Genomic DNA, 56,536 nt, shown 5'->3' with positions numbered 1-56,536 from the left:
GTCGCGTGTCAGATCAAAGGGTATCCGGTCGCGGGGGGTGTTGCCGTCCACCTCGCGCGAGCCGCGGGTACGCTCGCCTGCGGTGATCTTGGGCTTTGGGTGGAGGGAGTGACGCGTGGGGCGTACGGGGACGACACGGAGACGTGCGCTCATCGCGACGGGCACGGTGGCCGCGGCGGGTGTGCTCGGGGCGTGCACGTCGGACGGCGGCCTTGGCGGTACGTCGTCGTCCGCGGCGGAGGCCGAACGCGCGGCCCGCGCGGAGACGGCGCTGCGGCGCCGTTCGGCCGCGACGAGCGCGGCGCTGCTGGCCCGGTTCGACGCCGTGCTCGCCGCGCACCCCGCGCTGACCGCCCGGCTGACCCCGCTGCGCGCGGCGGTCGCGGCCCACGTGACGGCCCTGGCCCCGGCGGGCGCCACGCCCGCCCCGACGCCCCCGGCACCCCCGGACGGCCCAGCCCGCGCGGGCGCCCCGGGCACGCCGACGACCCCGGAGGGCCCGGCCCGCGCGGGGGCCCCGGCGGGCCCGGCGGCGCCGGGGGTGGCCGCCGGGCCGGGCGGTCCTGCCCGTACGGGCGCCCCGGGTACCGGGGGGCCCGGGGCCGTCATGGCCGCCGGGCCCGTGCCCGCCGACCCCACCGTCGCGGTCGCCGAGCTGGCCGCGGCGGCGCGGCGGGCGGCCGACGCGCACGCCGCCGCCCTCCTCACCGCTCCGCCCGAGTACGCCCGGCTGCTGGCGTCCGTCGCGGCCTCGGGGGCCGCGCACGCGTACCTGCTGACCAGTGAAGGGATCCCGTCATGAGCGAGGCCGCCCTGGAGGCCGCGCAGGCGGCGCTCGCCGCCGAGCACGCGGCGGTGTACGGGTACGGGGTCGTCGGCGGCCGCGTCGGGGACGGACGGCGGGCGGAGGCGACCGCCGCGTACGACGCCCACCGGGCCCGGCGGGACGCGCTGGCGCGGACGGTGCGCGACCTGGGCGGGAAGCCGGCCGCGTCCGCCGCCGCGTACGCGCTGCCGTTCCCGGTGCCGGACGCGGCCGCGGCCGTACGGCTGGCCGCCGAGCTGGAGGACCGGGTCGCGGGCGTGTACTCCGACCTCGTACGCGCCGCGGAGGGGCCGCTGCGGCGAGAGGCGGCGAGCGCGCTGCGGGAGGCCGCGGTGCGGGCCGTGCGGTGGCGGGGCAGCGGCGTAGCCTTTCCTGGGCTCGCCGAGCGACTGTGAGCCCCGGCTTTCGAGAGGGAACAACGCACGCATGGGTTTTGAACCGCCGCAGCGACTGGTGCGGGCTCTCGGCGAGACGTACGGCGACGCGGCCGCGGGCGACTGGCTCGCCCGGCTTCCGGAGCTCGCCCGGCAGGCGGTGGACCTGCGGCACCTGGACGTCGAACGGGTGATCGCGCCGGGCGGCCGCAGCAGCCTCGTCGTCCTCGTACGGCTGCCGGACGGCACCCCGGCCGCGCTGAAGGTGGTGCCGCCGTTCGCCGCGCCGGACCTGGAGCGGGCGGCGCTCGCCCACTGGGACGGCTGGGGCGCGGTGCGGGCGCTGGACACCGCCGGGCCGGACCTGCTGCTGGAGCGGCTGCACCCGGAGGTGAGCCTGCGCTCCCTGCCGGAGGCCAAGGCGCTGCTGGAGGCCGCCGGCACGGTGCGGCGCCTGTGGGTGGCCCCGCCGGAGGGCCACGGCTTCGAATCGGTCGCCGAGCGGACCGCGCGGCAGGCGGAGGCGATGCGGGCGGTGAAGGACACGGAGAGCGCCGAGCTGGTGTCGGCGGCGCTCGGCGCGCGGGACGAGCTGGTCGCGGACGCTCCCGAGGAGCTGCTGCTGCACGGCAACTTCCGCCAGGGCAAGGTGCTGGCCGGTGACCGGGCGCCCTGGCTGGCGGTCGGTCCGGACCCGCTGGTGGGCGAACGCGCGTACGACCTGGCCCGGCTGGTCCGCGACCGGGTCGAGGACCTGGTCGCGGCCGCCTCCGGCCCGACGTCCGGGCGCCGCCGGGTGAACAAGCTGGCCGACTCCCTCGACGTGGACCGTGAGCGGCTGCGCGGCTGGACCCTGTTCCGGGCCGTGGAGTCGGGGGCGCGGGCCCTGGCGGCAGGACGGCGGCAGGACGGCGAGCTGCTGCTGGAATTCGCGAGCTGGCTCTAGAACTCCCCAGACGGCCCCACAGGTGCGATATTGGGCATAACGCACCCGTAACCCACCCGGCTCCTATGGCAGGGGGTTGTCATGGTCGAGGAACTGCTCACGGCGGCCGCGGCGACGGGCTCCGCAGGCGCGCTGTACCTGTCAGCCGCCGCCAGGGTCATCAAGCAGTACGAGAGGGGCGTCGTCCTCCGGTTCGGCCGGCTCCGGCAGGGCATCCGGGCGCCGGGCTTCACGCTCGTGGTCCCGTTCATCGACCGGCTGCACAAGGTCAACATGCAGATCGTGACCATGCCGGTGCCCGCCCAGGAGGGCATCACCCGCGACAACGTCACGGTCCGGGTGGACGCGGTCGTGTACTTCAAGGTCGTGGACGCGGCCGCCGCGATCATCCGGGTCGAGGACTACCGGTTCGCGGTCTCGCAGATCGCGCAGACCTCGCTGCGGTCGATCATCGGCAAGAGCGACCTGGACGACCTGCTCTCCAACCGGGAGAAGCTCAACCAGGGGCTGGAGCTGATGATCGACAACCCGGCCGTCGAGTGGGGTGTGACCATCGACCGGGTCGAGATCAAGGACGTCTCGCTGCCGGAGACGATGAAGCGCTCCATGGCCCGCCAGGCCGAGGCCGACCGCGAGCGGCGGGCCCGGGTCATCAACGCGGACGCGGAGCTGCAGGCGTCGAAGAAGCTGGCGGAGGCGGCGGGAGTGATGTCGGAGACGCCCTCCGCCCTGCAGCTGCGGCTGCTGCAGACCATCGTGGCCGTCGCCGCCGAGAAGAACTCGACGCTGGTGCTGCCGTTCCCGGTGGAGCTGCTGCGCTTCCTGGAGCGGGCCGGGCAGAACCCGCCCTCGATGGGACAGCAGTGGGCCCCGCAGCAGCAGTTGCACGTCCACGACCCGCACCTGCACGACCCGCTCGACACGTTCCGCGCGTCGCAGCCGGTCCCCGAGCCACCAGTCCACGAACCGGCGCCGGCACCCCACGTACGGGACGACGACGCCGGCACGGCGGGCTGCATCTGACGTCGCGCGCGCCCCGCCCCACCCACCGTCCCGCAGTCGGCGTCCGGCCGGGGCGGGGCCGTGCAGGGTCGCCCCCGCAGAGGTTGGCGGCGACAGTCGGGCTCCCAACCTGGAGAACCCAAGGCCGCCGGCCTCGAGGAGGTGAGCCCGGAGGGGCCCCGCCCCACGCGCCCCGGCGGTGGCCGCCCCGCAAGCGGCACCGCGCCGGGGGTGAACGAGAGACCCCCGTCCCGTTGTGCCCACCCGTCCCTCCACCTAGGACTTCGTCCTGGGGGACCCCCAGCGGGACGACTGCCCACAACGGGGGGAGCTCGCCCGGCGGGACTACTGTCCACAGCGGGGTCGGCGGCAGGCCCGACCGTGGGGCAAAGTCCACGGAGGCCAGGGCCGCCCAGGGCCGAGCCGGGGGGCGAGTCCAACGAGCGGCCACGCCCGGGGAGGGGGCCCGACCAGGGGGCCTGGCCTGAGGTGGAGGCCGGAGCCTCCGTCACCCGGCACCGGGTGCAGATCAGGGCCGGATGTCACCCGGCACCGGGTGCAGATCAGGGCCGGATGTCACCCGGCACCGGGTGCAGATCCAGGCCGGGTGCCACCCGGCGCCCCGGGGGGCAGGCCCGACCCGGGGGCCGGGCCCCGGGGGCGTCAGGCGCTGAGGCGGGCGATCGCCTCGTCGACCGTGAGCTCCTCGCGCTCGCCGGTGCGGCGGTCCTTCAGCTCCACGACGCCCTCGGCGGAGCGGCGGCCGGCGACGAGGATCTTGGGGACGCCAATGAGTTCGGCGTCGGTGAACTTGACGCCCGGCGAGACGCCGGCGCGGTCGTCGACCAGGACGCGGAGGCCCGCCTCGCCGAGCTTGCCGGCGACGTCGAGCGCGAGCTCCGTCTGGAGCGCCTTGCCGGCCGCGACGACGTGGACGTCCGCCGGGGCGATCTCGCGGGGCCAGCACAGGCCCTGCTCGTCCGCGTGCTGCTCGGCCAGGGCCGCGACCGCGCGGGAGACGCCGATGCCGTACGAGCCCATGGTGACGCGTACGGGCTTGCCGTTCTGGCCGAGGACGTCGAGCTGGAAGGCGTCGGCGTACTTGCGGCCGAGCTGGAAGATGTGGCCGATCTCGATGGCGCGGCCGATCTCGAGGTCGCTGCCGCAGTTCGGGCAGGGGTCGCCCTCCTCCACCACGACGACGTCCAGGTACTGGTCGACCTCGAAGTCACGGCCGGCGACGACGTTCTTCGCGTGCGTGTCGGGCTTGTTGGCGCCGGTGATCCAGGCCGTGCCGGGCGAGACGCGCGGGTCGGCGATGTAACGGACCTTGTCCAGCCCCTGCGGGCCGACGTAGCCGCGTACGAGGTCGTCGCGGCCCTCGAAGTCCTCGGCGGTGACCAGCTCGACGGTGGCCGGAGCCAGGTGGTCCTCCAGCTTGCCCATGTCGACCTCGCGGTCGCCCGGCACGCCGACGGCGACGATCTCGCCGTCGACCTTGACCAGGAGGTTCTTCAGCGTGCGGGACGCCGGGACGTCCAGGTGCGCGGCGAGCGTCTCGATGGTCGGCGTGTCGGGGGTGTCCAGCTCCTCGACCGGGCCGTGCGCGGTGGGGTCCTCCGGCTGCTGCCTGAACGTGACGGCCTCGGTGTTGGCGGCGTAGTCGCAGTTGGAGCAGGAGACGAAGGTGTCCTCGCCCGCGGCGGCCGGGGCCAGGAACTCCTCCGACGCCGAGCCGCCCATGGCGCCCGAGACAGCGGAGACGATCTTGTGGCGGAGGCCGAGCCGGTCGAAGATGTTGATGTACGCCTGGCGGTGCAGCGCGTACGACTCGGCCAGGCCCTCGTCCGTGGTGTCGAAGGAGTACGAGTCCTTCATCTGGAACTCGCGGCCGCGCAGGATGCCGGAACGGGGACGCGCCTCGTCGCGGTACTTCGTCTGGATCTGGTAGAGGATCACCGGCAGGTCCTTGTAGGACGTGCACTGGTCCTTGACCAGCTGGGTGAAGATCTCCTCGTGGGTGGGGCCGAGCAGGTAGTCGCCGCCCTTGCGGTCCTTGAGGCGGAACAGCTCGGCGCCGTACTCCTCCCAGCGGCCCGTCGCCTCGTACGGCTCCTTGGGCAGCAGCGCGGGCAGCAGGACCTCCTGCGCGCCGATCGCGTCCATCTCCTCGCGCACCACGCGCGAGACGTTCTCCAGGACCTTCATGCCCAGCGGCAGCCAGGACCAGATGCCCGCGGCGTTGCGGCGTACGTAACCGGCGCGGACGAGCAGCTTGTGGCTGAGCGTCTCGGCGTCCGCCGGGTCGTCGCGCAGTGTCTTGACCATCAACCGGGACATGCGCTGGACCTGGGCCATGGGGAACTCTCCTGCGGTGAAAAGTGTGATGGCTAGGAGGTTAGCTCCGGGGCGGCTGCCGAAGGAAATCAGTTCGGCCGCGGCAGCGGCAGCGGCGCGCCCATCACCGCGTACGGCTTCGTGGCACTGGGGAAGTGGACCCGGCGCGCCAGGTCCCGGTAGCCGAGGGCGCGGTAGAGGAACCGGGCCGGGTTCTCGACGTCGATGGCCGAGAGGATCGAGCGTGGCTGCTCGGCGGCGTCCGTGATGGTGGTGATCAGCTCACGCCCGATGCCCCGGCCCTGGAAGGCGGGGTGGACGTGGAGCTCGGTGATGACGAAGGAGTCGTCGAGCCAGGCGTCGTTGCCCTCGCGGACGAGGTAGGGCTGGACGACCGTGGACCACCAGTGCGTACGGTCGTTGGGCATCCCGTACACGAAGCCGACGAGCCGCCCGGTCGGTGTGGTCGCGCCGTAGGCGCACGCGCCCGGGCTGAGCAGGTGGCGCAGGACGATGTGGCGACGTACGGCGACCTCGTCCTCGGTCAGCCCGAAGGCGAGGGCCTGCACGGCGAGGGCGTCGTCCACGCGCGCGGCGAGGTCGACGGGGCGGACCACGACGTCATCCATGCGACCGAACCTTACAAGTGCCTCACGCGCCTCAGAAGAGCACGCTCATAAAGGCGCCGACCTCCTGGAATCCGACACGGCGGTACGCGGCCCTGGCGGGGAGGTTGTAGTCGTTGACGTACAGCGAGACGACCGGCGCGACGTCGGCGAGGGCGTAGCGCAGGACGGCGGCCATGCCGGTCTCGGACAGGCCCCGGCCCCGGTACTCGGGGGCGACCCAGACGCCCTGGATCTGGCACGCCTGGGGGGTGGCGGCGCCGATCTCGGCCTTGAAGACGACCTTGCCGTCCTCGATGCGGGCGAAGGAGCGGCCCGCGCCGACGAGCTCGGCGACGCGGGCCTGGTAGAGCAGGCCGCCGTCGCCCGCCATGGGCGAGATGCCGACCTCCTCGGTGAACATGGCCACGCACGCCGGCATGATCACGTCCATCTCGTCCTTGCGGATGCGGCGGACGTACGGGTCGGGCGCCACGTCCGGGGACGGCCGGTCGGTGACCATCAGCGGCTGGTGCGCGCGGACGTCCCGGGCGGGGCCCCAGCCCGGTTCGAGGAGCCGCCACAGCTGGGCGGTGGGCTCGGCGGGGCCGACGATCGACGAGCAGCGGCGGCCGGCCCGGCGGGCGCGGTCGGCGAAGGCGCGGACGGCTTCGGGCGTGGCGCAGATGGGGACGAGGTTGGCGCCGGAGTAGCAGAGCGAGCGCAGCCGCCCGTCCGCGTACCAGCCCCACATCTCGCCGCCGAGGCGCCAGGGGTCCAGCCCGGCGACCTGCACGCGGGAGGTGACGAACGCGTTGGCGACAGGCTCGCTCTCGAGGACGGCGAGCGCGGCGCCGAGGTCGCTGGGCTCGAGGACCCGGGTGGTGGTCTGCGTCAACACGAGGGGGCCTCACCATGCGTTCCATACGGGTCCTGGCACTGTACCTGCCGGTGCGGGTGAAGCGGCAGGACGCGGGTGCGCGGCCCCTGCGCGGGGGCGTGCCCCCCGGGGCGGGGGCGTCCCTCCGGGGCGGGGGCGTGCCCCCGGGCTCGTTGCGGCCCCGCACCCCCGGACGGCCGCCCCGGTTGCGGCCCCTTGCCCGGGGGCGCCCGCCCCCGTTGTCGGCAATCGCTCGGGGCGCCCACCCTCGTCGTGGGCAGTCATTCAGGGGCGTACACCCGTTGCGGGCCCTCGCCTCCGGAGCGCCAGCCCCCGTTGTGGTCCTTCAGTCCGGGTCGGCACCCCGCTGTGGGCAGTCGCTCGGGGGCTCGCCCACCCCGCCCGTTGTGGGCAGTCGTTCCGCTGGGGGTCCCCCCAGGACGAAGTCCTAGGGGGGAGGAACGGGTGGGCACAACGGAACCGGGGCGGCGCCCTTTTTCGGTTCCCCCCGGCGCGGTGCCCGAGCGGCGGCTACCCCCGGTGCGTGGGGGCGGGGCCCCTCCGGGCTCACCTCCTCGAGGCCGGCGGCCTCGGGTCGCTCGCAAGGGAGCCCTTTCGGAGCCGCCAACCTCTGCGGGGGCGACCCTGCACGGCCCCACCCCGGCCGGACGCCGACTGCGGATGGGGGGTGGTGTGCACGGGCCCGGCGGGGTCGGACGCTGGCTGCGGATGGGGGGTGGTGAGCACGGCCCCCCCGGCCGGAGGCCGACTGCGGATCGGGGATGGTGGGCACGGGCCCGGCGGGGTCGGGGGCGGAACGGCGCGCGCCCCGGGGCCGAGGCGGCAGCCGGGGCGCGGGGAGCGCGGGGTCAGCTCACGGAGACTTCCGGTTCGCCGGACATGACGCCGTCCTTCTCCATCTGCTCGGCGATCTTCATCGCCTCTTCGATGAGGGTCTCCACGATCTTGGATTCGGGCACGGTCTTGATGATCTCGCCCTTGACGAAGATCTGCCCCTTGCCGTTGCCGGAGGCGACGCCCAGGTCCGCCTCGCGGGCCTCGCCGGGCCCGTTGACGACGCAGCCCATGACCGCGACGCGCAGCGGGACCTCCAGGCCGTCGAGGCCCGCGCTGACCTGATCGGCCAGCTTGTAGACGTCGACCTGGGCGCGGCCGCAGGAGGGGCAGGAGACGATCTCCAGGCGGCGCCGGCGGAGGTTGAGGGACTCCAGGATCTGGATGCCGACCTTGACCTCCTCGGCCGGGGGCGCCGAGAGGGAGACGCGGATCGTGTCGCCGATGCCCTCGCTGAGCAGGGCGCCGAAGGCGACGGCCNCGGAGGCGACGCCCAGGTCCGCCTCGCGGGCCTCGCCGGGCCCGTTGACGACGCAGCCCATGACCGCGACGCGCAGCGGGACCTCCAGGCCGTCGAGGCCCGCGCTGACCTGATCGGCCAGCTTGTAGACGTCGACCTGGGCGCGGCCGCAGGAGGGGCAGGAGACGATCTCCAGGCGGCGCCGGCGGAGGTTGAGGGACTCCAGGATCTGGATGCCGACCTTGACCTCCTCGGCCGGGGGCGCCGAGAGGGAGACGCGGATCGTGTCGCCGATGCCCTCGCTGAGCAGGGCGCCGAAGGCGACGGCCGATTTGATGGTGCCCTGGAAGGCGGGACCTGCTTCGGTGACGCCGAGGTGCAGCGGGTAGTCGCACTGGGCGGCGAGCTGCCGGTACGCCGCGATCATCACGACCGGGTCGTTGTGCTTGACCGAGATCTTGATGTCGCGGAAGCCGTGCTCCTCGAAGAGGGAGGCCTCCCACAGCGCGGACTCGACCAGCGCCTCCGGGGTGGCCTTGCCGTACTTCTCCAGCAGCCGCTTGTCGAGGGAGCCCGCGTTGACGCCGATGCGGATCGGGGTGCCCGCGTCGCCGGCGGCCTTGGCGATCTCCTTGACCTTGTCGTCGAACTGCTTGATGTTGCCCGGGTTCACCCGGACCGCCGCGCAGCCCGCGTCGATGGCGGCGAAGACGTACTTCGGCTGGAAGTGGATGTCGGCGATGACCGGGATCTGCGACTTGCGGGCGATCGTCGCGAGCGCGTCCGCGTCGTCCTGGGTGGGGCAGGCCACCCGTACGATCTGGCAGCCGGACGCGGTCAGCTCGGCGATCTGCTGGAGCGTGGCGCCGATGTCGGAGGTCCGGGTCGTCGTCATGGACTGCACCGACACGGGCGCGTCGCCGCCGACGGCCACCGAGCCGACCTGGATCTTGCGGCTGACACGGCGGTCGGCCAGCTTGGTCGGAACGGACGGGATACCGAGAGAAATCGCGGTCATCTGCTGTGCAACCCCAAGGTCTGAATCGCGGTCCCGAGATCGGCGGGCTCCAGCTTCGAGATTACAGGCCCCCAATGACAGGGCCGGACACCACGGGGTGTCCGGCCGCTGTCGTTCACGCGTACGTACGCCGTGTGTCTACGAGATTTTTACCGGGTTGACGATGTCCGCGACCAGCACGAGCAGCGTGAAACAGATGAAGATCCCCGCCACCACGTAGGCGACCGGCATCAGCTTGGCGACGTCGAAGGGACCGGGGTCGGGGCGCCGGAAGACCTTGGCCACGTTCCGGCGTACGGACTCCCACAGCGCGCCCGCGATGTGCCCGCCGTCCAGCGGGAGCAGCGGCAGCATGTTGAACAGGAAGAGGGAGAGGTTGAAGCCGGCCAGGAGGGTCAGGAAGGTCGCGATGATGTTCTGCGTGGGGATGTCCAGGTTCATCACCTCGCCGCTGATCCGGGCGGCTCCGACGACACCGACCGGGGAGTCCGCCTTGCGCTCGCCGTCGCTGAAGGCCGCGTTCCACAGGTCGGGGATCTTGGAGGGGAGGGCGACGATGGCCTCGACGCCGTTCTCGATCATGTCGCCCATGCGGTCCACGGACTGGCCGAAGCCGAGCGGGAGGATCTCCGTCTTGGCGGCGAAGCCCAGGTAGCCGGCCGGTACGTACTTGCCCTCGACGACCTCGCCGTCCTCGTCCTTCTGGACGACTTCGTTCTTGATCAGGGTGGGGTGGAGGGTCAGTTCCCTGCCGTCACGGACGACAGTGAGATCGGCGGGTCCGATGGTGGCGCGGATGCGCTCGGAGAGCGTGGCCCAGTCGTCGACCGGCCTGCCGTCGAAGGCGACGATCTTGTCGCCCGGCTTGAGCCCGGCGGCGTGGGCAGGGGACACCGGGTCGCCCTTGGCGCAGGTGTCGCGCTTCTCGCTCTGCTCGATGACGCACTTCTGTACGCCGGCGACCTCCGTCGTCTGGGTCGCGAACCCGAACGTCATCGAGACGCCGAGGAAGATCGCGACGGCCAGGATGAGGTTCATGAACGGGCCGGCGAACATCACGATGACGCGCTTCCAGGGCTTGCGCGTGTAGAACAGTCGCGTCTCGTCGCCGGGCTGGAGCTCCTCGTACGCCGCCGACCGGGCGTCCTCGATCATGCCCCGGAACGGGGACGTGGAGCGGGCCTCTATGCGGCCGTCGTCGCCGGGCGGGAACATCCCGATCATGCGGATGTAGCCGCCGGCCGGGATGGCCTTGATGCCGTACTCCGTCTCGCCCTTCTTGCGCGACCAGAGGGTGGGGCCGAAGCCCACCATGTACTGCGGCACGCGGATGCCGAAGAGCTTGGCCGTGGACAGGTGGCCGAGCTCGTGCCAGGCGATGGAGAACAGCAGCCCGACCGCGAAGAGCGCGATGCCGAGGATCGTCAGCCAGATCGTCATGCGCGAGCCTCCGCGGTCGCCTTCGCCGTCAGTTCACGGGCCCGGGCGCGCGCCCAGGTCTCCGCCTCCAGGACGTCCGGCATGGTCAGGGAAGTTCCCTCGGCCGGGGTTCCGTGTTCGGCGACGACCGCCGTGACGGTGTCCATGATGCCGTTGAAGGGCAGCCGGCCGGCGAGGAAGGCCTCCACGCACTCCTCGTTCGCGGCGTTGAACACCGCCGGGGCCGTGCCGCCCAGCTCTCCGACGTGGCGGGCGAGGCCGACGGAGGGGAAGGCCTCGGTGTCGAGGGGGAAGAACTCCCAGGTGGACGCCGTGGACCAGTCGAAGGCCGGGGCCGCGTCGGGGACGCGCTCGGGCCAGCCGATGCCGAGGGCGATCGGGCCGCGCATGTCGGGCGGGGTCGCCTGGGCGAGGGTGGAACCGTCGGTGAACTCCACCATGGAGTGCACATACGACTGGGGGTGTACGACGACTTCGATGCGGTCGAAGGGGATGTCGTAGAGCAGGTGGGCCTCGATGACCTCCAGGCCCTTGTTGACGAGGGTCGCGCTGTTGACCGTAATCACCGGGCCCATGGCCCAGGTGGGGTGCGCCAGGGCGTCCTCGCGGGTGACGTGGGCCAGTTCCGCCCGCGTACGGCCGCGGAAGGGGCCGCCGGAGGCCGTGACGACCAGCTTGCGGACATCGGCGCGGGTGCCGGCGGCGAGCGCCTGGAAGAGCGCGGCGTGCTCGGAGTCGACCGGGATGATCTGGCCCGGCTTGGCGACGGCCTTCACCAGCGGGCCGCCGACGATCAGCGACTCCTTGTTGGCGAGGGCGAGGGTGCGGCCCGCTTCGAGGGCGGCGAGGGTCGGCGCGAGGCCGATGGAGCCGGTGATGCCGTTGAGCACGGTGTGGCAGTCGGAGGCAGCGACCTGGGTGGCGGCGTCCGGTCCGGCGAGGATCTCGGGCAGCGGGTCGGAGCCGTAGATCTCCTTCAGCGCCTCCCGCAGCGCGGGCACCGCCTCCTCGCGCGCCACGGCCACCGTACGCACCCGGAGCCGGCGCGCCTGCTCGGCGAGGAGCCCGGCCCGGCCGCCGGCGGCGGACAGGGCGGTCACGCGGAAGCGGTCGGGGTTGCGCAGCACCAGGTCGATGGCCTGGGTGCCGATGGACCCGGTGGAGCCGAGGACGACGATGTCCCGGCGGCCTTCGGACGGATCGAAGGCGATGTGCGGGTCTGCGAGGGGGGCTGGGCTGTCGCTCATGCCCCCATTCTTGCCGCATCCGCGGCGTGCCCGGACCCGGCATCCCCTAAGCCGGGGAAGTGAACTTCCCCCAATGGGCGTGGAAGTCCGGGAACGTCTTGCGTACGCAGCCCGGGTCGTCGAAGGAGATGCCGGGGGTGCGGAGGCCGGTGACGGCGAACGACATGACGATGCGGTGGTCGCCGTGGGTGGTGATTTCGGCGGGGCGGGGGGTGCCTGGGTTGATTTCGATCCAGTCGGGGCCGGTGGTGACCGTGATGCCGAGGCACCGCAGGTTCTCGGCGCAGGCCTCCAGCCGGTCGCACTCCTTGACGCGGGTGTTGGCGACGTCCTCGATGCGGACCGGGCCTTCGGCGTACGGGGCGAGGGCGGCGAGGGTCGGCATGGTGTCGGAGATGTCCCGCATGTTGACGGTGAGGCCGCTGAGGCGGCCGGTGCCGCGCACGGTGGTGGCGTCGGCGGTGATCGTCACGTCGGCGCCCATCCGGCCAAGGACGTCGACGAAGGCGAGGTCGCCCTGGAGGGCGCCGGTGCCGAGGCCCTCGACGGTGACCTCGCGGCCGGTGAGCGCCGCGGCGGCGAAGAAGTAGCTCGCGGTGGAGGCGTCGGGCTCGATGGCGTACGTGGTGGCGCGGTAGCCGGTCGGGGGGACGGTGAAGACGTTCTGCTGGCGGGTGGGCTCGGCGCCGAAGGCGCGCATCATCGCGAGGGTGATCTCCACGTACGGCTCCGAGACCAGGTCCGTGACGGTGATCGACAGGCCCTCGGTGGTGAGCGGGCCGAGCATCAGCAGGGCGGTGAGGTACTGGGACGACTGCCCGGCGTCCAGGGTGAGCGCCCCGCCCTTGATGCCGGAGGCGGCGATCCGCAGCGGGTGGTGGCCCTCGGCGCCCTCGTGGCGCAGGTCGACGCCCAGGGTGCGCAGCGCCTCGGTGAGGGGGCCGAGCGGACGGCGCCGCATCTGCGCGGAGGCGTCGAACCGGAAGTCGCCGTGCCCGGCGGCGGCGAGCGTGGGCAGGAACCGGGCCGTGGTGGCGCCGTCACGGCAGTAGACGTCGGCGGTGGAGGCGGCCGGCCCGGCGGGGCGGCCCTGGACGCGCCAGGCGCCGGGGCCGCGCTCGACCTCGTACCCGAGGGCGGTGAGCCCCTCGGCGAACCCCTCGGTGTCGTCGGACACGAGCGGGCGGACGAGGGTGGTGGTGCCGTCGGCCGCGGCGGCGAGGAAGAGGGCGCGGGCGGTGACGGACTTGGAGCCGGGGATGTCGATGACGGTCACGGCGCCCATCCTGCCGTCCGGGGGCGGGTGGGCGCCGCGCGTCTCACGAACTGGTCAGCGGATCGGGCGGTGGACGTTCTCCCTCGCCGAGGGGCCCGGGGTGGCGTCGGCGATCCAGGGGCCGTCGCCGCTGGGGTCGATGATGCCCTCCTCCAGCCAGGTGTACGTGCCGGACAGGACGCCCTTGACGACCTTGCGGTCGAGGTCGTCGGTGTTGTTCCAGAGCCGGCCGAACAGTTCCTCCACCCGGATGCGGGACTGGCGGCAGAACACGTCCGCCAGTTGGTACGCCTCGCGGCCGTGCGCCTCCGTCGTACGCAGCAGCTCCGCCCGTACGCAGGCGGCGCTCATGGCGAACAGCTCGGCGCCGATGTCGACGATCCGGCCGAGGAAGCCCTGCTTGGTCTCCATGCGGCCCTGCCAGCGGGACATGGCGTAGAAGGTGGAGCGGGCCAGCTTGCGGGAGGTGCGCTCGACGTAGCGGAGGTGGGTGGACAGGTCGGCGTGGCCGGCGGGGTGGAAGTCGGTGTACGCGCGCGGCAACTGGCCCGGTCCGGCGACGAGTTTCGGCAGCCAGCGGGCGTAGAACACGCCGGCCTGGGCTCCGGCCTTCGCCTTGTCCCCCAGCGACTTGTCGGGGTCGATGATGTCGCCGGCGACCGCGAGGTGGGCGTCGACGGCCTCGCGGGCGATCAGCAGGTGCATGATCTCCGTCGAGCCCTCGAAGATGCGGTTGATGCGCAGGTCGCGCAGGAGCTGTTCGGCGGGGACGGCCCGTTCGCCGCGCGCCGCGAGGGAGTCGGCGGTCTCGTAGCCGCGGCCGCCGCGGATCTGGACCAGTTCGTCGGCCATCAGCCAGGCCATTTCGGAGCCGTACAGCTTGGCGAGGGCGGCTTCGATGCGGATGTCGTTGCGGTCCTCGTCGGCCATCTGGCTGGAGAGGTCCAGGACCGCTTCCAGGGCGAAGGTGGTGGCGGCGATGAAGGAGATCTTCGCGCCGACGGCCTCGTGGTGGGCGACGGGCTTGCCCCACTGCTCGCGTACGGCGGACCACTCGCGGGCGATCTTCAGGCACCACTTGCCGGCGCCCGCACACATGGCGGGCAGGGACAGCCGCCCGGTGTTGAGGGTGGTGAGCGCGATCTTCAGTCCGGCGCCCTCGGGGCCGATGCGGTTGGCGGCCGGGACGCGGACCTGGTGGAAGCGGGTGACACCGTTCTCCAGGCCGCGCAGGCCCATGAAGGCGTTGCGGTTCTCGACGGTGACGCCGTCCGAGCCGGCCTCGACGATGAAGGCGGTGATGCCGCCTTTGTGCCCTTCCGACTTCGGTACGCGGGCCATCACGACCATCAGGTCGGCGACGACCCCGTTGGTGGTCCACAGCTTCACGCCGTCGATCACGTAGTCGTCGCCGTCCGGGACGGCGGTGGTGGCCAGCCGCGCGGGGTCGGAGCCGACGTCGGGCTCGGTGAGGAGGAAGGCGGAGATGTCGGTACGGGCGAGGCGCGGGAGGTAGGTCTCCTTCTGCTCGGGCGTGCCGAAGAGTTTGAGCGGCTGCGGTAGGCCGATCGACTGATGGGCGGAGAGCAGGGCGCCGACGGCGGGGCTGACCGAACCGGCCAGGGCCAGGGCCTTGTTGTAGTACACCTGGGTGAGGCCGAGGCCGCCGTACTTGGTGTCGATCTTCATCCCGAGGGCGCCGATCTCCTTGAGGCCGTCGATGACGGCGTCGGGGATGCGGGCCTCGCGCTCGATCAGGGCGCCGTCGATCTTCGTCTCGCAGAAGTCGCGCAGCTTGGCGAGGAACTCCTCGCCCCGCTGGACGTGCTCGGTGGCGGGCAGCGGATGCGGGTGGATCAGGTCGAGCCGGAAGCGGCCGAGGAACAGCTCCTTGGCGAAGCTGGGCTTGCGCCAGTCCTGTTCGCGGGCGGCCTCGGCGACCTGGCGGGCCTCGCGCTCGGAGACTTTGGGCTTGTGGTGGGGGCCGGACATGGTGGGCTCACCTCGCCGCGTTCGGGGGCGGCCGGCCGGTGGTCCTACCGACCGGTGCTACCCGACCGTATTACCCGATTACGCGGGGTACGAAAAGACGGCCGGAGCCCCCGCACAGTGGGCTCCGGCCGCCGGTCTGAGCCGTACGGGCTACAGCGCGAGGCCCGTGAGGACCAGCACTCGCTCGTACGTGTAGTCGTCCATCGCGTAGCGCACGCCCTCGCGGCCGACGCCGGACTGCTTGGCGCCGCCGTACGGCATCTGGTCGGCGCGGTAGGACGGGACGTCACCGATGATCACGCCGCCGACCTCCAGGGCGCGGTGGGCGCGGAAGGCGGTCTGGAGGTCGTGGGTGAACACGCCCGCCTGGAGGCCGAACTTGGAGTCGTTGACCTTGGCGAAGGCTTCCTTCTCGCCGTCGACCTTGTGGAGGGTGAGGACCGGGCCGAAGACCTCCTCGCAGGCGAGGGTGGTGTCGGCGGGCAGATTCTCCAGCACGGTGGGGGCGTAGGTCGCGCCGTCGCGCTTGCCGCCGGTGAGCAGCTTCGCGCCGGCGTTCACGGCCTCGTCCACCCAGGCCTCGACGCGCTTGGCGGCGTCCTCGCTGACCAGCGGGCCGACGTCGGTGGTGTCGTCGGACGGGTCACCGGTGCCCTGTGCCTCGACGGCGGTGACGACCTTGGCGACCAGGCGGTCGTAGACGGACGCGTCGGCGATGACCCGCTGCACGGAGATGCAGGACTGGCCGCCCTGGTAGTTGGAGAAGGTGGCGATACGGGTCGCCGCCCAGTCCAGGTCCTCCTCGGAGGACCAGTCGCCGAGGACGACGGCGGCGGCGTTGCCGCCCAGCTCCAGGGTGCAGTGCTTGTGCGGCACGGACTCCTGGATGGCGTAGCCGACCGTGTCGGAGCCGGTGAAGGAGATGACCGGCAGGCGCTCGTCCTTCACCAGGGCGGGCATGCGGTCGTTGGTGACCGGGAGGATCGACCAGGAGCCGGCCGGCAGGTCGGTCTCGGCGAGCAGCTCACCCAGGATCAGGCCGGACAGGGGCGTGGCCGGGGCGGGCTTGAGGATGATGGGCGCGCCGACGGCGATGGCCGGGGCGACCTTGTGGGCGCACAGGTTCAGCGGGAAGTTGAACGGCGCGATGCCGAGGACGACGCCCTTGGGGAAGCGGCGGGTCAGGCCGAGGCGGCCGGTGCCGCCGGCGTCGGTGTCGAGGCGCTGGGCCTCGCCACCGTTGAAGCGGCGGGCCTCCTCGGCGGCGAAACGGAACACGGAGACGGCGCGGCCGACCTCGCCGCGGGCCCACTTGATGGGCTTGCCGTTCTCGGCGGAGATCAGCTGGGCGATCTCCTCGGTGCGCTCGGCGAGCCGCTTCGACACGTGGTCGAGGGCGGCGGCGCGGACGTGGGCGGGGGTCGCGGCGAACTCGTCGGTCACCGCGTGCGCGGCGGCCACGGCCTCTTCGACCTGGGCCTCGGTGGGCACGGACACCTGGCCGACGGTGCGGCCGTCCCAGGGGGAGGTGACGTCGAAGGTGGTCTCGCCGGTGGCCTGGCGGCCGGCGAGCCAGAAGGCGGTGGCAGTCATGTGCGGATCCCGGCCCTTTCGAAGCTGTGCGGAGTGGGGGTGGGGCTGTCTCTGCTCACACGGTAGGGCCGGGAAGCCGCGCGGTCGCTTGTCCGGGATGGAGTGGTACTCGGCGTCAGTTTCGCCGTTCCGTACTGACGATCAGGCACACCCCGGCCACGACCACCGCACCACCGAGGGCGATCGGCCAGGTCAGCGCCTCACCGAGGATCAGCGCGCCCAGGGCGACGGCGACGACGGGGTTGACGTAGGCGTACGTGGCGACGAGCGAGAGCGGGGCGGTCTGCAGGAGCCAGGCGTACGCGGTGAAGGCGAGCAGCGAGCCGAACACGACCAGGTAGGCGAAGGCGACCCAGGAGCGGGTGGAGAAGGCCGCCACGTCCAGGCCGCGCTGTTCGCCTCGGACGAGCCCGAGGAGGAGGCAGCCGAGGCCGCCGGCGACCATCTCGTACACGCTCGCGGTGAAGGGGTTCGCGGGCATCGGTATACGGGACGAGGAGAACGAGCCGACGGACCACAGCACGGTCGCCGCGATCACGGTGAGGACGCCGCCGATCCGTACGTCGCCACTGAGGCCGGGGAGCGCGAGGACGGCGAGCCCGGCGAGGCCGAGCAGGACGCCGGTGTACGCGCCGGGGCCGGGCCGCTCACCGAAGGCGGTGCGCAGCAGGACGACCCAGGCCGGGACGACCGCGATGAGCAGGGCGGTGAGCCCGGAGGGGACGGAGGTCTCGGCGAGGACGACGAGCCCGTTGCCGCCGAGCAGCAGGAACAGCCCGACGACGGCGGCGGAGGCGAGCTGCGGGCGGGTGACCTTCAGGACGCCGGGGCCGCGCCGCCAGGCCAGCAGGACGGCGAGGAGGGCGCCCGCGACGACGAACCGGACGCCGGCGGAGAGGAACGGCGGCATGGTCTCCACGACGACGCTGATGCCGAGGTAGGTGGACCCCCACACCACGTACACGATCGCCAGGGCGGCCCATACGGCCCCGGTGATCCGGCGGGCGGGGGGCGCGGGCCGGGCGCGAGTCCGGGACCGGTTCGGGGTTCGGGCGGGCGTGGCGGAGGGCGGGTCGACGGCGGGGCTTGTCATGCACCGGAGACTATGAATCTTGCGACCGGAACGGCAAGGAATTTGCCCGTATCCGGGCAGGGGGAGGGGTGTTCGCGACGACTTCTCGCACCCGGCGTACCACCGGGGTGGGGCCGTGCAGGGTCGCCCCCGCAGAGGTTGGCGGCGAAAGGCGGGCTCCCTATTACTGGCACCCAAGGCCGCCGGCCTCGAGGAGGTGAGCCCGGAGGGGCCCCGCCCCCACCCACCGGCGGTGCCGCCCCGGGGGCACCGGGAAAGCGCACCGTTACGTCGCCGGCGCCCCGCCCGTGGCCTTCAGGGCCAGCCAGAGCTCCATCCGTACGTCCGGGTCGTCCAGTGAGCGGCCCAGGATCTCCTCGACCCGGCGCATCCGGTACCGCAGCGTGTGCCGGTGGACGCCCAGGTCCGCCGCCGCCGCGTCCCACTGGCCGTGCCGGGAGAGCCAGGCGCGCAGGGAGGCGACCAGGTCGCCGCGGCCGGTCGCGTCGTGTTCGTACAGGGCACGGAGCATGCCGTCGGCGAAGGCGCGTACGGCGTCGTCGGCGAGGAGCGGCAGGACCGAGCCGGCCGCCAGCTCTTCGTGCTCGACCAGGGCCCGGCCGCGCCTGCGGGCGACCGACAGGGCCTGCTCGGCCTGCTTGTACGCGGCGTTGGCGGCGATCGGGCCGGTCGGGGCCGACAGGCCGATCACCAGCCCGGCCTCCTCGGCCTCCTTCTCGGCGTACGCCTCGCACGCGGCGGCCACCGCGCCGCCGTCCCCGGCCAGCACCACCAGGCGCTCGTCGTTCTCCGGCACCGTCAGCACGGCCTCCCCGGTACGCGCGGCCGCCGCCTCCAGCGTCTCGGCGAGCGCGGGCAGGGGCGGTTCGGCGTTCGGGTCCCGGTCCGCCGAGGCGGGTTCGGCGATCAGCAGCCGGAAGGGCGCGTCGAGCAGCCCGCCGTACAGGTCGCCCGCCACCGCCCGGGCGTGGTCCGGCTGCCCGGCCAGCAGCATCCGCAGCACCGCCGCGCCGAGCCGCTGCTCGGCCGCCTGGAGGGAGCGCGACCGCTCGGTGGTGAGCGTCAGCAGGGCGATGGCCGAATGGACCGCATACCGTTCCGCCGTGCCCAGCGGCGCCCCGGTGCCGACCGCCAGCGCGCCCCGCACCCGCCGCCCGCTGCCCAGCGACTGGAGCTCCACCCGGTCCTCGGTGCCGCCGACCACCGCGCTCGCCGGCGCCGACCGCTCCCGCAGCCGCTCCACGTCGGAGGTGAGCCGTGCCGCCCTCCGCGCCGCCCACTCGGGCGCCGCCGCGACCACGGCGCCGGACGCGTCGTACAGCGCCGCCCAGCCGTCCACATGGGCGGCCAGCCGCGCCACCACCGCGGCCGGGCCCTCGGCGAGGGCCGCCCGGGTCATCTCCCGCTGCGCCTCGAACCCGGCGGTCACCGCCCGGTACTGGTCCGCCGCGATCGCCGCCGACACCGCCTTGGAGATGGCGAGGAACGGGGTGCGGCGCGGCACCTCCAGCAGCGGCAGGCCCTCCTCGCGGGCGGCGTCCACGAGCGCCTGCGGCGTCTCGTCGTAGTTGACGCCGACGGCGAAGCCGAGCCCGACGACCCCGGCGGCGACCAGCCGCCGCACATAGCGGCGCATGGCGTCCGGATCCTCGGCGTCCAGCGTCATGCCGGTGATCATCAGCAGCTCGCCGCCCTCCATGTACGGGACGGGGTCGGCGAGCTCACTGACGTGCGCCCAGCGGACGGGCGTGTCGAGGCGGTCCTCCCCGGCGCGGACGGTGAGTTTCAGCGCCGAGTGCTGGACGAGCGAGGCAAGCGTGGGCGGCATGGCTGGGGACCGTCGGACTTTCGGAGGGGGAATTTCGCCGTCCCGTATGAACGACGTCCTTCAATTCTGCCAGGTTGTCACGTACGCAGGTCGACCAGAAGCGGAGGGGTGTGTTCCCCTCGCACGCCTGTCAGGGACAGTACGGCATGCCCGGGAGGCACGGCGTGGGCGAGGTCGGAGGCGGACCAGCGCTGCCGCTCGACCTCCCGTACCGTCACCGCCTCCGCCGTCGCCGCCTTGCCGGTGACCAGGCGGCGCAGGAAGTGCAGGGCCTTGGTGAGCGGCTCGTCGGAGATGATCTGCCGGTTGGTCACGTCCCGGGTCTGCACCCACTCGGTGCCCCAGGTCTCCGCGAACCGCCCGCCGTCCCAGGGCGCGATCCCCGCGAACGCCATCCGGCACCCCACCGCGCCCAGCAGCGGCCCGCGCAGCGCCTCCGGCACGTCCTCCAGGGTGCGCAGCGCCAGGACGACACCCGCATGGGCGGAGCGCAGCCGCTGGATGGCGCGTACGGAGTCGGCGGTGATCGTGTACGTGGCGTCGTCCAGGACCAGGCAGGCGAACAGCGACCGGTCCGCCCGGCCCAGGGCCGCCTCGGTGAACTGCGCCAGCAGCAGCCGCGCCACGATCCGGGACGCCTCGGCGTGCCCGCGCTCGGGCAGGTCGACGCGCACGCGCAGCGGGTGCTCGATGGCCCGCAGCGAGAACCGCCGCGCCTCCCCGTCCGTACGGAAGAACCGCGCGAACGCCGGCCGGTCCAGGAAAGCGATCCGCTCCGCCAGCAGCACGCCGACATCGTCACCGCGCTCGGCCTGCCGCTCCCGCGCGTCCAGCTCCCGCAGCTGTGCCGGGTCGTCCGCCACGGCCGCGCGCAGCTCGGCCAGCGCCTTGGGCGCCCCGCCGAGCAGCTCGCGCAGCTCCGGTACGGCGGGGAAGTGGCCGTGCGCGGCCCGGTACGGCCCGATCAGCTGGGCCAGGGCCGTCGCCGCCCGGCGGCTGTCCGGGACGAGGTCTCCGACGAGGGCCTCGGCGAGCATCCGGGCGGCCTCGTCGGGGTCGTCGGCGCCGCCGTACAGATCGAGGTCGTGCGTGGAGTCCGGGCGGCCCACGGAGACCACCACGTCGAACGCGCCGTCCGGGGCGAGCGCGGTGCCATGGGCGGTGACGGCGACGACGGAGGCGCGGTTGGCGAGGGCCTGGAGGCACAGGGACTCGGTGACCGGCCGTACCAGCCGGACCGTCTTCCCCGATCCGGCGGGCCCGACCGCCAGCAGCGAGGTCCCGAGCACGGCCGGCTCCAGGGCGACCCCGGTGGTGCGCCGGGCGTAGGGGTTACGGGGGTGGTCGGCGGCGGTGCCGATCCGCACCTGGGCGGTTGCCAGGTCGTGGGCGGCGGTACGCACGGGCAGGTCGCGCACGCCGGACGGGTGTGCGCACGCGGCGGGCCCGTGGGCGCGCACGGCGTCGGTGAACGCGGCCAGCCGGTCCGGGTGGGTCCGTACGCCCTGCCAGGCCCGCCGGATACGGGCGTAGTCCACATCGCGCAGCGCCCCGGCCCTGGTCGCCTCGGCGAGCCTCTGGGCGGCCTCGGTCAGCCCGGCGTCCCGCAGCTCGGGCCAGTCGACGGGGTCGGCGTCCGGGGGCGGCGGCGGGAGCGGGGCGTCCTTCTTCTTGGCGTACCTGCGCCAGATCTCGGGTACGTGGCCGATCCGCGCGAAGAAGACCAGCAGGCCACCGCCGACGACCGCGTAATAGACATAGCTGGCAGTGGCCCACGTCCCCGGCTGCGTACGCCACTCGTCCGGGGTGAGCACCAGGAGCGGCCAGAGCCAGTAGTGGCCCAGGTAGCCGTTCCAGAGCAGGGACCACAGGAGCCAGCCGCTGAGCAGGGCGATCACCGCTCCGGCGAACAGCCGCCGCGCGGGCACCGTCTCCGGCTCCTCCTCCGGGCGCGGCCGGTGTCCGAACCGCCACACCCCGGGCTCGGCCGCCGGCCGGGGCGTACGCAGCCACTGCGCGGTGCCGCCGCCGGCGGGCGCGGGGGCGTGCCGGGGCGGGGGCGGCACGGGCGGCTTGCCGACGTGGGTGCGCCGTGCCTCGTACGTACCGTCGGTGTCCATGAACCCCTGCCCCCTGACCAGCCAGGTCCCGCGCGTCTGTGCCCCCGTCAATGTAGTGCCCGAGCCCGCGTGTTGCGGGAATGTCCTGCCCGCAGAGGACATACGGCCGCGGGGCCGTGCAGGGTCGCCCCCGCAGAGGCTGGCGGCGAAGGCTGGGTTCCCTTGAAAAGAGACCCAAGGCCGCCGGCCTCGTGGGGGTGCCCCCCTCTGGGGGAGAGGCGAGCCCGGAGGGGCCACGCCCCCCACCCACCGGCAGCAGACAGCCCGCACTTGAGCAGACGCGCCACCACCCCTATGTCCGCCCCGGACAAGGACACACCCTCCACCACTCCCTAAAGGAGCATGCCGCGCCCCCTCCCCCAGCCCTAGCCTGCGGAAGAAAGAGCAGTAGCGTCCGAAAGACCCCACCCCAGGAGCCCCGCATGACCGATATCCCGCAGGAGCGCCGCGTCGTCACCGCCATCCCCGGCCCGAAGTCGCAGGAGCTTCAGGCCCGCCGTCTGTCCGCGGTCGCGGGCGGCGTGGGCTCCGTGCTGCCGGTCTTCACGACCCGCGCCGGTGGCGGCATCATCGAGGACGTCGACGGCAACCGCCTGATCGACTTCGGTTCCGGTATCGCCGTGACGTCGGTCGGCGCGTCCGCCGAGGCGGTCGTGCGCCGGGCCAGCGCCCAGCTCCAGGACTTCACGCACACGTGTTTCATGGTCACGCCGTACGAGGGCTACGTCGAGGTCTGTGAGCAGCTCGCCGAGCTGACGCCGGGCGACCACGCCAAGAAGTCCGCGCTGTTCAACAGCGGTGCCGAGGCCGTCGAGAACGCGGTCAAGATCGCCCGTTCGTACACCAAGCGCCAGGCCGTCGTGGTCTTCGACCACGGCTACCACGGCCGTACGAACCTGACCATGGCGCTGACCGCCAAGAACATGCCGTACAAGCACGGCTTCGGTCCGTTCGCCCCCGAGGTGTACCGCGTCCCCGTCGCGTACGGCTACCGCTGGCCGACCGGCGCCGAGAACTGCGGCCCCGAGGCCGCCGCGCAGGCGATCGACCAGATCAGCAAGCAGATCGGCGCCGAGAACGTCGCCGCGATCATCATCGAGCCGGTGCTGGGTGAGGGCGGCTTCATCGAGCCGGCCAAGGGCTTCCTGCCGGCGATCGTGAAGTTCGCCAACGACAACGGCATCGTCTTCGTCGCGGACGAGATCCAGTCCGGCTTCTGCCGTACCGGCCAGTGGTTCGCGTGCGAGGACGAGGGCGTCGTCCCGGACCTGATCACCACCGCCAAGGGCATCGCGGGCGGTCTGCCGCTCGCCGCCGTCACCGGCCGCGCGGAGATCATGGACGCCGTGCACGGCGGTGGCCTGGGCGGCACGTACGGCGGCAACCCGGTGGCCTGCGCCGGTGCGCTCGGTGCCATCGAGACGATGAGGGAGCTCGACCTCAACGGCAAGGCCAAGCGCATCGAGGAGGTCATGAAGGGCCGCCTCGCCGCGATGCAGGAGAAGTTCGAGATCATCGGCGACATCCGTGGCCGCGGCGCCATGATCGCGATCGAGCTGGTGAAGGACCCGGCGACCAAGGAGCCGAACCCGGAGGCCGCCGGCGCGCTCGCCAAGGCCTGCCACGCCGAGGGTCTGCTGGTCCTGACCTGTGGCACCTACGGCAACGTGCTGCGCTTCCTGCCGCCGCTGGTCATCGGCGAGGACCTGCTGAACGAGGGCCTGGACATCATCGAGAACGCCTTCGCGGGCGTGTGACGCTGACGCACAGCGACCGGTTGTGAAGAAGCAGTGGGGGGCCGATGGCGGGATGGAGATCCGTCTGTCGGCCCCCCGTTCTCTGCCGTACGGTTTCTGCAGATGAGAGAAACACCCCGTCCGCAGGCAACTGCGGGCGGCTCCGGGACGGAGCCTCCCCAGCCTCGTCCTGGTCGTGCCCTCGCGCACACCACCGGAGCTTCCGGCTCCGGATCTCCTCACCGATCGGACAGTCGCCCGCCCCACACCCCCCGGGGCGCGCGACGCACCGGTCCTGGCGGCCGCCCCGGAACCACCCCCCCTGTTCCGGGGCGGCCGGCTTTCCTCTCCGCGACGCTGCTGGCCCTCTTCGGGGTCATCACCTGGCAGGTCGCCGCCCACGGTCCCCTCGCCCGCCTCGACGAGCGCGCGAGCCGCGCCCTGGTGGGCCACGGCCCCGCTCCCCTGACCGAGCTCCTCGCCGACCTGGGCAACATGCAGGTCGCCCTCCCCGTGCTGGCCGCCGCGCTGGCGTACGCGGTCTGGCGCGGCCGCCGCGCCGAGGCGCTGTGCGCGGGGCTCGCCATGGCGCTCGTACCGGCCGTGGTCGTACCGCTGAAACTGCTCGTGGACCGGGTCGGCCCGCTCACCTCCGAGACCGGCTACTACCCGTCCGGGCACACGGCGACGGCCCTGGTGGCGTACTGCGGCGCGGCCCTGCTGGTGCACCGGCGCCTGTTGCCGGTCGCCGTGCTGCTGACGGTGGCGACGGGCATCGGCCTGGTGCTGCGCGGCTACCACTGGCCGCTGGACGTCCTGGCCAGCGGCTGCCTGTTCGCGACGCTCCTGCCGGCAGCACGACGTTTGCATGGATTGTCCTAGTTTGGGCACTTCGTGGCGTACTGCCATCGAAAGGAGCACCACCATGGTCATCCGCAAGCTGCACCAGATGGGCGTGCGCAGCGAGCACGCGTACGTGGCCGCCTTCGCCTCCATCGGCCTCTCCGTCGCCACCTGGATGGGGTCCCTCAAAATGGAGCCCGGCACTGGACTGGCCCGCGCCGACCGGTGGGGGATCTTCGTCGGAGAGTGGGCACCCACGTTCTTCGGCCTCGGGCTCGCCCTCTCCCACTACGAGCAGCACGACGGCACCCTCATCGTCGACACCCGCGAAGTCCGGAGGGAAGCCGCCTAGGCGCGCGTAACCCCATCAGCGGTCCCGATGGGGCCGCTTCCGTGCCCGTCGGCCCGCCAGGCCCGCCGCCTCGTGCATCGCCAGCTCCAGGAGCGCCGGGTCGTTGAGCGTGCCACTGCCGTCCGGCACCACCAGCCAGCGGGCCGCGCCCGTCGCCCGTCCCGGGTACGGGGCGACGATCCAGGTGCCGCGGCCGGCGGCCCGTATCCCGGTGCCGACCCAGCGGGCGGCGGTGCCCACGGGCACGAAGAAGCCCAGGCGCGCGTCGCCCGTGTCGGCGAGCAGTACCGGACCCGGCCGGTCGACGAGCCGGCACAGGACGTCGAGGGTGGCGTGGCCGAGCTCGGCGGGGGTGATCAGCACGTCCCAGCGCCGGCCGGCGGGCAGGAGCGCGACCCCGAGGGGGTTGCGCTCCCACTCCCACCGGCAGGCGGCGGGATCCGGCGCCACCGCCGCCAGCCACTCCACCGCGGTCCTGTCCGCCGAACCAGTCATCGCCCGCCGCCTCCATGTCCGTGTCTGTGACTGCCCCGGCGGGCAGTGCGTTCACACGAGGAGAGAGCGGTCCGCCTGGATCATTACGCGGCTGGGACGCCGGCATGGTGGTGAACCGGGTCGGCGGGGGCGCGAACCGGGCGCATCCGGCTCAGCTGTCGAAGCCGAGCCCGAGCCGGTCCATCGCCTTCAGCCACAGGTTCCGGCGGCCCCCATTGGCGTCGGCCCGGGCCAGGGACCACTTGGTCAGCCCGATGCCCGCCCAGGCGATGGGCTCCGGCGGGAAGGGGAGCGGCTTGGAGCGCACCATTTCCAGCTCCGTACGCTCGGTCCGCTCACCCGACAGCAGGTCGAGCATCACGTCCGCCCCGAACCGCGTGGCGCCCACGCCCAGGCCCGTGAAGCCCGCCGCGTAGGCGACCCGTCCCCCGTGTGCCGTGCCGAAGAAAGCCGAGAAGCGGGAGCAGGTGTCGATGGCGCCGCCCCAGGCGTGGCTGAACCGGACGCCCTCCAACTGCGGGAAGCAGCGGAAGAAGTGCTCCGCGAGCTTGAGGTAGGTCTCGGGCCGGTGGTCGTGCTCGGGGCTGACCCGTCCGCCGAACGGATAGATCGCGTCGTAACCGCCCCAGAGGATCCGGTTGTCGGCGGAGAGCCGGAAGTAGTGGAACTGGTTGGCGCTGTCGCCGAGGCCCTGGCGGTTCTTCCAGCCGATCGACTCCAGCTGATCGTCCGTCAGCGGCTGGGTCATCAGGGCGTAGTCGTAGACGGGGACCGTGTAGGCGCGTACGCGCTTGACGAGCGACGGGAAGACGTTGGTGCCGAGCGCGACCTGCCGGGCGAAAACCCGCCCGTAGGGCGTGCGTACGGCCATTCCGGCACCCGCGCGGGCGAGTTCGAGGCCCCGGGTGTTCTCGTAGACGCGTACGCCGAGGTCGATACAGGCCCGCTTGAGGCCCCACGCCAGCTTGGCCGGGTGCAGCATGGCGACGCCGCGCCGGTCCCACAGCCCGCCCAGGAAGGTGGGCGAGTCGACCTGGGCGCGTACGGCGTCCCGGTCGAGGAGTTCCAGGTGGCCGGCGAGGCCGAGGCGGTCGGCCTCCTCGTACACCTCGGTCAGCTCGGCCATCTGGTGGGGTTCGGTGGCGACGTCGATCTCGCCGGTGCGTTCGAAGTCGCAGTCGATGCCGTACGCGGAGACGGCCGCCTCGATGGCGTCGAGGTTGCGGATGCCCAGCTCTTCGAGGGTGGCCAGCTCGTCGGGCCAGCGGGCGAGCCCGTTGCCGAAGCCGTGGGTGAGGGAGGCGGCGCAGAAGCCTCCGTTGCGGCCGGAGGCGGCCCAGCCCGCCTCCCGGCCCTCGATGAGGACGACGTCCCGCGCGGGGTCCCGCTCCTTGGCGAGGAGCGCGGTCCACAGGCCGCTGTAGCCGCCGCCGACGACCAGCAGGTCGCAGTGCTCGGTGCCGGTGAGGGCGGGCAGTGCGGCCGGCTTGCCCGGGTCTTCCAGCCAGAAGGGGACGGGCTGGGCGTCCGCGAGTGATTGTGCAGCAGTACGCATGGCAGCTGGGGCCATGGTTTTCAACTCCTATCGGAACTCACGAGATGGTTGTGCGCTTGCGCCGGCCGGCCGCGACCTGGCCGGCGACCACCACCAGGACCGCGATGACGAACATCGCCGTGCCGATGACGTTGATCTGTACGGGCGTACCGCGCTGCGCCGAGCCCCACACGAACATGGGGAAGGTCACGGTGGAGCCCGCGTTGAAGTTGGTGATGATGAAGTCGTCGAACGACAGCGCGAAGGCGAGGAGCGCGCCGGCGGCGATGCCGGGCGCGGCGATGGGCAGGGTGACCCGAAGGAAGGTCTGCACGGGCCCCGCGTACAGGTCCCGGGCGGCCTCCTCCAGGCGCGGGTCCATGGACATCACCCGCGCCTTGACCGCCGTCACGACGAAGCTCAGGCAGAACATGATGTGGGCGATGAGGACCGTCCAGAAGCCCAGCGGGGTGCCCATGTTGAGGAAGAGCGTGAGCAGGGAGGCGGCCATGACGACCTCGGGCATCGCCATCGGCAGGAAGATCAGCGAGTTGATCGTGCCACGCGCCCGGAAGCGGTAGCGGACGAGCGCGAAGGCAATCATCGTGCCGAGCGCGGTGGCGCCGAGCGTCGCCCAGCCGGCGATCTGCAGGGACAGTGTGAGCGAACCGCACAGGTCGGCGACGCCGCACGGGTCCCGCCAGGCGTCGGTGGAGAACTCGCGCCAGGAGTAGTTGAAGCGTCCCGCCGGCTTGTTGAACGAGAACACCATGACGACGATGTTCGGCAGGATCATGTACGCGAGGGTCAGCAGACCCGCTATGGCGACGAGGTTCTTGCGGAGCCAGCGCATCAGACCAGGTCCTCCGTTCCGGCCCGGCGGATGTAGACGGTGACCATGATCAGCACGATGGCCATCAGGATGAAGGACAGCGCGGCCGCCGTCGGGTAGTCCAGCACCCGCAGGAACTGCGACTGGATGACGTTGCCGACCATCTTGGTGTCGGTCGAGCCGAGCAGCTCGGCGTTGACGTAGTCGCCGCTCGCGGGGATGAAGGTGAGCAGCGTCCCGGAGACCACGCCCGGCATGGACAGCGGGAAGGTCACCTTGCGGAAGGTGGTGGCGGGCGAGGCGTACAGGTCCTTGGCGGCCTCGTGGAGCCGTCCGTCGATCCGCTCCAGCGAGGTGTAGAGGGGCAGGATCATGAAGGGCAGGAAGTTGTAGGTGAGGCCGCAGACCACCGCCATGGGCGTGGCCAGAACGCGGTCCCCCTGGGTCCAGCCCAGCCAGTTGGTGACGTCCAGGACGTGCAGCGCGTCCAGGGCGCCGACGACGGCGCCGCCGTCCGCGAGGATCGTCTTCCACGCCAGCGTACGGATGAGGAAGCTGGTGAAGAACGGCGCGATGACCAGGACCAGGAGGAGGTTGCGCCAGCGGCCCGCCTTGAAGGCGATGAGGTACGCGAGCGGGTAGCCGAGCAGCAGGCACAGGAAGGTGGCGGTTCCGGCGTACACCAGGGACCGGACGAACTGCGGCCAGTACTCGGTGAAGGCGTCCCAGTAGGTCTGGAAGTGCCAGGTGACCTGGAAACCCCGCTCCAGGGAGCCGGTCTGCACGGACGTGGAGGCCTGGTAGACCATCGGCAGCGCGAAGAAGACGAGCAGCCAGAGGATGCCGGGCAGGAGCAGCCAGTACGGGACGAGCCGCTTGCGGGTGGCCGGTTTGCGTACGACCGGCTGGTCCGGCGCGGGCGGTGCGGGTGGTGCTTCGGTGATCGTCACGCGGCGTCCTCCACCTTTTCCACGCCCGCGTCGATGTCCTGGGCGGCGTCCAGGCCGAAGGTGTGGGCCGGGTTCCAGTGCAGGACGACCTCGGCGCCGGGAGTAAGGCGGGAGTCGCGCTCGATGTTCTGCTCGTACACCTGGAGGGCGGTACCGGCGGGGCTGTCGACGACGTACTGGGTGGAGACACCGTTGAACGAGGTGTCGACGATCCGGCCGGTGACCTTGTTGCGGCCGAGGGGGATCCCGCTCGCGTCGTCGGCGTGGGCGAGCGAGATCTTCTCCGGGCGGATGCCGACGAGCAGCTTGCCGCCGGTGCGGGTGTCGGCGCTGCACCGGTCGGCGGGCAGCCGCAGCTTGCCGCCGCCGGCGGTGACGGTGATGTCGGAGGACGCCTCGGCGACCTCGGCCTCGATGAGGTTGGACGTGCCGAGGAAGTTGGCGACGAAGGTGGTGCGGGGGTTCTCGTAGAGGTCGGCGGGCGCGCCGAGCTGCTCGACGCGGCCGCCGTTCATCACCGCGACCGTGTCGGCCATCGTCATGGCCTCCTCCTGGTCGTGGGTGACGTGGACGAAGGTGATGCCGACCTCCGTCTGGATGCGCTTGAGCTCCAGCTGCATCTGGCGGCGCAGCTTGAGGTCGAGGGCGCCGAGCGGCTCGTCGAGGAGCAGCACCTGGGGGTGGTTGATGAGCGCGCGGGCGACGGCGACGCGCTGCTGCTGGCCGCCGGAGAGCTGGTGCGGCTTGTGGCCCGCCTTGTCGCCGAGCTGGACGAGGTCGAGCATGTCGCCGACCTGCTTCTTGACGGACTTGACGCCGCGGCGGCGCAGGCCGAAGGCGACGTTCTCGTAGATGTTCAGGTGCGGGAAGAGGGCGTACGACTGGAAGACGGTGTTGACGGGCCGCTTGTACGGGGGCAGGTCGGTGACGTCCTTGTCGCCGAGGTGGACGGTGCCCGTGGTGGGCTCCTCCAGGCCGGCGATCATGCGCAGGGTGGTGGTCTTGCCGCAGCCGGACGCGCCGAGGAGGGCGAAGAAGGAGCCCTGCGGGACGGTCAGGTCGAGGGGGTGGACGGCGGTGAAGGAGCCGTACGTCTTGCTGATGCCGGAGAGGCGGACGTCGCCGCCGGTGGCGCTGTGCGTGTCAGTCATGCGTGGCGATCCCAGGGGGTGTCGAGGGCGGACGGCGGTGGTGCTCAGGCACCGATGAGCTTGGCGAACTTCTCCTCGTACGCCGTCTCTTCCTCACTGGTCAGGGAGCGGAAGGCGCGGGACTTCGCGGCCATCGCCTTGTCCGGGAGGATCAGGGTGTTCGACGCCAGCGCGGGGTCGATCTTGCTGAGTTCCTCGCGTACGCCCTCGACGGGGCAGACGTAGTTGATGTACGCGGCGAGCCGGGCGGCGTTGGGAAGCTCGTAGTAGTAGTCGATGAGCTTCTCGGCGTTGGTCTTGTGCCGGGCCTTGGCGGGCACCAGGAGGTTGTCGCTGGAGGTGATGTAGCCGGCGTTGGGGATCGCGAACTGGATGTCCGGGTTGTCGGCCTGGAGCTGGATGACGTCACCGGCCCAGGCCAGACAGGCGGCGATGTCGCCCTTGGCGAGGTCGCCGGTGTAGTCGTTGCCCGTGAAGCGCCGGATCTGCTGGGTGTCGACCGCCTTCTGGAGGCGGCCGAGTGCCGCGTCGAAGTCGGCGTCGGTGAACGAGCCCGGGTCCTTGCCCATGTCGATCAGCGTCATGCCGATCGAGTCGCGCATCTCCGACAGGAACGCGACCCGCCCCTTGAGCTTGGGGTCGTCCAGGAGCTGGGTGACGGAGTCGACCTTGCGGCCCCCGGTCGCCTTGGTGTTGTACGCGATGACCGTGGAGATGCCCGTCCAGGGGTAGGAGTGGGCGCGGCCCGGGTCCCAGTCGGGGCGGCGGAACTGGGAGGACAGGTTGGCGTACGCGTGGGGGAGGTTGGCCGGGTCGAGCTTCTGCGCCCAGCCGAGGCGGATGATGCGGGCGGCGAGCCAGTCGGTGACGCAGATCAGGTCGCGGCCGGTGTCCTGGCCGGCGGCGAGCTGCGGCTTGACCTTGCCGAAGAACTCGACGTTGTCGTTGATGTCCTCGGTGTACTTGACCTTGATCCCGGTGCGCCTGGTGAACGCCTCCAGGGTGGGGCGGGACTTCTCGTCGTCGCTGATGTCGATGTACTGGGTCCAGTTGGAGAAGCTCAAGCGCTTCTCCTTGGCCGAGTAGTCGGTGGAGGCGGGGCCGTCACCCTCCCGCTCGGCGGGCGGGATGCCACAGGCGCTCAAGGACGCCATGCCGCCGACCGCGAGCGCGCCGACGCCCGTGGCGCGCAGCATGGAACGGCGGGTGAGGGCGCCTCTGCCGTTCGTCAGGCTGCGCCGCATCGCGGCGAGCTGTGCCGCTGACAGGCTGTCGGGCTCGTACTGCTCCATGCGCTGTGCCTTTCGGTGTGGCCGTGGTGGGCTATCGGTCCCCGAAGACGGTCCGGTGCCAGTCCTTCCTGGCGACCGCCGTGTTGTCGTACATCACATGCTTGACCTGCGTGTACTCCTCGAAGGAGTACGTTGACATGTCCTTTCCGAAGCCGGATGCCTTGTAGCCCCCGTGCGGCATCTCGCTGATGATCGGGATGTGGTCGTTGACCCAGACGCAGCCCGCCTTGATCTCGCGGGTGGCGCGGCCGGCGCGGTAGACGTCACGGGTCCAGGCGGAGGCGGCGAGGCCGTAGGGCGTGTCGTTGGCGAGGGCCAGGCCCTCGTCGTCGCTGTCGAAGGGCAGGACGACGAGGACGGGGCCGAAGATCTCCGCCTGGACGATCTCGCTGTCCTGGGCGGCGCCGGTGATGAGGGTGGGGCGGTAGTAGGCGCCGGAGTTGTGGGGCGCCACGCCGCCGGTGACGACGGTGGCGTACGCGCGGGCACGGTCGACGAAGGCGGCCACCCGGTCGCGCTGGGCGTGGCTGATGAGCGGGCCGAGGTCGGTGTCCTCCTGGAACGGGTCACCGATGCGGACGGTCGCCATCAGGTCGGCGACGCCGGAGACGAACGCGTCGTACAGCGGGCGCTGGACGTACGCGCGCGTGGCGGCGGTGCAGTCCTGGCCGGTGTTGATGAGCGCGCCGGCGACCGCGCCGTGGACGGCGGCCTCCAGGTCGGCGTCGTCGAAGACGACGAAGGGTGCCTTGCCGCCGAGTTCGAGGTGGAGGCGCTTGACGGTGGTGGTGGCGATCTCGGCGACCCGCTTGCCGACTGCGGTGGAGCCGGTGAAGGACGTCATCGCGACGTCGGGGTGCCCGACGAGGTGCTCACCGGCTTCCTTTCCGGCCCCGGTGACGATGTTGACGACCCCGTCGGGGATACCGGCGTCGGTCGCCGCCTGCGCGAACATCAGCGAGGTGAGCGGGGTGAGTTCGGCGGGCTTGAGGACGATCGTGTTGCCGGCGGCGATGGCCGGCAGGACCTTCCAGGCGGCCATCTGCAGGGGGTAGTTCCAGGGTGCGATCGAGCCGATGACGCCGATGGGTTCGCGGCGGACGTACGAGGTGTGGTCGCCGCTGTACTCGCCGGCCGACTGGCCCTGGAGGTGGCGGGCGGCCCCCGCGAAGAAGGCGGTGTTGTCGACCGTGCCCGGCACGTCGAACTCGCGCGTCAGCTTGATGGGCTTGCCGCACTGGAGGGACTCCGCGTGGGCGAAGTCCTCCGCGTGTTCCTGCAGCTGGGCGGCGAACCGGTGCATCGCTTCGGAGCGCTCGCCCGGTGTCGCGCCCGCCCAGCCCGGCAGCGCGGCGCGGGCGGCGGCGACGGCCGCGTCCACGTCGGCGGTCGCGGCGAGTTCGTACGTGAGCACGTCCTCGCCGGTCGCGGGGTCGACGACGGTGTGGCCGCGCCCCGAGGTACCGGGCCGCAGCCGCCCGTCGATGTACTGCGCCCCGGCCGCGAAGCGGTCGAGTCCCTGGAAGCGGTTGCCCATGACGCTCTCCGTTGTCCCGGCTCGAATTGAGTGCCGATCCTGACAGAGGAGGTCCGGGGCAACAAGGGATTCCGTTGTTGCCTTTTGGTTACGCGACGGAATCGGTCGACCATGTGTCGGGTGGGGGTCGATATCTCGGTACGGAGTGTCAGTGGCGACTGCCAGACTGGCGTGCATGGAGAAGATCCACGAGCTGATCGAGCAGGTCAGCAGGGGTGAGCGAGTGAAGTTTCTGCACTTCTGGGGGCACACGCCGAGGCGGGACGGGACGATCGGGGCGAGCTGCCTGAGCCAGTGGTGGCCGTCGCCGTTCACGGTCGACGGCGTGGAGTACGCGACGGCGGAGCACTGGATGATGGCGGCCAAGGCCCGGCTCTTCGGCGACGCGGACGCCGAGCGCCAGGCCATCGAGGCGCCGAACCCGGCGCTCGCGAAGAAGGCGGGCCGGCTGGTGCGCGGCTTCGACGAGACGATATGGAAGCGGGAGCGGTTCGGCATCGTGGTGGCGGGCAGCGAGCACAAGTTCGCGGCGGACCCGGAGCTGCGGGCGTTCCTGCTGTCGACGGGCGACCGCGTGCTGGTGGAGGCGAGCCCCATGGACCGCGTCTGGGGCATCGGCCTCGCCGCCGACGACGAGCGCGCCCACGACCCGGCCCGCTGGCGGGGCCTGAACCTCCTGGGCTTCGCCCTGATGCAGGCACGGGCGAAGCTGCGGGCGACCTCGGTCGGCTGACCCCCGTCGTGGGCAGCCGTCCCGCACGGCCCACTCCCCGTCGTGGACAGCCGTCCCGCCGGGCCCGCCGCCCCCCGTTGTGGGCAGCCGTCCCGCTGGGGGTCCCCCGTTGTGGGCAGCCGTCCCGCAGGGCGGGACGGGTGGGCACAACGGGACCGGGGCGGTTCCCTTTCGGCGGTTCCACCCGGGGCGGTGCCCCTTCCCGGTTCGCCCCGGTGCGGTGCGGGTCGGCGGCCTGCCGGGGGGTGGGGGGCGTGGCCCCTCCGGGCTCACCTCCTCGAGGCCGGCGGCCTTGGGTACGAGGGTTGGGAGCCGCAACGAGGCCGCCGGCCTCTGCGGGGGCGACCCTGCACGGCCCCACCCCGGCCGGTGGCCGTCTGCGGGCAGCCCGGGGTCAGCGGTGGGACACCAGCGACGTGCCGAAGGGGTCGGAGCCGTGCTCCTCCTCGTAGGTGTCGGTGTTCCCGTGCGTCACGATCATCCAGATCGCGAAGGCCAGAAACGCGGCGCTGGCCACGATCCCCACCGCGCCCAGGATGATTCCCGTGATGGCCATGCCGTTGTTGGTGGCCTCACCGCGCTGGGCCTTCTTGCGGCCGATGATGCCGAAGACCAGCGCGAGGATGCCGAGGATGATGCCCAGGCCGTACAGGCAGAAGACGACCACCGAGACGATGCCGAGGACCAACGCGGCGATGCCCATGCCGTTGGAGGGGACCTGCTGCCAGCCGGGCTGGACGTAGCCGGGGTAGCCGGGGTAGCCGTACGCCCCGGTGGGCGGCATGGGGGCGGGGTAGCCGTACGGGGTGGACTGGGCGGGGCCGCCCGGGGCTGTCGGGGGCGGCGGGAGCTCGCCGCCGGTGCCGGGTATGGACGTCATCGTCGGCTGGTCGTGCACGCCCGGAGGGGGCTGGTACGGCGGCGGCTGGGGCGGCCGGCTCTCCGGCGGAGCCCACGGATCGTTCGGATCGCTCATCTCTGGCATGGGCCTCCCCCATCGTGTCCGGTCATGCTAACCGCCGCCCTACGATGATCCCTGACCAGCCCGGTGTACCGCACACGGAGGACCCCGATGACCGATCTGCACCCCTTCATCGCGGGGCTGCCCAAGGCCGAACTGCACGTCCACCATGTCGGTTCGGCCTCCCCCCGGATCGTCGCCGAGCTGGCGGCCCGCCACCCCGACTCGAAGGTGCCCACCGATCCCGAGGCGCTCGTCGACTACTTCACCTTCACGGACTTCGCGCACTTCATCGAGGTCTACCTGTCGGTGGTGGACCTGATCAGGACCCCGGAGGACGTGCGGCTGCTGACGTACGAGGTGGCCCGCGACATGGCGCGGCAGAACATCCGGTACGCGGAGCTGACCGTCACGCCCTTCAGTTCCACCCGGCGCGGCATCGACGAGAAGGCGTTCATGGCGGCGATCGAGGACGCCCGGCTCGCCGCCGAGAGCGAGCTGGGCGTCATCCTGCGCTGGTGCTTCGACATCCCCGGCGAGGCCGGCCTGGAGGCCGCCGAGGAGACCGCGCGGCTGGCGGTGGACCTGCGGCCCGAGGGCCTGGTGTCGTTCGGGCTGGGCGGCCCCGAGATCGGCGTACCGCGGCCGCAGTTCAAGCCGTACTTCGACCGGGCCATCGCGGCGGGCCTGCACTCGGTGCCGCACGCGGGCGAGACGACCGGTCCGCGGACCGTCTGGGACGCCCTGACGGAACTGCGCGCCGAGCGCATCGGCCACGGCACCAGCTCCGTCCAGGACCCGGAGCTGCTGGCGTACCTGGCGGAGCACCGCATCGCGCTGGAGGTGTGCCCGACGTCCAACATCGCCACCCGGGCGGTTGTGGACATCGACGCGCACCCGGTCAAGAAGATGGTCGCCGCGGGGGTGCTGGTGACCATCAACTCCGACGACCCGCCGATGTTCGGTACCGACCTCAACAACGAGTACGAGGTCGCCGCCCGGCTGCTGGAGCTGGACGAGCGGGGTGTCGCCGACCTGGCCAAGAACGCGGTGGAGGCGTCGTTCCTGGACGCGGCCGGCAAGGCGAGGATCGCCGACGAGATCGACCGTTACACCGCCGAGTGGCTGCGCCGCTGATGCGCCCCGTCACCGTGGTGGCGCACCGGGGCGACCCGTACCGCGTCCGCGAGAACACGCTCGCGTCGCTCCGCTCGGCGCTGGCGCGGGGGGCGGACGCGGTCGAGATCGATGTACGGCTCACCCGCGACGGCGTCCCGGTCCTCCTGCACGACGAGTCGCTGAAGCGCCTGTGGGGCATCGACCGGCCGCTCGCGCACATGACGCTGGAGGAGCTGCGGGGGCTGACCGGCGCGGAGGGCGTGCCGACCCTGGGCGAGGCGCTGGACGCGGTCGGCGGTCACCGGGTGATGATCGACCTGCCGGGTGCCACGGAGCGTTCGGTGCGCACCATCGTCGGCACCGTCCACGAGTGCGGCGCGGGTGACCGCGTGTACTACTGCTCCAGTGCCGCGGCCATGCTGCTCGTCCGGGCCGCCGACCCCGGCGCCGAGATCGCCCTGACGTGGACGACGCTCGCTCCGCCGCGCCCGGTGCTGCTGGAGGCGGTGGGGCCGCGCTGGCTCAACTACCGTTTCGGGCTGGTCAGTAGGGGGCTGGCGGACCGGGTGCACCGGGACGGGCTGCTCGTTTCCGCGTGGACGGCCGACACGCGCAGAACCATGCGCAGGCTGATCGCTGACGGGGTGGACTCGATCACCACCAACCGCGTGGACGCGCTGAGCGCCGTCCTGAGGGGGCCGGGGAGACAACCACCCCGTCGACCGCGCGGTCGGTGACCAGGTCGTCGCGAAGTACCCGAGCATCGGCGAAGTCGCCCGCGCCGACCGGGCGTTCGTGGCCGGGCCGTGACCCGTCCCGCGGGTGAGGCGGGCGTACGGCAGCTCCTGGACATCGGCACGGGCCTGCCGACCGCCGGATCTGGAGCGGTTCCCGCGTGCGCTGTCCTGTGGCTGAAGACCGGCGGCCGCTGGGGCTGCAACACGGTGATCGCGGCCACCGAGGACCTCTCCCGCACCCTGGTGTACTCGGTGGACTCCACCGACACGAAGGGCGAGGAGATGAACCCGGTGGCCGAGCAGATCATGCGGGCAGCATTCGCGCTCTGAGCACCGGCGCGGTCAGCGCCTCCAGGCGCTTGATCATGCGGCGTACGACGAGCAGCGGGATCACCCCGAAGACGCCGAAGGACATGTCGATCAGCGACCACCAGAAGGGGATGCCCCGGATGGGGCCGCAGATCAGGGCGAGCGGGATGATACCGGCACAGGCGATCATGCCGAAGTCGATCGCCCAGATGTTGCGTACGGGGTCGCGGTAGGGCCCGTAGAAGGCGACGGCGATGACGAGGTGCGCGAAGGCGAGCCAGTCGGTCCCGTACAGGAGGAACGGGTACTTCTGGTCGGCGGTGTCGAGGCCGGCGCGTACGCGCTCGATCCACTCCTGGAGGCCGGGGAAGGCGTCGGCGGCGGGGGACGCCCAGCCGTCCAGGGCGTCCTCGAGGAGGTGCAGTTCGGTGACGAGCGGGAAGGCCGTCGCACCGCTGAGCACCAGACAGACGATGAAAACGGCCAACCACACACGTATACGCCGCAGAAGGGCGCGGGTCTCGCTCATGCCCGCAGCGTACGACCGTGCCCGTCCGCCCTCCGCGCCGGTACCGGTTCGGCACTGTGCGAAGATCCGACGGTGCATCCGATCAGCGCTGAAGACCCCGCCTGGATAGGCCCCTACCGCCTCCTCGGACTCCTGGGCGAAGGCGGAATGGGCCGTGTCTATCTCGCACGCAGCGAGGGCGGCCGGACCGTGGCGGTGAAGCTGATTCTCCGTCAGCTGGCCCAGGACGGCGAGTTCCGGCAGCGGTTCGCCCAGGAGGTGGCCGCGGCGCGGAGGGTCGGTGGGCGGTGGACCGCGCCCGTGCTGGACGCCGACACCGGGGCCGCGATGCCCTGGGTGGCGACCGGTTACATCCCGGGCCCCGCCCTGTCGGAGGTCGTGGGCAAGGACCACGGGCCGTTGCCCGACACGTCCGTACGCGCCCTGGCGAGCGGGTTGTCCCAGGCGCTGGAGGCCATCCACTCCGTGGGGCTGGTGCACCGCGACCTGAAGCCCTCCAACGTGCTGCTGACGGTGGACGGTCCGCGGGTGATCGACTTCGGCATCGCCCGCGCGCTGGACGCGCACAGCGCGGCGGGCGATGTGCGCACCCGCACGGGCGCGGTGGTGGGTTCGCCCGGGTTCATGTCGCCCGAGCAGGTGCGCGGCGAGGGCGTCACGGCCGCGTCGGACGTGTTCTGCCTGGGCGCGGTCCTCGCGTACGCGGCGACGGGACGCATGCCGTTCGGGAGCGCCGAGAGCGGCGTCCACAGTCTGCTGTACCGGATCGTGCAGGAGGAGCCGGACCTGGTGGGTGTGCCGCCGAGGCTGGCCGGGCTCGTCAGGGCCTGCCTGATCAAGGACCCGGCGGGCCGGCCGTCGGTCGCGGAGCTGGTCGAGGCGACCCGGGACGCCGAACCCACCGGGGCCTGGCTGCCCGGCGCGCTGCTCGCGCAGCTCGGGCAGCGGGCGGCGCGGCTGCTGGACGCGGAGGTGCCCGCGTCGGCCCACACGCCGGTGCCGCAGCAGCCGCACGCGGCACTGCCGTACGCGCCCACGGCGTTCCAGACGCCGCCGCCCGCGCCCGTCCCCTATCCGTACCCCCATCCCGTACCCCCGAGCCCCTCCGGTGGCCGGTCCGGGGGCGGTGGGCGGGTGGCGCTGATCGTCCTGAGCGTCGTGGTCGGGCTGCCGGTGGTGGGTGTCTTCCTGCTGTTCATGATCGGCCTGCTGGCCGGCGACGAGAAGCCGCCCGAGGTCCGCGAGGTCGCCGGCGCCGTACCGGACGCCTACCTCGGCGCCTGGGAGGGCGTGATGAAGGCGGGCCCGGAGGGCGAGTTCCAGGGGCGCTTCGACATCGTCCAGGGCGAGAAGGACACGGTGGTCGCCACGGTCACCTACACGCTCCCCCACGCCCTCTGCCAGGACCGCGCGGCGCTGCTGACCGCCGACGACGAGAAGATCGTCCTGGGCGAGGGCAGCAGGACGAAGAGTGTGCCGGCCGGCACGAAGAGCTGCGCCAAGCCGTCACCGGAGCAGACCCTCAAGGCGCAGCCGGACGGCACGCTGCTGTGGGAGACGAGGGGCGCGTCCACGGCGCTCAAGCCCGCGGAGACCAGCGAGGCGGCCGTCCACCCGAAGTTCCTGGGCACCTGGGACCTCCCGACCAAGCCGGCCGTCAACAGCCTCAGGCTGACGATCAAGCAGGGTGCGGTCGGCGAGGAGGTCGTCACGGCGATCGGCGCGGGCTCCTTCGAGAAGTGCAGGTGGAAGGGCGTCCTGGCCGGTGCGCACAGCGACCGGCTCGTCCTGGGGCCGCTCACCTCGAGCCGGAGCGCCTGTCCGGTACGGAGTTCGATGGTGATCACTCCGGCGGGTGAGGGCAAGCTCTACGTGGACCGGGCGGACCGGCCGGAGGACGCCCGCCAGGAGGAGCTGCACCGCTACCAGCCCTGACCGCGGCCCGGCGGCGCTACTGGGTGTCGTCCTCGTCGGCCTCCACCCCCTTGAGCGGTTCGCCACCCTCGGTGCCCTCTTCGGGGCGGTAGCCCTCCGCGGCGCTCGCCGTGCCGGGGACGGTGCGGCGGCCGGCCTGGCGCTCGGCGCCGGAGTGGGCTCCGGGCTCTTCTTCGCTGCGCTTGCGGGCGCGTTCCCGCGGCGTCTTGTCGTTCATGGCGCCCGGGTACCCGTGGCCGGGGCCGTCATACGCCCGCAAAAAGGCGGCGGGCGGGCCGGGGACGTACCCCGGCCCGCCCGCCGTACGGCCGGTGCGTCAGCCCAGCGAGGTCATCACGTGCTTGATGCGCGTGTAGTCCTCGAAGCCGTACGCCGAGAGGTCCTTGCCGTAGCCGGACTTCTTGTAGCCACCGTGCGGCATCTCCGCGACCAGCGGGATGTGGGTGTTGATCCACACGCAGCCGAAGTCCAGCGCCTTGGACATGCGCATCGCACGGGCGTGGTCCTTCGTCCAGACCGAGGAGGCCAGGGCGTACTCGACGCCGTTGGCGTACTCCAGGGCCTGCTCCTCGTCGCGGAACGACTGGACGGTGATGACGGGGCCGAAGACCTCGTTCTGGATGATCTCGTCGTCCTGCTTGAGGCCGGAGACGACGGTCGGGGCGTAGAAGTAGCCCTTGTCACCGACCCGGTGGCCGCCGGCCTCGACCTTGGCGTGGGCGGGGAGGCGGTCGATGAAGCCGCTGACCTGCCCCAGCTGGTTGGCGTTGTTGAGCGGCCCGTACAGCACGTCCGCGTCGTCCGGCTGACCGGTCTTGGTCTCGGACGCGGCCTTGGCGAGGGCGGCCACGAACTCGTCGTGGATGGACTCGTGGACGAGCACGCGGGTGGCGGCGGTGCAGTCCTGGCCGGCGTTGAAGAAGCCCGCCACGGAGATGTCCTCGACGGCCTTGGCGATGTCGGTGTCCTCGAAGACGACGACCGGCGCCTTGCCGCCCAGCTCCAGGTGGACGCGCTTGACGTCCTTGGCGGCGGACTCGGCGACCTGCATGCCGGCGCGTACGGAGCCGGTGATGGAGGCCATCGCGGGGGTCGGGTGCTCGACCATGGCGCGGCCGGTCTCGCGGTCGCCGCAGATGACGTTGAAGACGCCCTTGGGGACGATCTGGCCGATGATCTCGGCGATCAGCACGGTGGAGGCCGGGGTGGTGTCCGACGGCTTGAGGACGACCGTGTTGCCCGCGGCGAGCGCCGGGGCGAACTTCCACACGGCCATCATCATCGGGTAGTTCCACGGCGCGACCTGCGCGCAGACGCCGACCGGCTCACGGCGGACGATCGAGGTCAGGCCCTCCATGTACTCACCGGCGGACTTGCCCTCCAGCAGCCGCGCGGCGCCCGCGAAGAACCGGATCTGGTCCACCATCGGCGGGACCTCTTCGGTGCGGGTGAGCTCGACCGGCTTGCCGGTGTTCTCCGACTCGGCCGCGATGAGGTCCTCGGCGCGCTCCTCGAAGGCGTCGGCGATCTTCAGCAGGACCTTCTGGCGCTCGGACGGCGTGGTGTCACGCCAGGCGGGGAAGGCGGCCGCGGCGGCCTCCATGGCGGCGTCGACGTCGGCCTGGCCGGACAGCGGGGAAGTGGCGTACACCTCGCCGGTGGCCGGGTTGACCACGTCGATGGTCCGTCCGTCGGCGGCGTCCCGGAACTCCCCGTTGATGTAGTTGCGCAGACGACGCAGCTCGGTGGTCACTTGCCACCCCTCCTGTCGGTCTCGTGGTTCTCGGTGTCCAAGTGCTGGACAGCCCCACCCTAATCGCTGATGCGACGATTCCGACAGGCCCGACGCTCCAGAACTTCGGATTCAGTGGGATTCAATCTCCAGAACAACGGATTTCCTCGATCTGAGGTTGCGCGAGTGACGAGACTCGGTGCACAGTGGAGACGTGGCCAGTCGAAGCGCAGACCCCAGGGCCGGGAACGGATCGTCACCGACGATCGACGCCGTATCCCTGGCGATCATCGAACAGCTCCAGGAGGACGGACGCCGTCCGTACGCCGCCATCGGCAAGGCCGTCGGCCTCTCCGAGGCGGCCGTGCGCCAGCGCGTCCAGAAGCTCCTGGATCAAGGCGTCATGCAGATCGTCGCCGTCACCGACCCGCTCACCGTCGGCTTCCGCCGGCAGGCGATGGTCGGCATCAACGTCGAGGGCGACGTGGAGCAGGTGGCGGACGCCGTGACGGCCATGGCCGAATGTGAGTACGTGGTGATGACCGCGGGCTCCTTCGACCTCATGGTGGAGATCGTCTGCGAGGACGACGACCACCTTCTGGATGTGATCAACAAGCGCATCCGCACACTCCCCGGCGTGCGCTCCACCGAGAGCTTCGTCTACCTCAAGCTCAAGAAGCAGACCTATATGTGGGGAACCCGATAGCCGTGAGCAAGGACCTCTCCAAGACCGCGTACGACCACCTGTGGATGCACTTCACCCGCATGTCGTCGTACGAGAACAGCCCCGTCCCGACCATCGTTCGCGGCGAGGGCACCTACATCTTCGACGACAAGGGCAAGCGCTACCTCGACGGCCTCGCCGGCCTGTTCGTGGTCCAGGCCGGCCACGGCCGGACCGAGCTCGCCGAGACCGCCTACAAGCAGGCCCAGGAGCTCGCCTTCTTCCCGGTGTGGTCCTACGCCCACCCGAAGGCCGTCGAGCTGGCCGAGCGCCTCGCGCACCACGCCCCCGGTGACCTGAACAAGGTCTTCTTCACCACCGGTGGCGGCGAGGCGGTCGAGACCGCCTGGAAGCTGGCCAAGCAGTACTTCAAGCTGGTGGGCAAGCCCACCAAGTACAAGGTCATCTCCCGCGCGGTCGCCTACCACGGCACCCCGCAGGGCGCGCTGTCCATCACCGGCCTGCCGGCCCTGAAGGCCCCCTTCGAGCCGCTGGTCCCCGGCGCGCACAAGGTGCCGAACACCAACATCTACCGCGCCCCGATCCACGGCGACGACCCCGAGGCCTTCGGCCGCTGGGCCGCCGACCAGATCGAGCAGCAGATCCTCTTCGAGGGCCCGGAGACCGTCGCCGCGGTCTTCCTGGAGCCGGTGCAGAACGCCGGTGGCTGCTTCCCGCCGCCGCCCGGGTACTTCCAGCGGGTGCGCGAGATCTGCGACCAGTACGACGTGCTGCTCGTCTCCGACGAGGTCATCTGCGCCTTCGGCCGCCTCGGCACCATGTTCGCGTGCGACAAGTTCGACTACGTACCGGACATGATCACCTGCGCCAAGGGCATGACCTCGGGCTACTCCCCGATCGGCGCGTGCATCATCTCCGACCGCATCGCCGAGCCGTTCTACAAGGGTGACAACACCTTCCTGCACGGCTACACCTTCGGTGGCCACCCGGTCTCCGCGGCGGTGGGCCTCGCCAACCTCGACATCTTCGAGCGCGAGAACCTCAACCAGCACGTCCTGGACAACGAGGGCAACTTCCGCGCCACGCTGGAGAAGCTGAAGGACCTGCCGATCGTCGGCGACGTCCGCGGCAACGGCTACTTCTACGGCATCGAGCTCGTCAAGGACAAGGTGACCAAGGAGTCGTTCAACGACGACGAGACCGAGCGCGTCCTGTACGGGTTCCTCTCCAAGGCGCTGTTCGACAACGGCCTGTACTGCCGTGCCGACGACCGCGGCGACCCGGTCGTCCAGCTGGCGCCGCCGCTGGTGTCCGACCAGTCCACGTTCGACGAGATCGAGCAGATCCTCCGGGCCACCCTCACCGAGGCCTGGACGAAGCTGTAACCCTCGGCGTGATCGTCCGATCGTAGGCTGAACGCGGCCCGGGTCATGCCCCATCCGAGTGAGATGGGCGGACCCGGGCCGTGTGCTGTCCAGACACCCGGCTCGCCAATCCCTACGGTTCCAGTGACCGATCGGCCCTGCCTTCGTTCCCCCGTACGGGGGAACAACGTACGGGGGACGACACACATCAGAACCGATACCGAGGTGTTCGCCATGGTGGCCCCGCCGGACAACGACGTGCTCTGGGCACGCGCCCTGCACCACTCCCACAACGGCTCCCCCGCGCTTCAAGGCGTCTCCCTCGGCGTGCGCGAGGGCGAGATCCTCGCGGTCAGCGGGCCGCGCGGCTGTGGCAAGACGACCCTCCTGCGCTGCCTGTCCGGTCGGCTGGTCCCGCGCGAGGGCGAGGTCTGGTACAACAGCGCCCCCGTCCACACCATGAGCCCGCTCCAGCGTGAGCGGCTGCGCCGCGACCGGTTCGGCTGGGTTGGCCCCAAACCCGACCTCGTCCCCGAACTGACCGCCTGGGAGAACGCCGCCCTGCCCCTGCTGCTGCGCGGCACCTCCCACCGCGCCGCCAAGGCCGCCGCACTCGACTGGCTGGAGCGCCTCGACACCGGCGACTGCGCGCGCAAACGGCCGCACGCCCTCCTCCAGGCCCAGCGCCAGCGCATCGCCATCGCCCGCGCCCTGGTCACCATGCCGTCGCTGCTGTTCGCCGACGAACCCACCGCGACGCTGCACCGCGCCGACGGCGCCCAGGTGCTGCGCACCCTGACCGCCGCCGCCCGCTCGCACCGCATCACCGTCCTGCTCGCCACGCACGACCCGGACGTCGCGGCGCTCGCCGACCGCACGGTGCACCTGCTCGACGGGCGGCGCGTCAACTCCGTACACCTCAATGGAGCGGAGGGCCGCGACGCGTGCTCGCTCTCCGTCTAGCCCGCGGCGCCCACCCCCTGGTACTGCTGCGCCGGCTGCTCGTCGCGGCCGCCTCGGCCGGGGTCGGCTTCCTGCTGCTGTGCACCCTGGGGTACGCGGTCGGGCACCCCGGCGAGTCACGGGCCGCGCTGATGCGCCTGGCCTGGTGCGCCCTGCCGCTCGCCGCGACCGTGCACTTCGCCGTCGCCGTCGCCCGTACCGACCCGGCCACCCGGCCGCGCCCCGGGCTGTCGGCGATCGGCCTGGGCCCGGCCCGGCTGGCCGCGGTCGCTGCCGCGTCGACCGCCGTGTCGTGCACGCTCGGCTCGATGGTCGCGCTGCTGGTCTTCCTGCACCTGCGCGGCGACCTCACGGGCCTGCCGTTCGACGGGGCGTCCGCCGAGCTGCTGGCGGCGGGCCGGCCCCTGCCGCTCGCGGCCGCGCTGACCCTGCTCGCCATCGTGCCGGTCGTCGCCTCCGCGGCCGCCGCCCTGGCGCTGCGGCGCAGCCGCAAGGAGGTCCTGGACGACGACCCGGCGACCGCCGAGCCCGCCGCGGCGACGGCGCCCACCGGGCTGCCGTGGGGCGTGGCGCTGATCGCGCTGGGCCTCGCCGTCGAGACGTACGCCTCCCGGGGCAGCGGCGGCGGCGCGGCCGCCCTGCCGCTGCCGGGCGGCATCGGCGGCGGCCCGGCGGGCGTCCTGGCGGGCTGGGCGCTCACCGCGCTCGGGCTCGCCGTCGCCGGCCCGGGGCTCACGCACCTGTCGGGGCGGCTGCTCCAGACCTTCCGGCCCGGCGTGACCCGGCTGCTGGCGGGGCGCGCCCTGATGGACGAGGCGCGGCGCATCGGGCGCCCGCTGGGCGTGGCGTGCGCGGTGGCCTCGGCGACGATCGGGGCGACGAGGCTGTACGAGGGCGGCGCCCATCCGTTCGGGCCGCTGACCGGGCTGGGCGCGGCGCTGGTCATGGCGTGCACCACGGCGACGCTGCTGACCGCGGCGCTGGAGTCCCGGCAGACCCGCGTGACCACGAAGGACGCGCTGCTGCGGCTGGGCGCCTCGGAATCGCTCCTCCGGCTGGCCGTGGCGCTGCGCGCGCTGACCCTGCTGGTGGTGTTCGCGCCGCTGACGTGGGCGGTGGCGGAGCTGGCGGCGCTGCCGCTGCGGCGGTGACCCTCATGTCCTGATCCGAGGGTCGTGTGTCCCGTCGGACCCTCATGCCCCGGTGCCGGACGGCGGTTGGGTGGGGTGACCGACCACCACAGGAGACAGACACATGACCACCGTCGCCGGTATCGACGTCCCCGACAGCCGCCTGGCCCGTGAGGCCACCGAGCTGGTGCGCGAGGCGGCCTCGCCGACCGTCTTCCACCACTCCCGCCGCGTGTTCTTCTGGGGTTCCCTGCGCGGCCTCGCCCGTGGCCTGAAGGCCGACCCGGAGCTGCTGTACGTCGGCGCCCTCTTCCACGACCTCGGCCTGACCGAGCGCCACCGCGGCGACGGCCGGCGCTTCGAGATCGACGGCGCCGACGAGGCCCGCCGCTTCCTCCTCCGGCACGGGGTCGCCCCGGACGCCGCAGACCTGGTGTGGCAGGGCATCGCCCTGCACACCACCCCCGAGATCCCCTGGCACATGGCGCCCGAGGTGGCGCTGGTGACGGCGGGCGTCGAGGTCGACGTACTCGGCATCGGGCTCGACGAGGTCGACACGGGTGCCCGCGAGGAGGTCGTGGCGCTGCATCCGCGCCCCGACTTCAAGCGGCGCATCCTCGCCGAGTTCACCGCCGGCATCGCGCACCGGCCGCACACGGCGTTCGGCAACGTCAAGGCGGACGTCCTGGACCGCTACTCGCCCGGTTTCACCCGGCAGAACTTTGTCGACATCATCCTGGACTCCGACTGGCCGGAGTGAGGACCCTCTTTTGATGACGCATGTGATCGCGGTGCTGCTACACGAGGGTGTCCAACTGCTCGACGTCGCCGGACCGGTGGACGTCTTCGCCGCCGCCAACGAGCACGGCGGCCGGTACGTGGTGAGGACGGCGACCGTGACCGGCGGACCGGTGCGCACCAGCGCGGGCGTGACGCTCGCGGCCGACTGCGCCGTCGCCGACCTGCCCCCACTGGGGACGCTGATCGTGCCCGGCGCCCCCGACTGGCGCCCCGCCGTCCTCGACCGGGAGTTGCAGGGCGCCCTCAAGCACCTGGCCGGTACGGCGGGGCGTACGGCGGCGGTGTGCGCCGGGGCGTTCCCGCTGGCGGCGACCGGGCTGCTGGACGGGCGGCGGGCCGCGACGCACTGGGAGCTGGCCGAGGCGCTCGCCCGGCGGTTCCCGCGCGTGTCCGTGGACGCCGACTCGCTCTTCGTACGGGACGGGAACCTCCACACCTCCGCCGGGGTGACCGCGGGGATCGACCTGGCGCTCGCCCTGGTCGAGGAGGACCTGGGCGCCGACGCCGCGCGGGCGGTGGCGCGCCACCTGGTGGTGTTCCTGGCCAGGCCGGGCGGGCAGTCGCAGTTCAGTGCCCGGTCGCGGGTGCGGCAGCCCCGCACGCCGCTGCTGCGCACGGTTCTTGACGCGGTGACGGCCGAGCCGGGCGGCGACCACACCCTGGAGAGCCTGGCCCGGCGGGTGGGCGTGAGCGCCCGGCATCTGACGCGGCTGTTCCGGGCGGAGACGGGGACGACTCCGGCGCGGTTCGTGGAGCAGGTGCGGCTGGAGGCGGCCACGACGCTGCTCGTGACGGGCGCCGACCCGCTGGACGCGGTCGCCCGGCACGCCGGGTTCGGCAGCCCCGAGACGCTGCGGCGGGTGTTCCAGCGGGAGCTGGGCGTCACGCCGGGCGCGTACCGGGAGCGGTTCCGGACGTCCGGCGCGCCGGGGGTCGAACGCGTGTAGCTATCGTGGCGGCATGGCGCACACCCCTCGGCCGCACGCCCCTCGGCACGGCCACGACCGCGAGATCGAAACGCTCCAGGAGTTCGACGGGGTCGCCGCGCGCGGCAGTCTCGTCGGCCACCGCCTCCAGTCGGTGGACCTGACAGCCCGTACGGGCGCGTTGCTCTCCCTCCCGACGACGGGCGCCGTCTTCCTGGGCTGCCCCATGGAGCCGGACGCGGCCGCGAAGGTGCGGGCCGACGGGGCGCTCGTCTTCCCGCCCGTACCGGATGTGCCGTTCGATCCGTACCGGGGGCTGCTGTACTCCCCCGACGAGCTGTTCGCGGGCCTCACCGAGCACGGCTACGAGCGGACGCCGGACGCGCTCACGTACGCCTGGTTCCAGCGCACCAAGGCCGACGGCGACATCTTCGCGTCGATGCTGCGGGCCGTGCACGACGACGCGGTCTCCGACGCGCTGGACGAGCACCTCGCCGGCGCCCGCGTGGTCGGCGTGATGGGCGGACACGCCATGGCACGCGGCACGGACGCGTACGCCGGTGCCGCCCGCCTCGGCCGGAGCCTCGCCCGTGCCGGGATGACCGTCGCGACGGGCGGCGGGCCCGGCGCCATGGAGGCGGCCAACCTGGGCGCGTACGCCGCGCCCCATGACGACGCCATGCTGGAGGAGGCGCTGCTGCTGCTCGGCAAGGAGCCGTCGTTCGCGCCGTCCGTGGGCGACTGGGCGCGGGTGGCGTTCGAGGTGCGGTCCCGCTGGCCGGGGGGCGGCGACTCGGTCGGCATCCCCACCTGGTTCTACGGCCACGAGCCGCCGAACGCCTTCGCTTCCCACACGGCGAAGTACTTCGCTAACGCCACCCGCGAGGACGGCCTGCTGGCCCGCTGCACCGCGGGCGTGGTCTTCCTCCCGGGCGCCGCCGGCACCGTCCAGGAGATCTTCGACAACGCGACCCCCAACTACTACGAGTCGCGCGGCGAACCGACCCCCATGGTCCTGGTCAACCGCACCCACTGGACCGAGCACCTGCCCGCCTGGCCCCTCCTGCAGGCCCTCGCCCGAGGCCGCTCCATGGAGCCGCGTATCGCCCTCGTCGACAGCGTGGACGAGGCCCCGGAGGCGCTGCGGCGGCTATCGGCTCCGTAGCGGGCACTCGCGCAGGAAGGCGCGCAGCGGCTCCACATGGCGGTCCGGGCGGCGCCACTGGGCACACAGGTCCTCCAGCAGGTGGCGTTCGGCCGCGACGTCGCGCCGGCGGTAGCGGCGGATCACCGGGTGGAGGAACTCCGACTCGTGGGCCCGCTCGGGCACCGGGCTGCGGCGGATCGCGAAGATGTCGGCGTGGTCGTGGCGCCCCCAGCGCAGGCCCAGTGTGTAGAAGTGGTCCCGGTCGCCGAAGCGGGCGACGGCGTAGTCCTCCGGCAGGTCCTCGTAGTGCCGGACCCGCCTCCGCTCCTCGTCAGGCACGAACACGTCGACGAGGTACTCGAACTGGGTCCACAGGGCGGAGGACCGGTTGGCCCGGTCCAGCATCGTGTCGGCGAGGCGGTCGGGGTGGCCGTCGACGACTCCGTACCGCAGGGCGCGTCCTTCGTACCGTTCGGCCAGGAGGCGCGAGAGGGTGCGCAGGTTGTAGCGGAAGCCGTCGATGAACGGTGAGGCGGCGTGCCGGAAGTCGCGGGCCTGGGCCAGCGTCCCGGCGAAGTACAGCCCGCCGACGTCGACCGACTGCCAGTCGGGGCCGGTGGCGGGAAAGCGTCCGTGGGGGGCGAGCCGGGGCCGGCAGTCGGCGGCGAACAGCGAGTCGTCCATGCGGAAGCCGGTGCAGCGGATGACGGTGTCGTACTCCAGCAGCTCTCGCTCCCCCTCGGCGAGGGTGTAGGAGACGGCCACGCGGTATGTGTCGCCCTCCGGGCGGATCTCGTCGATCTCGCACTCCAGGACGCTGTGCAGTGTCTTGAACCAGTAGCTGTCGAGCAGCGCCCCGTACTGCCCGCGCACATCCCCGGCGTGCTTGCTGTGCCAGGCGAGGCGGGTGGGGTGCGGTGAGGCGAGGTGGACGAGGGCGGCGTGGCCGAGCAGCGGGGTGGCGGTCTCGAACGCGGAGTTGCCCTTGCCGATGACCAGCACCCGTTTGCCCCGGTACGCCTCGGGGGCGAGCGGCGCGGACTCGTAACCCAGCGCGTGTTCGATGCCGTCGATCCCGGGAATGTACGGACGGCCCCAGCCCGTGGCCACGATCAGGCAGTCGCAGGTGAACAGACGCCCGTCAGCGGTGTCCAGCCGGAAGCCGGGGCCATGGCGGCTGATCCGTCTCACGTCGGTGCCGAACCGCACCCGGGGGACATGCGCTCGCTGGAAGTCCCGCAGGTAGGCGGTCATCGCATCGGCGTGCGGGAACCATTCGGTGCTGTAGTCGGCGAACAGCGGCTGTGACGCGGGGGACAGCAGCGAGTTCCAGTCCCAGCGCAGCCGTGTTTCCGGGTCTTGGTCGAGGGTGTGCACCTTGTTGAGGGAGATCAGGCGCCGGTGCCGGGGGAAGCGCCGGAAGAACCCGCCCGGGGCGTCCTCCCGTTCCAGCACCACATGGTCGGCGCCGGCCTCCTGGAGGAAGCAGCCCAGTTGCAGGCCCGCGGGTCCGGCGCCGAGCACCACATAGCGGTGGCGTTCACCGGATGGGCTCGCCATCCACCCATCATCATCCGGGCGGGCCGGGCGCGCACGTCTGCTCTGCCAGATGGCGTACGGCACCGGCGAGCGTGCCCGCCCGGGCGGCCGCCGCACGCTGGCGGGCCGCCCCGCAGCCGTACTCGAGCAGCCGCCGCATCCCCGACTCGACCAGGAGGGTGTCCCCGTACCGCTCGAGCGCCGGACGGGCGTGCGCGACCATCCGCTCCGCCAGTACGGCCCCCCGTACCGCCTTCCCGGAGACCACGTCCAGGGCCATGCCCTCCAGCCCGTCGCGGGCCGCCCGCCAGTACGCGGCACGCAGCACCTCCGCCGAAGGGGCGGGCGCGGGTTCGCCCCGCTCCGCCTCCCTCAAGGACACGGCGACCAGGGCACGGATGAGTGCCGCCAGCACCGCCGATTCGGCCGCCGTGCCGGTCATGTCGGCCACGCGCACCTCGACCGTGGGCCGGCGCGCGGCCGGGCGCACGTCCCAGAAGACGGTCGCGGGATCCACCAGCGCGCCCGATTCCCCCAGCACGCCGAGGACTTCCTCGTAGTGCGCGGGCGAACGCAGGTACGGCGGTGGCCCCGCCACGGGCCACCGCCCCCAGGCGAGCGCACGCCAACTGGCGTAACCGGTGTCGCGTCCCCCGTAGAACGGCGAGTTGGCCGACACGGCGAGCAGTACCGGCAGCTAGGGGCGCAGCCGGTTGCCGACGTCCAGGGCGCGGGCCAGGTCGGGGATGTCGACGTGTACTTGGAAGGCACACATCGACATGTCGTCGTGGAGCGCACGGTAGGTGTCCATGCCCCGGGCGAACCGTTCGCCCTCCGTGATGGGCGGGGGGACGACGTCACCGAGTACGGGCAACCCCGAGGCGGCGACCCGCAGACCGTCCGGCGCCGCGCACCGGGCGACCATGCGCCGCAGGGAGAGCAACTCGTCGTGCAGTTCCCGTGCATGGACGTGCGGGGCGCTCTTCGTCTCCACCTGGAACGTGGTGATCTCGGCGGAGACCCGGCCGGGGGCTTCTGCCGCGCAGCGCTCCAGCACGGCCGGTGCGGCCGGGGCGGCCGTCAGCGCCGCCCCGTCGACCAGCAGCAACTCCTCCTCGACGCCCATCTTGAGGGTGCTCGTCACCCGGCCCACGATGACAGCGAACGGCCGCCGGCATCCAGGAGGCCGAGGAGCGTGTCGTACGTACGGTCCCAGCTCCACTCCTCACGCACCCAGTTCCGCCCCTTCGCCCCCATGACCCGCGCCAACTGACGGTCCCGCAGCAGCTCAACGAGCCGCTCGGTGACCGCCTCCGCATCCCGGCCGTCGACGACATGGCCGGTCTCACCGTCCCGTACGGCGTCGGGCGCGCCGCCCGAGTCGCCCACGAGGGCCGGCAGGCCGGCCGCGGCCGCCTCCAGGTACACGATGCCGAGGCCCTCCACCTCCAGACCGCGCTTCCGGCTTCTGCACGGCATCGCGAAGACGTCGGCGGCGGCGTAGAAGGACGGCAGCTCGGCGTGCGCCTGCCCACCCGCGAAGACCACCGCGCCCGTCACCCCGTGCTCGGCGGTCAGGCGGCGCAGACGGCTCTCGTACGGACCCGAACCCACCAGCAGCAGCCGGACGCCGGGGACACGCTCACGCACCGCTGGCAGGGCGCGTATCAGGATGTCCTGGCCCTTGCGGGCCACCAGGCGGGCGGCGCACAGGACGACGGGCGCGTCACCGAGACCGTACCGGCGGCGCACCGGCCCGGCATCGAGGCCGGGCCGGAACACACCGGCGTCCACGCCGGGCACGAGCCGCGCCATCCGCACGTCCGGCCCGAGCGCCGCGCCGATGGGCGCGCGGGTGCTCGCGCCCAGGTACGTGACGACGTCCACCCCCGCACCTATGCGCCGGAACACGGCCCGGGCGCCGGGCGTACGGGCCCACCACACCTCGTGGCCGTGCGTCGTGGCGACCAGCCGCCGCACCCCGGCCTCCCGCCGCAGCCGGCCGCCCATCAGCCCGAGCGGGGCGGCGGCCCCGAACCACACGCTGTCGCAGCCGTACTCCCGGGCAAGCGCCACGGCCCGGGCGGTCACGCGCGGCGTGGGCAGCAGCATCCGGGTGCGGTCCCGGACGACCGGGTACGGCAGGCCCGCGTCGTGCACGGCGCCGCCCGCCTCCGCCGACGTGTGGACGACGACCCCGCCGGGCGGGAAACGGTCCGTCATGGCCTTCACGAACGTCTCGATGCCGCCCTGCCGGGGCGGGAAGTCGTTGGTGACGACGAGCGTACGGTGCATGGGGTCTCCCTGAGGCAGGTGAGCAGGACGAACGGGATGACGAGGTAGCCGAACCGGGAGGCGGGCATGAACGCGATCGCGAGCGTCAGCCCGAGCGCGAGCCGCCGGGCGGCCGCCCGCACGGTCGAGGGCGGCCGCACAGCCAGCGAGACGGCGACCAACACGGCACTCACCCCCAGCAGCACCCCCGCGACAACGGCGCCGCCGGGCACGTACGCGGCCAGCAGCCGTCCCGGGAAGGGGCTGGCGGCGGGCGACTCGGTGCCGGTCAGGCCGAGCGGAAAGGCGACGACGTGCTGGTAGAAAGCCCCGGGATTCACCAGCACCGGCAGACTGACCGCCCCCACCACCCCCGCGGCCGCACCCAGGCACCGCAGCACGGGCCGGAGCCACCCACCGGCCGACGGACGGCGTACGACCGGGGCGGGGCCGTGCAGGGTCGCCCCCGCAGAGGTTGGCGGCAAGGGGCGGGCTCCCTTTGTCGTACCCAAGGCCGCCGGCCTCGAGGAAGTGAGCCCGGAGGGGCCCCGCCACCACCCACCGGCCGTGACCGCCGCCACCGCGTGCCCGCACTCGCCCCACCGACCGAGCCCAACCCGGCAAGGGCGCCGCCCAACCGCCACCAGCAGCGCCAACGCCACCAGCACCGCCGGCCACGCCGTCCACTTCAGCGCAGCCGCCGCGCCGAGGGCGAGCCCCGCGCGCCCCGCCCGGCCCCGCCCCGCGAGTGTGAGGCCCAGGCACATGAGGCCGGCGACGGGCAGGTCGACGCCGCCCACGGCCAGCGGGAGGGCGACCAGCGGGCACGCCACCACCCAGCCGGCCACCCGGGGCGAAGCCCCTACCGCCGCCACCGACGCCACGAACACCGCGCCCGTCCACCATCGCGGGTCCCCCGGCAGCGCCCCGAGGACCGCCATCCCCGGCAGGTAAGGGTTGTAGTCGGCGAGCCCGCCCGGCTCCCGGGCGTACGGGACGCCGGTCGCCGTGAGCAGCGCGCCCGACCGTTCGACGACGGCCACCTCCAGCTGGCCCCGGCCGGTGGCGACGAGCAGCACCAGCGGCACGGCCACCGCCCCCAGCAGGGCGACGCCGACGGCCGCACGGCGGTGGCTACCCGCGAGCATCGCCGCCGCCCCGTAGCCGAGCGCCGCCGCCACGCCCCACACCCGGTGCGGGGCCAGGTCCGACACCGCGGCGAGCGCACCGGCGACGCCCGCGGACCCCGCCCAGACGATCCTCGTCCCGCTCCACCCGATCATGCGATCGAGGCTAGGAACGCCCGAACTCCCGCACGTCACACGTGAATCCGGTCTTCCGCGTCCACCCCTGGCATGACGGAGGGCCATGGATCAACCCGTACTCCGACGCGCGCCCCGCCCTCGCTCCCCGAGAATCGGGACCATGAACGTGCTCGTCAGAAGCCCCGCGTACCCCTGGGTCACCGGGGCCGCCCTCACCGGCTGCACAGCGGTGGAGCTGGCGCTGGTGCCGGGGTCGCCGTGGGTGGCGGGCTCGGTCCTGACCTCGTCCGCCTCGCTGATGTGGCGCCGTGCACGGCCGGAGACGGCGCTGGTCACGGTCGCCGCCGCGTTCATCGGCTTCGGCGCGGACACGAGCCTGTACCTGGTGACGGTGATCAGCGGACTGGTGGGCCTGTACACCCTGGGCCGCCACCGGGTGCAGCACCCGGCGGTGCTGGTCGGCGCGGGTGCTCTGGCGTCGCTGGGCGTGAACCTGGTGCACATCCGGAAGTGGGCGGATCTGACTCCCAGGGTGAACCCCTCCCCCATCGAGGGCCACCGGCTGGACCCGGGCCTGTACGCGGAGACGTTGCTGCTGACCGTCGTGGTCCTGGCCGCGGTGAGCGCGGGCGACGCGGTACGCGCGCGTGAGGAGGCGCGCAACGAACGGGCCGCCGCGCAGGAGCGGTTGCTCGCGATGGAGCGGCGGCAGGCCGCCGAGGCCGAGCGCGCCGCGATCGCGCGGGAGCTGCACGACGTCGTCGCGCACTCGGTGTCGATGATCGCCGTACAGGCGGAGAGCGCGACGTACACCTCCCCGGACCTGTCCCCGCAGGCACGCGAGGCGCTCCAGCAGATCGCCGGCACGGCCCGCTCGTCGATGACCGAACTGCGCCGCCTGCTGGGCGTGTTGCGCACACATCCCGGCGACAAGACTGCGGCCACATCCCCGCAGCCGACGCTCGCGGGCCTGGACGAGCTGGTGGAGCAGCACCGCGCGGTGGGCGGCAGCGCGGACCTGAAGGTGCGCGGCGAGCGGGTGGCGTTGCCGGCCGGCTGGGAGCTGTCCGCGTACCGCATCGTGCAGGAGGCGCTGACCAACGCGCGCAGACACGCGCCGGGAGCCCATACGGTGGTGGACGTCGTCTACGGGACGGACCGGCTGACGGTACGCGTCGCGGACGACGGCCCGGGCCCGGGCGCGCACGACGGCACGGGCCACGGCCTGACCGGCATGCGTGAACGTGCCGCGCTGCTCGGCGGGAGCGTCACCACCGGCCCCGGCCCGGACGGCGGCTTTCTCGTGAAGGCGGAACTCCCATGGTGATCAGGGCGATCGTGGCCGACGACCAGGCGGTCGTACGCACCGGCTTCGTCAACCTCCTCGCGACCCAGGCGGACATCCAGGTCGTCGGCGAGGCCGAGGACGGGGAGCGGGCCGTCCGGGTCGCGGCCGAGCAGCGGCCGGACCTGGCATTGCTCGACATCCGGATGCCGCACAAGGACGGTATCCAGGCCGCCCGCGAGATCCTCGCCGCGTCCGGCGGGGCGACGAAGGTGCTGATGCTGACCACCTTCGACCTGGACGAGTACGTGTACGACGCGCTCGCGGCGGGCGCGAGCGGCTTCCTGCTGAAGGACGCGACGTTTCCGGAGTTGCTGCACGCGGTACGGGTGGTCGCGCGCGGCGACGCGCTGCTGGCGCCGACCGTGACGCGGCGGCTGGTCGCCGAGTTCGCCCGCCAGCGGGCGGGGGTGCTGCCGCCACGGCCGGTGGAGGGGCTGACGGCACGCGAGGTGGAGGTGCTGGTGCTGATCGCGAGGGGCCTGTCGAACGCGGAGATCGCGGAGGCGCTGACGATCACCGACCACACCGTGAAGACCCACATCAACCGGCTCTTCGCGAAGATGGGCCTCAGGGACCGGGCGCAGGCGGTGATCCTGGCGTACGAGCTGGGACTGGTGCTTCCCGGCCGCGACTCCGCCACACCTGCCTGACCGAGGCAACGCCCGGGCCCGTTCTCTCGTCTGGCAGACGTAAGTCACCCCAAGACGCACAAGACACACAAGACGAAGCGGAGCCCGGACGTGCTCATAGGACTGTTGACGGCCGTCGCGGCCTCGATCTGCTACGGCACGGGCTCGGTCCTCCAGGCCGTCGGGTCCCGCAAGTCGGCCCGCCGCGAGGCGGCCGCCGGCCTGGTGACGCAGCACGGCGGGCCGTCCCTGTCGTCGACCGCGAAGGCGGCGATGACGTGGGAGTTCATCGTCGGTACGATCCTCGACTTCGTCGGTTTCGGGCTGGGCGCGCTGGCCGCGCGGATGCTGCCGCTGTTCCTGTCCCAGACGGTGATCAGCGCGAACCTGGTGGTCACCGCCGTACTGAGCGTGCGGCTGCTCGGCATCCGGCTGACCCGCGCCGAGTGGACGTCGATCGGTGTGGTGTGTTCGGCGCTGGTGCTGCTGGCCACGGCGGCGGGCCCGGAGGGCAGCGGGCACACGCCGATCTCCACGCACTGGTGGCTGCTGGCCGTGTCGCTGCTGCTGATGGTGGGCGGGACGGTCGTCGTGCGGCTGCTGGGCGCACGGGCGGCGATCCTGGCCGGTCTGCTGTCCGGGCTGGGCTTCGGCGCGCTGGGGGTCGGCGTACGCGTACTGAACGGCATCGATCCGTTCGACCTGGGCGCGCTGCTGTCCGACCCGGCGCTGTACGCGATCCTCGTCGCCGGGGTCGGCGGGATGTACCTGCACACCGTGGCGCTCCAGATCGGCTCGGTGAACGGGGCGACGGCGGCGCTGGTGGTGGGCGAGACGGTGCTGCCGGGCATGATCGGCGTGTGGTGGCTGGGGGACGCGTCACGGCCGGGGTTCGCGTGGCTGGCCGTGGTGGGGTTCGTCCTGGCGGTGGCGGGCGCGGTCGCGGTGGCGTGGTTCGGGGAGCCCGAGGGCGGCCGGGAGGGCGGCCCGGCGCCGGTGCCGGAGGAGCCCGGGGAACTCGCCCGCGTCGGCTGAACAGCGCCCTCGTAGACTCCCGGCAGGGAGATGAGACATGGGGCTACGGCTCAAGATAGGCGCCACGATCACCGCGACCGCCGCGCTCGCCGCGCTCGTGACGGGTGTCCAGGTACCGCGGCTGATGGAGGACCGGGCCCGGGACCAGGCGATGGAACGGCTCGGTATCGCCGAGCGCGGCTACCGGGAGGACGGGCAGGCCCGCTTCGGGGCCAGGGTCAACCCGCCCAACCTGCCCGACGAGCTGCGCCGCACCGTCCTCGACGGCCGCCGCGCCACCTATGTGCAGGCGTACGGGGAACGCCGCCAGATCTGGGCGGCCACGAGCGTCGGCGACGACATCCTGGCGCTGAAGCAGTTCGAGGACCCGCTGTCGGACGAGTTGCAGGCCGGCATGTTCCGGGCGGGTGTCGTGGGTACGGCGGTGGCCACCCTGATCGGCCTGCTGCTCGCCACCCGGCTGGGCCGGCGGCTGCGGCTGTCGGCGCGGCGGGCCGAGCAGATCACCGGCGGTGATCTGGACGCCCGGCTCCCCCAGTCGGGGCGGGACGAGATCACCACGCTCACCCGGGCGGTGAACACCATGGCGGACGCGCTGGCGGAGCGGCTGCGCGCGGAGCGTGAGGTGACGGCGAACATCGCGCACGAGCTGCGTACGCCCGTCGCCGGGCTGGTCGCGGCGGCCGGGCTGCTCCCGGACGGCAGGGCCGAGTCGATGGTGAAGGAGCGGGTCGCGCGGATGCGGGACCTGATGGAGGACG

The 56,536-nt window shown here is 72.5% G+C and carries 48 protein-coding genes and 3 pseudogenes (1 of these 51 only partly in view); 23 read left to right on the top strand and 28 right to left on the bottom strand.

Annotated features, from left to right (window positions below):
• Positions 1–115: 115 nt before the first annotated feature.
• From AMK26_RS12935 to AMK26_RS12920, 4 genes are all read left to right on the top strand, one after another.
• Positions 116–802 (top strand): hypothetical protein, encoded by a 687-nt coding sequence (locus tag AMK26_RS12935; RefSeq protein ID WP_073754646.1) that lies wholly within the window; start codon positions 116–118, stop codon positions 800–802.
• The gene (locus tag AMK26_RS12930; RefSeq protein ID WP_073754645.1) at positions 799–1,221 is read left to right on the top strand and encodes a DUF4439 domain-containing protein; all 423 of its coding nucleotides are present in this window, start codon (positions 799–801) and stop codon (positions 1,219–1,221) included. The genes AMK26_RS12935 and AMK26_RS12930 overlap by 4 nt, the downstream gene beginning before the upstream one ends.
• 31 nt (positions 1,222–1,252) lie before the next feature.
• On the top strand, positions 1,253–2,146 hold the full coding sequence (locus tag AMK26_RS12925; protein WP_073754644.1) for an aminoglycoside phosphotransferase family protein: 894 nt from the start codon (positions 1,253–1,255) through the stop codon (positions 2,144–2,146).
• A gap of 81 nt (positions 2,147–2,227) precedes the next feature.
• Entirely contained in the window at positions 2,228–3,169 is a 942-nt protein-coding gene (locus AMK26_RS12920; RefSeq protein WP_079277553.1) for a slipin family protein, read from the top strand.
• Between the two features lie 642 nt (positions 3,170–3,811).
• Here the strand turns inward: AMK26_RS12920 and AMK26_RS12915 are convergent.
• From AMK26_RS12915 to AMK26_RS12855, 13 genes and pseudogenes are all read right to left on the bottom strand, one after another.
• On the bottom strand, positions 3,812–5,506 hold the full coding sequence (locus AMK26_RS12915) for a proline--tRNA ligase (RefSeq protein ID WP_073754643.1): 1,695 nt from the start codon (positions 5,504–5,506) through the stop codon (positions 3,812–3,814).
• Positions 5,507–5,574: 68 nt separating this feature from the next.
• A complete protein-coding gene (locus tag AMK26_RS12910) occupies positions 5,575–6,114 on the bottom strand; it encodes a GNAT family N-acetyltransferase (RefSeq protein ID WP_073754642.1) in 540 nt (179 codons plus the stop codon).
• 31 nt (positions 6,115–6,145) lie between these two features.
• Positions 6,146–6,991 carry a GNAT family N-acetyltransferase gene (locus tag AMK26_RS12905; RefSeq protein WP_073754641.1) on the bottom strand — a complete coding sequence of 282 codons (846 nt, stop codon included), beginning with the start codon at positions 6,989–6,991 and terminating at the stop codon, positions 6,146–6,148.
• 848 nt (positions 6,992–7,839) lie between these two features.
• Positions 7,840–8,305: pseudogene (locus AMK26_RS38690) on the bottom strand (flavodoxin-dependent (E)-4-hydroxy-3-methylbut-2-enyl-diphosphate synthase); the annotation flags it as partial.
• Position 8,306: 1 nt separating this feature from the next.
• Positions 8,307–9,303 (bottom strand): flavodoxin-dependent (E)-4-hydroxy-3-methylbut-2-enyl-diphosphate synthase (gene ispG, locus AMK26_RS12895; protein ID WP_206745194.1); only part of this gene is annotated, 997 nt, incomplete at its 3' end.
• A 138-nt stretch (positions 9,304–9,441) separates the two neighbouring features.
• The gene (locus AMK26_RS12890; RefSeq protein WP_073754640.1) at positions 9,442–10,743 is read right to left on the bottom strand and encodes a M50 family metallopeptidase; all 1,302 of its coding nucleotides are present in this window, start codon (positions 10,741–10,743) and stop codon (positions 9,442–9,444) included.
• Positions 10,740–11,990, bottom strand: coding sequence for a 1-deoxy-D-xylulose-5-phosphate reductoisomerase (gene dxr / locus AMK26_RS12885; protein WP_073754639.1), 1,251 nt, complete (start codon positions 11,988–11,990; stop codon positions 10,740–10,742). The genes AMK26_RS12890 and dxr overlap by 4 nt, the downstream gene beginning before the upstream one ends.
• A gap of 46 nt (positions 11,991–12,036) precedes the next feature.
• On the bottom strand, positions 12,037–13,266 hold the full coding sequence (gene aroA / locus AMK26_RS12880; RefSeq protein WP_073754803.1) for a 3-phosphoshikimate 1-carboxyvinyltransferase: 1,230 nt from the start codon (positions 13,264–13,266) through the stop codon (positions 12,037–12,039).
• A gap of 54 nt (positions 13,267–13,320) precedes the next feature.
• The gene (locus AMK26_RS12875) at positions 13,321–15,258 is read right to left on the bottom strand and encodes an acyl-CoA dehydrogenase family protein (RefSeq protein ID WP_073754638.1); all 1,938 of its coding nucleotides are present in this window, start codon (positions 15,256–15,258) and stop codon (positions 13,321–13,323) included.
• 150 nt (positions 15,259–15,408) lie between these two features.
• On the bottom strand, positions 15,409–16,851 hold the full coding sequence (locus AMK26_RS12870) for an aldehyde dehydrogenase family protein (RefSeq protein ID WP_073754637.1): 1,443 nt from the start codon (positions 16,849–16,851) through the stop codon (positions 15,409–15,411).
• 115 nt (positions 16,852–16,966) lie between these two features.
• Positions 16,967–17,944, bottom strand: coding sequence for an EamA family transporter (locus AMK26_RS12865; RefSeq protein WP_073754636.1), 978 nt, complete (start codon positions 17,942–17,944; stop codon positions 16,967–16,969).
• Between the two features lie 265 nt (positions 17,945–18,209).
• A complete protein-coding gene (locus tag AMK26_RS12860) occupies positions 18,210–19,772 on the bottom strand; it encodes a PucR family transcriptional regulator (RefSeq protein WP_073754635.1) in 1,563 nt (520 codons plus the stop codon).
• Positions 19,773–19,849: 77 nt separating this feature from the next.
• Positions 19,850–21,892 carry an ATP-binding protein gene (locus AMK26_RS12855; RefSeq protein ID WP_073754634.1) on the bottom strand — a complete coding sequence of 681 codons (2,043 nt, stop codon included), beginning with the start codon at positions 21,890–21,892 and terminating at the stop codon, positions 19,850–19,852.
• A 422-nt stretch (positions 21,893–22,314) separates the two neighbouring features.
• Between AMK26_RS12855 and gabT the strand changes: the two genes are divergently transcribed.
• The 3 genes from gabT to AMK26_RS12840 all read left to right on the top strand — a co-directional run bounded on the left by gabT (position 22,315) and on the right by AMK26_RS12840 (position 24,823).
• On the top strand, positions 22,315–23,649 hold the full coding sequence (gene gabT / locus AMK26_RS12850) for a 4-aminobutyrate--2-oxoglutarate transaminase (RefSeq protein ID WP_073754633.1): 1,335 nt from the start codon (positions 22,315–22,317) through the stop codon (positions 23,647–23,649).
• Positions 23,650–23,751: 102 nt separating this feature from the next.
• Positions 23,752–24,510: a phosphatase PAP2 family protein gene (locus AMK26_RS12845; protein ID WP_073754632.1), complete on the top strand. Its 759-nt coding sequence runs from the start codon at positions 23,752–23,754 to the stop codon at positions 24,508–24,510.
• A gap of 43 nt (positions 24,511–24,553) precedes the next feature.
• Complete coding sequence (locus tag AMK26_RS12840) at positions 24,554–24,823, top strand: hypothetical protein (protein WP_073754631.1); 270 nt, start codon at positions 24,554–24,556, stop codon at positions 24,821–24,823.
• A gap of 15 nt (positions 24,824–24,838) precedes the next feature.
• Here AMK26_RS12840 and AMK26_RS12835 read toward each other — a convergent pair whose 3' ends face one another.
• The 7 genes from AMK26_RS12835 to AMK26_RS12805 all read right to left on the bottom strand — a co-directional run bounded on the left by AMK26_RS12835 (position 24,839) and on the right by AMK26_RS12805 (position 32,614).
• A complete protein-coding gene (locus AMK26_RS12835; RefSeq protein ID WP_073754630.1) occupies positions 24,839–25,318 on the bottom strand; it encodes a hypothetical protein in 480 nt (159 codons plus the stop codon).
• A gap of 151 nt (positions 25,319–25,469) precedes the next feature.
• On the bottom strand, positions 25,470–26,888 hold the full coding sequence (locus AMK26_RS12830; protein ID WP_073754629.1) for an NAD(P)/FAD-dependent oxidoreductase: 1,419 nt from the start codon (positions 26,886–26,888) through the stop codon (positions 25,470–25,472).
• A 22-nt stretch (positions 26,889–26,910) separates the two neighbouring features.
• A complete protein-coding gene (locus AMK26_RS12825; protein ID WP_073754628.1) occupies positions 26,911–27,705 on the bottom strand; it encodes an ABC transporter permease in 795 nt (264 codons plus the stop codon).
• A complete protein-coding gene (locus AMK26_RS12820; protein WP_073754627.1) occupies positions 27,705–28,634 on the bottom strand; it encodes an ABC transporter permease in 930 nt (309 codons plus the stop codon). The genes AMK26_RS12825 and AMK26_RS12820 overlap by 1 nt, the downstream gene beginning before the upstream one ends.
• The gene (locus AMK26_RS12815) at positions 28,631–29,785 is read right to left on the bottom strand and encodes an ABC transporter ATP-binding protein (RefSeq protein WP_073754626.1); all 1,155 of its coding nucleotides are present in this window, start codon (positions 29,783–29,785) and stop codon (positions 28,631–28,633) included. The genes AMK26_RS12820 and AMK26_RS12815 overlap by 4 nt, the downstream gene beginning before the upstream one ends.
• A gap of 44 nt (positions 29,786–29,829) precedes the next feature.
• Entirely contained in the window at positions 29,830–31,077 is a 1,248-nt protein-coding gene (locus AMK26_RS12810) for a polyamine ABC transporter substrate-binding protein (protein WP_073754625.1), read from the bottom strand.
• 31 nt (positions 31,078–31,108) lie between these two features.
• On the bottom strand, positions 31,109–32,614 hold the full coding sequence (locus AMK26_RS12805) for a gamma-aminobutyraldehyde dehydrogenase (RefSeq protein ID WP_073754624.1): 1,506 nt from the start codon (positions 32,612–32,614) through the stop codon (positions 31,109–31,111).
• Positions 32,615–32,789: 175 nt separating this feature from the next.
• Between AMK26_RS12805 and AMK26_RS12800 the strand changes: the two genes are divergently transcribed.
• Positions 32,790–33,347 carry an NADAR family protein gene (locus tag AMK26_RS12800; RefSeq protein WP_198944045.1) on the top strand — a complete coding sequence of 186 codons (558 nt, stop codon included), beginning with the start codon at positions 32,790–32,792 and terminating at the stop codon, positions 33,345–33,347.
• A 394-nt stretch (positions 33,348–33,741) separates the two neighbouring features.
• Here AMK26_RS12800 and AMK26_RS12795 read toward each other — a convergent pair whose 3' ends face one another.
• The gene (locus AMK26_RS12795) at positions 33,742–34,332 is read right to left on the bottom strand and encodes a DUF4190 domain-containing protein (RefSeq protein ID WP_073754622.1); all 591 of its coding nucleotides are present in this window, start codon (positions 34,330–34,332) and stop codon (positions 33,742–33,744) included.
• 87 nt (positions 34,333–34,419) lie between these two features.
• Here AMK26_RS12795 and AMK26_RS12790 point away from each other — a divergent pair, with 87 nt between their 5' ends.
• The 3 genes and pseudogenes from AMK26_RS12790 to AMK26_RS12780 form a co-directional block, all read left to right on the top strand.
• Positions 34,420–35,445: an adenosine deaminase gene (locus tag AMK26_RS12790; RefSeq protein ID WP_073754621.1), complete on the top strand. Its 1,026-nt coding sequence runs from the start codon at positions 34,420–34,422 to the stop codon at positions 35,443–35,445.
• On the top strand, positions 35,445–36,164 hold the full coding sequence (locus tag AMK26_RS12785; RefSeq protein WP_073754802.1) for a glycerophosphodiester phosphodiesterase: 720 nt from the start codon (positions 35,445–35,447) through the stop codon (positions 36,162–36,164). Before AMK26_RS12790 ends, AMK26_RS12785 begins: the two co-directional genes overlap by 1 nt.
• Positions 36,124–36,302, top strand: a pseudogene (locus AMK26_RS12780) (SAM-dependent methyltransferase); the annotation flags it as partial. The gene AMK26_RS12785 and the pseudogene AMK26_RS12780, both read left to right, overlap by 41 nt.
• A gap of 166 nt (positions 36,303–36,468) precedes the next feature.
• Here AMK26_RS12780 and AMK26_RS12775 read toward each other — a convergent pair.
• Positions 36,469–37,002, bottom strand: coding sequence for a hypothetical protein (locus AMK26_RS12775; RefSeq protein ID WP_073754620.1), 534 nt, complete (start codon positions 37,000–37,002; stop codon positions 36,469–36,471).
• 72 nt (positions 37,003–37,074) lie between these two features.
• On the opposite strand from AMK26_RS12775, the gene AMK26_RS12770 reads away from it, so the two are divergent.
• Positions 37,075–38,937 carry a serine/threonine-protein kinase gene (locus tag AMK26_RS12770; protein WP_073754619.1) on the top strand — a complete coding sequence of 621 codons (1,863 nt, stop codon included), beginning with the start codon at positions 37,075–37,077 and terminating at the stop codon, positions 38,935–38,937.
• Between the two features lie 16 nt (positions 38,938–38,953).
• Here the strand turns inward: AMK26_RS12770 and AMK26_RS12765 are convergent, their stop codons facing one another.
• Both AMK26_RS12765 and AMK26_RS12760 read right to left on the bottom strand, forming a co-directional pair.
• Positions 38,954–39,154 (bottom strand): hypothetical protein, encoded by a 201-nt coding sequence (locus AMK26_RS12765; protein ID WP_073754618.1) that lies wholly within the window; start codon positions 39,152–39,154, stop codon positions 38,954–38,956.
• A gap of 99 nt (positions 39,155–39,253) precedes the next feature.
• Positions 39,254–40,690, bottom strand: coding sequence for a gamma-aminobutyraldehyde dehydrogenase (locus tag AMK26_RS12760; RefSeq protein ID WP_073754617.1), 1,437 nt, complete (start codon positions 40,688–40,690; stop codon positions 39,254–39,256).
• Positions 40,691–40,868: 178 nt separating this feature from the next.
• On the opposite strand from AMK26_RS12760, the gene AMK26_RS12755 reads away from it, so the two are divergent.
• The 7 genes from AMK26_RS12755 (at position 40,869) to AMK26_RS12725 (ending at position 47,703) form a co-directional block, all read left to right on the top strand.
• Positions 40,869–41,375: an Lrp/AsnC family transcriptional regulator gene (locus tag AMK26_RS12755; RefSeq protein WP_073754616.1), complete on the top strand. Its 507-nt coding sequence runs from the start codon at positions 40,869–40,871 to the stop codon at positions 41,373–41,375.
• Complete coding sequence (locus tag AMK26_RS12750) at positions 41,360–42,739, top strand: aspartate aminotransferase family protein (RefSeq protein ID WP_073754615.1); 1,380 nt, start codon at positions 41,360–41,362, stop codon at positions 42,737–42,739. Before AMK26_RS12755 ends, AMK26_RS12750 begins: the two co-directional genes overlap by 16 nt.
• Before the next feature lie 213 nt (positions 42,740–42,952).
• Positions 42,953–43,681 carry an ABC transporter ATP-binding protein gene (locus tag AMK26_RS12745; protein WP_073754614.1) on the top strand — a complete coding sequence of 243 codons (729 nt, stop codon included), beginning with the start codon at positions 42,953–42,955 and terminating at the stop codon, positions 43,679–43,681.
• Positions 43,663–44,832 (top strand): hypothetical protein, encoded by a 1,170-nt coding sequence (locus AMK26_RS12740; RefSeq protein WP_073754613.1) that lies wholly within the window; start codon positions 43,663–43,665, stop codon positions 44,830–44,832. Before AMK26_RS12745 ends, AMK26_RS12740 begins: the two co-directional genes overlap by 19 nt.
• Before the next feature lie 103 nt (positions 44,833–44,935).
• Positions 44,936–45,571: an HD domain-containing protein gene (locus AMK26_RS12735; protein ID WP_073754612.1), complete on the top strand. Its 636-nt coding sequence runs from the start codon at positions 44,936–44,938 to the stop codon at positions 45,569–45,571.
• A 13-nt stretch (positions 45,572–45,584) separates the two neighbouring features.
• Positions 45,585–46,559 (top strand): GlxA family transcriptional regulator, encoded by a 975-nt coding sequence (locus AMK26_RS12730; protein ID WP_198944044.1) that lies wholly within the window; start codon positions 45,585–45,587, stop codon positions 46,557–46,559.
• Between the two features lie 13 nt (positions 46,560–46,572).
• Positions 46,573–47,703 (top strand): LOG family protein, encoded by a 1,131-nt coding sequence (locus AMK26_RS12725; RefSeq protein WP_073754611.1) that lies wholly within the window; start codon positions 46,573–46,575, stop codon positions 47,701–47,703.
• Here the strand turns inward: AMK26_RS12725 and AMK26_RS12720 are convergent.
• The 4 genes and pseudogenes from AMK26_RS12720 to AMK26_RS12705 form a co-directional block, all read right to left on the bottom strand.
• Positions 47,689–49,245: an NAD(P)-binding domain-containing protein gene (locus tag AMK26_RS12720; protein WP_073754610.1), complete on the bottom strand. Its 1,557-nt coding sequence runs from the start codon at positions 49,243–49,245 to the stop codon at positions 47,689–47,691. The genes AMK26_RS12725 and AMK26_RS12720 overlap by 15 nt on opposite strands.
• A gap of 10 nt (positions 49,246–49,255) precedes the next feature.
• Positions 49,256–50,350 (bottom strand): annotated as a pseudogene (locus tag AMK26_RS37695) (carboxylate-amine ligase).
• A 14-nt stretch (positions 50,351–50,364) separates the two neighbouring features.
• Entirely contained in the window at positions 50,365–51,519 is a 1,155-nt protein-coding gene (locus AMK26_RS12710; protein ID WP_073754609.1) for a glycosyltransferase family 4 protein, read from the bottom strand.
• On the bottom strand, positions 51,453–52,781 hold the full coding sequence (locus AMK26_RS12705) for a hypothetical protein (RefSeq protein WP_073754608.1): 1,329 nt from the start codon (positions 52,779–52,781) through the stop codon (positions 51,453–51,455). Before AMK26_RS12705 ends, AMK26_RS12710 begins: the two co-directional genes overlap by 67 nt.
• Before the next feature lie 142 nt (positions 52,782–52,923).
• Between AMK26_RS12705 and AMK26_RS12700 the strand changes: the two genes are divergently transcribed.
• From AMK26_RS12700 to AMK26_RS12685, 4 genes are all read left to right on the top strand, one after another.
• Entirely contained in the window at positions 52,924–54,090 is a 1,167-nt protein-coding gene (locus AMK26_RS12700) for a sensor histidine kinase (RefSeq protein WP_073754607.1), read from the top strand.
• Entirely contained in the window at positions 54,084–54,761 is a 678-nt protein-coding gene (locus AMK26_RS12695; protein ID WP_073754606.1) for a response regulator, read from the top strand. The genes AMK26_RS12700 and AMK26_RS12695 overlap by 7 nt, the downstream gene beginning before the upstream one ends.
• A 90-nt stretch (positions 54,762–54,851) precedes the next feature.
• Positions 54,852–55,775 (top strand): hypothetical protein, encoded by a 924-nt coding sequence (locus AMK26_RS12690; RefSeq protein ID WP_073754605.1) that lies wholly within the window; start codon positions 54,852–54,854, stop codon positions 55,773–55,775.
• Positions 55,776–55,812: 37 nt separating this feature from the next.
• Positions 55,813–56,536 carry the 5' portion of a sensor histidine kinase gene (locus AMK26_RS12685; protein WP_073754604.1) on the top strand. It continues 473 nt past the right edge of the window, so only the first 724 of its 1,197 coding nucleotides appear in the window; the start codon lies at positions 55,813–55,815; its stop codon lies off the right edge, out of view.

It is taken from the genome of Streptomyces sp. CB03234 (assembly GCF_001905885.1).
In the GTDB taxonomy this organism is placed as follows: Bacteria; Actinomycetota; Actinomycetes; order Streptomycetales; family Streptomycetaceae; genus Streptomyces.
The sequence above is the reverse complement of the archived record's forward strand: the minus strand, read 5'-3'. Positions and strand labels throughout refer to the sequence as shown.

Coding starts and splice junctions, on each gene's coding strand:
- AMK26_RS12735 (WP_073754612.1), top strand. CDS start 44,936: ATGACCACCGTCGCCGGTATCGACGTCCCCGACAGCCGCCTGGCCCGT.
- AMK26_RS12785 (WP_073754802.1), top strand. CDS start 35,445: ATGCGCCCCGTCACCGTGGTGGCGCACCGGGGCGACCCGTACCGCGTC.
- AMK26_RS12705 (WP_073754608.1), bottom strand. CDS start 52,781: ATGATCGGGTGGAGCGGGACGAGGATCGTCTGGGCGGGGTCCGCGGGC.
- AMK26_RS12815 (WP_073754626.1), bottom strand. CDS start 29,785: ATGACTGACACGCACAGCGCCACCGGCGGCGACGTCCGCCTCTCCGGC.
- AMK26_RS12830 (WP_073754629.1), bottom strand. CDS start 26,888: ATGGCCCCAGCTGCCATGCGTACTGCTGCACAATCACTCGCGGACGCC.
- AMK26_RS12730 (WP_198944044.1), top strand. CDS start 45,585: ATGACGCATGTGATCGCGGTGCTGCTACACGAGGGTGTCCAACTGCTC.
- AMK26_RS12865 (WP_073754636.1), bottom strand. CDS start 17,944: ATGACAAGCCCCGCCGTCGACCCGCCCTCCGCCACGCCCGCCCGAACC.
- AMK26_RS12910 (WP_073754642.1), bottom strand. CDS start 6,114: ATGGATGACGTCGTGGTCCGCCCCGTCGACCTCGCCGCGCGCGTGGAC.
- AMK26_RS12725 (WP_073754611.1), top strand. CDS start 46,573: ATGGCGCACACCCCTCGGCCGCACGCCCCTCGGCACGGCCACGACCGC.
- AMK26_RS12710 (WP_073754609.1), bottom strand. CDS start 51,519: ATGCACCGTACGCTCGTCGTCACCAACGACTTCCCGCCCCGGCAGGGC.
- gabT (WP_073754633.1), top strand. CDS start 22,315: ATGACCGATATCCCGCAGGAGCGCCGCGTCGTCACCGCCATCCCCGGC.
- AMK26_RS12845 (WP_073754632.1), top strand. CDS start 23,752: ATGAGAGAAACACCCCGTCCGCAGGCAACTGCGGGCGGCTCCGGGACG.
- AMK26_RS12795 (WP_073754622.1), bottom strand. CDS start 34,332: ATGCCAGAGATGAGCGATCCGAACGATCCGTGGGCTCCGCCGGAGAGC.
- AMK26_RS12700 (WP_073754607.1), top strand. CDS start 52,924: ATGAACGTGCTCGTCAGAAGCCCCGCGTACCCCTGGGTCACCGGGGCC.
- AMK26_RS12745 (WP_073754614.1), top strand. CDS start 42,953: ATGGTGGCCCCGCCGGACAACGACGTGCTCTGGGCACGCGCCCTGCAC.
- AMK26_RS12810 (WP_073754625.1), bottom strand. CDS start 31,077: ATGGAGCAGTACGAGCCCGACAGCCTGTCAGCGGCACAGCTCGCCGCG.
- AMK26_RS12800 (WP_198944045.1), top strand. CDS start 32,790: ATGGAGAAGATCCACGAGCTGATCGAGCAGGTCAGCAGGGGTGAGCGA.
- AMK26_RS12855 (WP_073754634.1), bottom strand. CDS start 21,892: ATGGACACCGACGGTACGTACGAGGCACGGCGCACCCACGTCGGCAAG.
- AMK26_RS12890 (WP_073754640.1), bottom strand. CDS start 10,743: ATGACGATCTGGCTGACGATCCTCGGCATCGCGCTCTTCGCGGTCGGG.
- AMK26_RS12925 (WP_073754644.1), top strand. CDS start 1,253: ATGGGTTTTGAACCGCCGCAGCGACTGGTGCGGGCTCTCGGCGAGACG.
- AMK26_RS12930 (WP_073754645.1), top strand. CDS start 799: ATGAGCGAGGCCGCCCTGGAGGCCGCGCAGGCGGCGCTCGCCGCCGAG.
- AMK26_RS12765 (WP_073754618.1), bottom strand. CDS start 39,154: ATGAACGACAAGACGCCGCGGGAACGCGCCCGCAAGCGCAGCGAAGAA.
- AMK26_RS12915 (WP_073754643.1), bottom strand. CDS start 5,506: ATGGCCCAGGTCCAGCGCATGTCCCGGTTGATGGTCAAGACACTGCGC.
- AMK26_RS12720 (WP_073754610.1), bottom strand. CDS start 49,245: ATGGCGAGCCCATCCGGTGAACGCCACCGCTATGTGGTGCTCGGCGCC.
- AMK26_RS12920 (WP_079277553.1), top strand. CDS start 2,228: ATGGTCGAGGAACTGCTCACGGCGGCCGCGGCGACGGGCTCCGCAGGC.
- AMK26_RS12695 (WP_073754606.1), top strand. CDS start 54,084: ATGGTGATCAGGGCGATCGTGGCCGACGACCAGGCGGTCGTACGCACC.
- AMK26_RS12790 (WP_073754621.1), top strand. CDS start 34,420: ATGACCGATCTGCACCCCTTCATCGCGGGGCTGCCCAAGGCCGAACTG.
- AMK26_RS12840 (WP_073754631.1), top strand. CDS start 24,554: ATGGTCATCCGCAAGCTGCACCAGATGGGCGTGCGCAGCGAGCACGCG.
- AMK26_RS12775 (WP_073754620.1), bottom strand. CDS start 37,002: ATGAGCGAGACCCGCGCCCTTCTGCGGCGTATACGTGTGTGGTTGGCC.
- AMK26_RS12805 (WP_073754624.1), bottom strand. CDS start 32,614: ATGGGCAACCGCTTCCAGGGACTCGACCGCTTCGCGGCCGGGGCGCAG.
- AMK26_RS12835 (WP_073754630.1), bottom strand. CDS start 25,318: ATGACTGGTTCGGCGGACAGGACCGCGGTGGAGTGGCTGGCGGCGGTG.
- AMK26_RS12860 (WP_073754635.1), bottom strand. CDS start 19,772: ATGCCGCCCACGCTTGCCTCGCTCGTCCAGCACTCGGCGCTGAAACTC.
- AMK26_RS12875 (WP_073754638.1), bottom strand. CDS start 15,258: ATGTCCGGCCCCCACCACAAGCCCAAAGTCTCCGAGCGCGAGGCCCGC.
- AMK26_RS12825 (WP_073754628.1), bottom strand. CDS start 27,705: ATGCGCTGGCTCCGCAAGAACCTCGTCGCCATAGCGGGTCTGCTGACC.
- AMK26_RS12870 (WP_073754637.1), bottom strand. CDS start 16,851: ATGACTGCCACCGCCTTCTGGCTCGCCGGCCGCCAGGCCACCGGCGAG.
- dxr (WP_073754639.1), bottom strand. CDS start 11,990: ATGAGCGACAGCCCAGCCCCCCTCGCAGACCCGCACATCGCCTTCGAT.